The 57362-nt window shown below is 63.6% G+C and carries 50 protein-coding genes (1 of these 50 running past the window's edge); 25 read left to right on the plus strand and 25 right to left on the minus strand.

Annotated features, from left to right (window positions below):
- The 4 genes from ACHAC9_RS20705 to rpsL form a co-directional block, all read right to left on the minus strand.
- Positions 1–189: GTP-binding protein (locus tag ACHAC9_RS20705; RefSeq protein ID WP_435762934.1), on the minus strand; the 189-nt coding region annotated here is incomplete at its 3' end.
- Between the two features lie 84 nt (positions 190–273).
- A complete protein-coding gene (gene fusA, locus ACHAC9_RS20710) occupies positions 274–2379 on the minus strand; it encodes an elongation factor G (RefSeq protein ID WP_435762936.1) in 2106 nt (701 codons plus the stop codon).
- Positions 2380–2470: 91 nt separating this feature from the next.
- Complete coding sequence (gene rpsG, locus ACHAC9_RS20715) at positions 2471–2941, minus strand: 30S ribosomal protein S7 (RefSeq protein ID WP_056336784.1); 471 nt, start codon at positions 2939–2941, stop codon at positions 2471–2473.
- 134 nt (positions 2942–3075) lie between these two features.
- A complete protein-coding gene (rpsL, locus tag ACHAC9_RS20720) occupies positions 3076–3459 on the minus strand; it encodes a 30S ribosomal protein S12 (protein WP_091877422.1) in 384 nt (127 codons plus the stop codon).
- Positions 3460–3815: 356 nt separating this feature from the next.
- Between rpsL and ACHAC9_RS20725 the strand changes: the two genes are divergently transcribed.
- The 3 genes from ACHAC9_RS20725 (at position 3816) to ACHAC9_RS20735 (ending at position 8201) form a co-directional block, all read left to right on the plus strand.
- Positions 3816–5633 carry a phosphoethanolamine transferase gene (locus ACHAC9_RS20725; RefSeq protein WP_435762939.1) on the plus strand — a complete coding sequence of 606 codons (1818 nt, stop codon included), beginning with the start codon at positions 3816–3818 and terminating at the stop codon, positions 5631–5633.
- A gap of 400 nt (positions 5634–6033) precedes the next feature.
- On the plus strand, positions 6034–7458 hold the full coding sequence (locus ACHAC9_RS20730; protein ID WP_435762941.1) for a PQQ-dependent sugar dehydrogenase: 1425 nt from the start codon (positions 6034–6036) through the stop codon (positions 7456–7458).
- 11 nt (positions 7459–7469) lie between these two features.
- The gene (locus ACHAC9_RS20735) at positions 7470–8201 is read left to right on the plus strand and encodes a PEP-CTERM sorting domain-containing protein (RefSeq protein WP_435762943.1); all 732 of its coding nucleotides are present in this window, start codon (positions 7470–7472) and stop codon (positions 8199–8201) included.
- Here the strand turns inward: ACHAC9_RS20735 and ACHAC9_RS20740 are convergent.
- Positions 8198–9868 carry a MutS-related protein gene (locus ACHAC9_RS20740; protein WP_435762945.1) on the minus strand — a complete coding sequence of 557 codons (1671 nt, stop codon included), beginning with the start codon at positions 9866–9868 and terminating at the stop codon, positions 8198–8200. The two genes, ACHAC9_RS20735 and ACHAC9_RS20740, sit on opposite strands and share 4 nt — an antisense overlap.
- Before the next feature lie 191 nt (positions 9869–10059).
- Between ACHAC9_RS20740 and ACHAC9_RS20745 the strand changes: the two genes are divergently transcribed.
- From ACHAC9_RS20745 to ACHAC9_RS20785, 9 genes are all read left to right on the plus strand, one after another.
- Positions 10060–11841 (plus strand): YbhB/YbcL family Raf kinase inhibitor-like protein, encoded by a 1782-nt coding sequence (locus ACHAC9_RS20745; RefSeq protein ID WP_435762947.1) that lies wholly within the window; start codon positions 10060–10062, stop codon positions 11839–11841.
- A 210-nt stretch (positions 11842–12051) separates the two neighbouring features.
- Positions 12052–13320 (plus strand): efflux RND transporter periplasmic adaptor subunit, encoded by a 1269-nt coding sequence (locus ACHAC9_RS20750; RefSeq protein ID WP_435762949.1) that lies wholly within the window; start codon positions 12052–12054, stop codon positions 13318–13320.
- A 25-nt stretch (positions 13321–13345) separates the two neighbouring features.
- A complete protein-coding gene (locus ACHAC9_RS20755; RefSeq protein WP_435762951.1) occupies positions 13346–14059 on the plus strand; it encodes an ABC transporter ATP-binding protein in 714 nt (237 codons plus the stop codon).
- 9 nt (positions 14060–14068) lie between these two features.
- Positions 14069–15379 (plus strand): ABC transporter permease, encoded by a 1311-nt coding sequence (locus tag ACHAC9_RS20760; protein ID WP_435762953.1) that lies wholly within the window; start codon positions 14069–14071, stop codon positions 15377–15379.
- A 15-nt stretch (positions 15380–15394) separates the two neighbouring features.
- On the plus strand, positions 15395–16627 hold the full coding sequence (locus ACHAC9_RS20765) for an ABC transporter permease (protein WP_435762955.1): 1233 nt from the start codon (positions 15395–15397) through the stop codon (positions 16625–16627).
- A 22-nt stretch (positions 16628–16649) separates the two neighbouring features.
- Positions 16650–17987, plus strand: a complete 1338-nt coding sequence (locus ACHAC9_RS20770; protein WP_435762957.1) for a sigma-54-dependent transcriptional regulator — start codon at positions 16650–16652, stop codon at positions 17985–17987.
- 4 nt (positions 17988–17991) lie between these two features.
- On the plus strand, positions 17992–19320 hold the full coding sequence (locus tag ACHAC9_RS20775) for a sensor histidine kinase (protein WP_435762959.1): 1329 nt from the start codon (positions 17992–17994) through the stop codon (positions 19318–19320).
- Positions 19321–19329: 9 nt separating this feature from the next.
- Positions 19330–19929 (plus strand): glutathione S-transferase family protein, encoded by a 600-nt coding sequence (locus tag ACHAC9_RS20780; protein WP_435762961.1) that lies wholly within the window; start codon positions 19330–19332, stop codon positions 19927–19929.
- Between the two features lie 47 nt (positions 19930–19976).
- Positions 19977–20756, plus strand: coding sequence for a spermidine synthase (locus ACHAC9_RS20785; protein WP_435762963.1), 780 nt, complete (start codon positions 19977–19979; stop codon positions 20754–20756).
- A gap of 51 nt (positions 20757–20807) precedes the next feature.
- Here ACHAC9_RS20785 and ACHAC9_RS20790 read toward each other — a convergent pair whose 3' ends face one another.
- The 4 genes from ACHAC9_RS20790 to ACHAC9_RS20805 form a co-directional block, all read right to left on the minus strand.
- Positions 20808–21044 carry a hypothetical protein gene (locus tag ACHAC9_RS20790; RefSeq protein WP_435762965.1) on the minus strand — a complete coding sequence of 79 codons (237 nt, stop codon included), beginning with the start codon at positions 21042–21044 and terminating at the stop codon, positions 20808–20810.
- A complete protein-coding gene (locus ACHAC9_RS20795; RefSeq protein ID WP_435762967.1) occupies positions 20996–21856 on the minus strand; it encodes a DUF2254 domain-containing protein in 861 nt (286 codons plus the stop codon). Before ACHAC9_RS20795 ends, ACHAC9_RS20790 begins: the two co-directional genes overlap by 49 nt.
- A gap of 103 nt (positions 21857–21959) precedes the next feature.
- Complete coding sequence (locus ACHAC9_RS20800) at positions 21960–22298, minus strand: hypothetical protein (RefSeq protein WP_435762970.1); 339 nt, start codon at positions 22296–22298, stop codon at positions 21960–21962.
- Positions 22299–22541: 243 nt separating this feature from the next.
- Positions 22542–23003, minus strand: coding sequence for a hypothetical protein (locus ACHAC9_RS20805; RefSeq protein ID WP_435762972.1), 462 nt, complete (start codon positions 23001–23003; stop codon positions 22542–22544).
- 329 nt (positions 23004–23332) lie between these two features.
- Here ACHAC9_RS20805 and ACHAC9_RS20810 point away from each other — a divergent pair, with 329 nt between their 5' ends.
- The 4 genes from ACHAC9_RS20810 to ACHAC9_RS20825 all read left to right on the plus strand — a co-directional run bounded on the left by ACHAC9_RS20810 (position 23333) and on the right by ACHAC9_RS20825 (position 27336).
- Positions 23333–24076, plus strand: coding sequence for a PEP-CTERM sorting domain-containing protein (locus ACHAC9_RS20810; protein ID WP_435762974.1), 744 nt, complete (start codon positions 23333–23335; stop codon positions 24074–24076).
- Positions 24077–24375: 299 nt separating this feature from the next.
- Positions 24376–25113, plus strand: coding sequence for a response regulator (locus tag ACHAC9_RS20815; protein ID WP_435762976.1), 738 nt, complete (start codon positions 24376–24378; stop codon positions 25111–25113).
- A 102-nt stretch (positions 25114–25215) separates the two neighbouring features.
- Positions 25216–26334 carry a TonB-dependent receptor domain-containing protein gene (locus ACHAC9_RS20820; RefSeq protein ID WP_435763104.1) on the plus strand — a complete coding sequence of 373 codons (1119 nt, stop codon included), beginning with the start codon at positions 25216–25218 and terminating at the stop codon, positions 26332–26334.
- Between the two features lie 141 nt (positions 26335–26475).
- Positions 26476–27336 carry an oxygenase MpaB family protein gene (locus ACHAC9_RS20825; RefSeq protein ID WP_435762978.1) on the plus strand — a complete coding sequence of 287 codons (861 nt, stop codon included), beginning with the start codon at positions 26476–26478 and terminating at the stop codon, positions 27334–27336.
- Between the two features lie 493 nt (positions 27337–27829).
- Here ACHAC9_RS20825 and ACHAC9_RS20830 read toward each other — a convergent pair whose 3' ends face one another.
- From ACHAC9_RS20830 to ACHAC9_RS20875, 10 genes are all read right to left on the minus strand, one after another.
- A complete protein-coding gene (locus ACHAC9_RS20830) occupies positions 27830–29353 on the minus strand; it encodes a hypothetical protein (RefSeq protein WP_435762980.1) in 1524 nt (507 codons plus the stop codon).
- Positions 29350–31326 carry a hypothetical protein gene (locus tag ACHAC9_RS20835; RefSeq protein ID WP_435762983.1) on the minus strand — a complete coding sequence of 659 codons (1977 nt, stop codon included), beginning with the start codon at positions 31324–31326 and terminating at the stop codon, positions 29350–29352. The genes ACHAC9_RS20830 and ACHAC9_RS20835 overlap by 4 nt, the downstream gene beginning before the upstream one ends.
- Positions 31310–32293, minus strand: a complete 984-nt coding sequence (locus tag ACHAC9_RS20840) for a BatA domain-containing protein (RefSeq protein ID WP_435762985.1) — start codon at positions 32291–32293, stop codon at positions 31310–31312. The genes ACHAC9_RS20835 and ACHAC9_RS20840 overlap by 17 nt, the downstream gene beginning before the upstream one ends.
- Complete coding sequence (locus ACHAC9_RS20845; RefSeq protein WP_435762987.1) at positions 32290–33177, minus strand: DUF58 domain-containing protein; 888 nt, start codon at positions 33175–33177, stop codon at positions 32290–32292. Before ACHAC9_RS20845 ends, ACHAC9_RS20840 begins: the two co-directional genes overlap by 4 nt.
- 1 nt (position 33178) lies before the next feature.
- The gene (locus ACHAC9_RS20850; protein WP_435762990.1) at positions 33179–34183 is read right to left on the minus strand and encodes an AAA family ATPase; all 1005 of its coding nucleotides are present in this window, start codon (positions 34181–34183) and stop codon (positions 33179–33181) included.
- A gap of 1 nt (position 34184) precedes the next feature.
- The gene (locus ACHAC9_RS20855; protein WP_435762992.1) at positions 34185–34805 is read right to left on the minus strand and encodes a DUF4159 domain-containing protein; all 621 of its coding nucleotides are present in this window, start codon (positions 34803–34805) and stop codon (positions 34185–34187) included.
- Complete coding sequence (locus ACHAC9_RS20860) at positions 34806–36143, minus strand: TldD/PmbA family protein (protein WP_435762994.1); 1338 nt, start codon at positions 36141–36143, stop codon at positions 34806–34808. It abuts the gene before it with no gap.
- 10 nt (positions 36144–36153) lie between these two features.
- A complete protein-coding gene (locus tag ACHAC9_RS20865) occupies positions 36154–37791 on the minus strand; it encodes a TldD/PmbA family protein (protein WP_435762996.1) in 1638 nt (545 codons plus the stop codon).
- Between the two features lie 72 nt (positions 37792–37863).
- Positions 37864–39198: a TldD/PmbA family protein gene (locus ACHAC9_RS20870; protein WP_435762998.1), complete on the minus strand. Its 1335-nt coding sequence runs from the start codon at positions 39196–39198 to the stop codon at positions 37864–37866.
- Between the two features lie 9 nt (positions 39199–39207).
- Positions 39208–40845, minus strand: coding sequence for a TldD/PmbA family protein (locus ACHAC9_RS20875; RefSeq protein WP_435763000.1), 1638 nt, complete (start codon positions 40843–40845; stop codon positions 39208–39210).
- 368 nt (positions 40846–41213) lie between these two features.
- Between ACHAC9_RS20875 and ACHAC9_RS20880 the strand changes: the two genes are divergently transcribed.
- Positions 41214–41996: a class I SAM-dependent methyltransferase gene (locus ACHAC9_RS20880; protein WP_435763002.1), complete on the plus strand. Its 783-nt coding sequence runs from the start codon at positions 41214–41216 to the stop codon at positions 41994–41996.
- Between the two features lie 52 nt (positions 41997–42048).
- On the opposite strand, the gene ACHAC9_RS20885 is transcribed toward ACHAC9_RS20880, so the two are convergent.
- Positions 42049–43680 (minus strand): serine hydrolase, encoded by a 1632-nt coding sequence (locus tag ACHAC9_RS20885; protein WP_435763005.1) that lies wholly within the window; start codon positions 43678–43680, stop codon positions 42049–42051.
- Between the two features lie 24 nt (positions 43681–43704).
- Positions 43705–45561, minus strand: coding sequence for a M1 family metallopeptidase (locus ACHAC9_RS20890; RefSeq protein ID WP_435763008.1), 1857 nt, complete (start codon positions 45559–45561; stop codon positions 43705–43707).
- A 165-nt stretch (positions 45562–45726) separates the two neighbouring features.
- Between ACHAC9_RS20890 and ACHAC9_RS20895 the strand changes: the two genes are divergently transcribed.
- Entirely contained in the window at positions 45727–46302 is a 576-nt protein-coding gene (locus ACHAC9_RS20895; RefSeq protein ID WP_435763013.1) for a TMEM165/GDT1 family protein, read from the plus strand.
- On the opposite strand, the gene ACHAC9_RS20900 is transcribed toward ACHAC9_RS20895, so the two are convergent.
- Together ACHAC9_RS20900 and ACHAC9_RS20905 are read right to left on the minus strand one after the other, a co-directional pair.
- Positions 46303–47241, minus strand: a complete 939-nt coding sequence (locus tag ACHAC9_RS20900; RefSeq protein ID WP_435763015.1) for a PfkB family carbohydrate kinase — start codon at positions 47239–47241, stop codon at positions 46303–46305.
- Entirely contained in the window at positions 47238–47858 is a 621-nt protein-coding gene (locus ACHAC9_RS20905; protein WP_435763017.1) for a glutathione S-transferase C-terminal domain-containing protein, read from the minus strand. Before ACHAC9_RS20905 ends, ACHAC9_RS20900 begins: the two co-directional genes overlap by 4 nt.
- 146 nt (positions 47859–48004) lie before the next feature.
- On the opposite strand from ACHAC9_RS20905, the gene purB reads away from it, so the two are divergent.
- A complete protein-coding gene (purB, locus tag ACHAC9_RS20910) occupies positions 48005–49384 on the plus strand; it encodes an adenylosuccinate lyase (protein ID WP_435763020.1) in 1380 nt (459 codons plus the stop codon).
- Between the two features lie 70 nt (positions 49385–49454).
- Here the strand turns inward: purB and ACHAC9_RS20915 are convergent, their stop codons facing one another.
- The gene (locus ACHAC9_RS20915; protein ID WP_435763022.1) at positions 49455–51404 is read right to left on the minus strand and encodes a TonB-dependent receptor plug domain-containing protein; all 1950 of its coding nucleotides are present in this window, start codon (positions 51402–51404) and stop codon (positions 49455–49457) included.
- A gap of 206 nt (positions 51405–51610) precedes the next feature.
- Here ACHAC9_RS20915 and ACHAC9_RS20920 point away from each other — a divergent pair, with 206 nt between their 5' ends.
- Genes ACHAC9_RS20920 through ACHAC9_RS20930 form a run of 3 tightly spaced genes read left to right on the plus strand, consistent with a single transcriptional unit; the run spans position 51611 to position 53306 of the window.
- Positions 51611–52147 carry a cytochrome b gene (locus ACHAC9_RS20920; RefSeq protein WP_435763024.1) on the plus strand — a complete coding sequence of 179 codons (537 nt, stop codon included), beginning with the start codon at positions 51611–51613 and terminating at the stop codon, positions 52145–52147.
- Positions 52148–52161: 14 nt separating this feature from the next.
- A complete protein-coding gene (locus tag ACHAC9_RS20925) occupies positions 52162–52716 on the plus strand; it encodes a YceI family protein (RefSeq protein ID WP_435763026.1) in 555 nt (184 codons plus the stop codon).
- A gap of 20 nt (positions 52717–52736) precedes the next feature.
- Positions 52737–53306, plus strand: coding sequence for a YceI family protein (locus ACHAC9_RS20930; RefSeq protein WP_435763029.1), 570 nt, complete (start codon positions 52737–52739; stop codon positions 53304–53306).
- 90 nt (positions 53307–53396) lie between these two features.
- Here ACHAC9_RS20930 and ACHAC9_RS20935 read toward each other — a convergent pair whose 3' ends face one another.
- Entirely contained in the window at positions 53397–54890 is a 1494-nt protein-coding gene (locus ACHAC9_RS20935) for a hypothetical protein (RefSeq protein WP_435763032.1), read from the minus strand.
- 302 nt (positions 54891–55192) lie between these two features.
- On the opposite strand from ACHAC9_RS20935, the gene ACHAC9_RS20940 reads away from it, so the two are divergent.
- The 3 genes from ACHAC9_RS20940 to ACHAC9_RS20950 form a co-directional block, all read left to right on the plus strand.
- Positions 55193–55462, plus strand: a complete 270-nt coding sequence (locus ACHAC9_RS20940) for a GlsB/YeaQ/YmgE family stress response membrane protein (RefSeq protein WP_435763034.1) — start codon at positions 55193–55195, stop codon at positions 55460–55462.
- Between the two features lie 63 nt (positions 55463–55525).
- Entirely contained in the window at positions 55526–56803 is a 1278-nt protein-coding gene (locus tag ACHAC9_RS20945; protein WP_435763037.1) for a phospholipase D-like domain-containing protein, read from the plus strand.
- A 126-nt stretch (positions 56804–56929) separates the two neighbouring features.
- Positions 56930–57362, plus strand: the beginning of a protein-coding gene (locus tag ACHAC9_RS20950; protein WP_435763039.1) for a S46 family peptidase. 1727 nt of this gene lie beyond the right edge of the window; the window shows 433 of its 2160 coding nt (coding positions 1–433); its start codon is at positions 56930–56932; the stop codon falls past the right edge of the window.

Below are 57362 nucleotides of genomic sequence, written 5' to 3' on the forward strand. Positions count from 1 at the left end.
GATGGTGATGCCGCGTGCCTTCTCTTCCGGCGCTGCATCGATCTGGTCGTATGCTTTTGCTTCGCCGCCGAATTTCTTCGACAGGACGGTAGCGATTGCTGCGGTCAGCGTGGTCTTGCCGTGGTCAACGTGTCCGATGGTACCGACGTTGACGTGCGGCTTGTTCCGCTCGAATTTACCTTTTGCCATTTTGATCTTCCTTTAAAAGAACGATTTACTGTGTTTTATTGTTCGCCCCGGCAGTGACGTCACCACCGGGGCGTAATACTTTTATTACTTCGACTTGGCGGTGACGATCGCGTCGATCACGTGCTTAGGCGCTTCCGAATAGTGCTTGAATTCCATCGTGTAGGTTGCACGGCCCTGGGTCGCCGAACGCAGCGAGGTCGAGTAACCAAACATTTCCGACAGTGGCACTTCGGCTTTGATGATCTTGCCGCCGCCGCCTGGGATTTCGTCCATGCCCTGCACCATACCGCGGCGGGACGACAGGTCGCCCATCACGTTACCGGCGTAGTCTTCCGGCGTTTCCACTTCGACCGACATCATCGGCTCGAGGATGACTGGCGATGCTTTACGGCAGCCGTCCTTGAATGCCATCGAACCGGCCATACGGAACGCGTTCTCGTTCGAGTCGACGTCGTGGTACGAACCGAAGGTCAGCGTGACTTTCACGTCGACGACCGGGTAACCAGCCAGCACGCCCGAGGTCAGGGTTTCGCGCACACCTTTTTCGACTGCAGGGATGTATTCGCGTGGAACCACACCGCCCTTGATGGCGTCGACGAATTCGAAGCCCTTGCCCGGCTCTTGCGGCTCGATCGTCAGGACGGCGTGACCGTACTGACCACGACCACCCGACTGCTTGACGAACTTGCCTTCGACGTCGGTGACGGCCTTGCGGATGGTTTCGCGGTAGGCAACCTGTGGCTTGCCGACGGTCGCTTCGACGCTGAATTCGCGCTTCATGCGGTCAACGATAATTTCCAGGTGCAGCTCGCCCATACCACCAATGATGGTCTGGCCCGATTCTTCATCGGTACGCACGCGGAACGACGGATCTTCCTGTGCCAGACGGTTCAGGGCCAGGCCCATTTTTTCCTGGTCGGCCTTGGTCTTCGGCTCGACAGCCTGCTGAATGACCGGCTCAGGGAAGACCATCTTTTCCAGCGTGATGACCGACGAAGGATCGCACAGGGTTTCGCCCGTGGTCGCTTCTTTCAGGCCGACCGCAGCGGCGATGTCGCCGGCGTGGACTTCCTTGATTTCTTCGCGCTGGTTCGCGTGCATCTGCAGAATACGGCCGAGACGCTCTTTCTTGCCCTTGATCGGGTTGTAGACGGTGTCACCCGACTTGATCATGCCCGAATAAACGCGGAAGAAGATCAGCTGGCCGACGAACGGGTCGGTCATGATCTTGAATGCCAGCGCCGAGAATTTCTCGTCGTCGGCAGCGCGGCGGGTGACCGGCTGGTCGTCTTCGTCCGTACCGCCGACTGGTGGAATGTCGACTGGCGATGGCAGGTACTCGATCACGCCGTCGAGCATGGCTTGCACGCCCTTGTTCTTGAAGGCGGTGCCGCACATCATCGGGACGATTTCCGACGCGATGGTACGCTGGCGCAGGGCGGCCTTGATCTCTTCTTCCGAGAGGTCGCCTTCTTCCAGGTACTTGTTCATCAGCTCTTCGGTCGCTTCAGCAGCGGTCTCGACGAGCTTTTCACGCCATTCGGCAGCCTGCTCAGCCAGCTCAGCCGGGATCTCGCGGTAGTCGAACTTCATGCCCTGCGACGCGTCGTCCCAGTAGATGGCTTTCATCTTAACGAGGTCGACCACGCCCAGGAAGTTCTCTTCCGCGCCGATCGGGATCTGCAGAGGAATCGGGTTGGCCTTCAGGCGCGCGCGCATCTGCTCGTAGACCTTGAAGAAGTTCGCACCGGTACGGTCCATCTTGTTGACGAAGGCCAGACGCGGCACTTTGTACTTGTTAGCCTGGCGCCACACGGTTTCCGACTGTGGCTGCACGCCGCCGACTGCACAGTAAACCATGCAGGCGCCGTCGAGCACGCGCATCGAGCGTTCGACTTCAATCGTGAAGTCAACGTGGCCCGGGGTGTCGATGATGTTGATGTGGTGCGGCTCGAAATTGTTGGCCATACCTTTCCAGAAGCAGGTCGTCGCTGCCGAGGTAATGGTAATGCCGCGTTCCTGCTCCTGCTCCATCCAGTCCATGGTCGCGGCGCCATCGTGCACTTCGCCGATCTTGTGGTTCACGCCGGTGTAGAACAGGACGCGTTCGGTGGTGGTGGTTTTACCAGCATCGATGTGAGCGGAAATACCGATATTGCGGTAGCGCTCAATGGGGGTCTTGCGTGCCATAATTTTTCCTAAATCTTTTAATGGACAAAACCGGGCGGCATTTTGGAAAACAAAATGTGCCCGGCCTGAACAACAGATACTGCTTGTGTGCTTAGAAGCGGAAGTGCGAGAACGCTTTGTTCGCTTCAGCCATACGGTGCACTTCGTCACGACGCTTCATCGCACCGCCGCGCATTTCGGCCGCTTCCATCAGCTCACCGCCGAGGCGTTGTGGCATGGATTTTTCGCTGCGCTTGTTTGCGGCTTCGCGCAACCAACGCATGGACAGCGCCATACGACGGACCGGACGAACTTCCACTGGCACCTGGTAGTTGGCGCCGCCGACACGGCGGGATTTCACCTCGACCATTGGCTTGCAGTTGTTGATCGCGGCCGCGAACACTTCCAGCGGGTCCTTGCCCGATTTGGTCTGGATATGCTCGAACGCACCGTAGATGATGTTTTCAGCGACCGACTTTTTGCCGGACAGCATCAGAACATTGACGAACTTGGCGACATCCGTGTTGCCGAATTTTGGATCTGGCAGGATCTCGCGCTTGGGTACTTCACGACGACGTGGCATTTCAATTCCTTCCTATCTTCAGTTGAGTGCTGAATCAGCACTCGCGAGGGCCATCATGACCGCTCACTTACTCGACCTGTCGGCCGGCTCAACTTAACTTTTAAATGTGACCTCGATGTGACGAGATCCCAGGATTACTTCTTGGCAGCCTTCGCACGCTTCGCGCCGTACTTCGAGCGAGCTTGCTTACGGTCTTTGACGCCCTGGGTATCCAGTGCACCGCGAACCATGTGGTAACGCACACCCGGCAAGTCTTTTACACGACCGCCGCGCAGCAGGACAACGCTGTGCTCTTGCAGGTTGTGGCCTTCACCGCCGATGTACGAAATGACTTCGAAACCGTTGGTCAGGCGAACTTTGGCGACCTTACGCAGAGCCGAGTTCGGCTTCTTTGGGGTCGTGGTGTACACACGGGTGCAGACACCGCGCTTTTGCGGGCAGTTTTCCAGTGCCGGCGACTTGCTCTTCACAACCGCGGCAACGCGCGGCTTGCGAATCAGTTGATTGATGGTTGGCATCGTTCCTAATCCAACAAAATACTACAGTTGATAACCCGGACAAGCCTGCCCGGGGACTGAAACCTAGTCTTGAATCGTCTGACAGCGGAGGCGACGAAAGCCACTCACCGAAGGAGCGGCTGCGAATGCGTAAGCGATGTGCAGAATAAATCGAGAACTCGCGAGTATAGACTTGTCGCAAACTCCGGTCAACCGATTTGCTGATTTAGTGGGCAGCCTCAGGGCCGCCGCGCCGCACGCCTGTGGTAGTGCTGACACAATCAGGGCCGAGTCCGGCGCCGGATGCCCGGCAGGGAAATAGCTCTTGCGCCAGTAAAAGCCGGATAATAGCCGACTTTCCCCCGCCCCCCTTCCCGATGCGAACCTTGCTGCGCCCTGCCCACCTACTCCTCGTGCTCACTTACCTGGTGCTGTCGGCGGTGCCTTTCTTTCCGCTGACCCTAGGCTTGCCCGTCGCGCGCCCGGCCCAGCTGGCGGGCATGGCCGTGTTCGCCTGGATCGCCGCCTGGGCCCTGTTCAAGCGCCCGGCGTATTTTCATTGGCTGTTGCTGCCGGCGTTTATCGCGCTGCCGGCGGAACTCTACCTGTACCTGTATTACGGCCAGGGTATTTCGACCCACCATCTGGGCATCATGGCGGAAACCAGCCCGCTCGAGGCCATGGAATTTTTGGGTGCGCGTGCCTGGCTGATGCTGGGCGTGATGGTGGGCGTCGTCGCCTGGTGGGCGGGGACTTGGCGCGCGGCGCTGGCAACGCGCGAGCTCGACTGGAATGACCGCTCGCGCCCGCTGGTGCTGGGGCTGCTGCTGATAACTGCTGGATTGTTTGCCTACGGCCAGAAAGCCGGGGTGACTGGCGCGCCGGCCAAGCCGCCTGTATCGGACAAATCGCGTTTCGTCGCACCCGGCGCCAGTTCACCCTTGCCCGCTTCCGCCCTGCCGCGCCTGCCGCGCCTGCCGCGCTGGGCGCAGCCGCCGTTCGAGGTGAAGGCGTTTGCCCAGTCCTGGCCCTTCGGCGTGGTGGCGCGCGGACTCGATTTTTATAAGGAGCGTGTCTACCTGGCCGACTTGCACCGGCGCAGCGCCGCATTTCGTTTCAACGCCAGCCAGGCCGACCCGGCCAATGCGCCGGACGTGATCGTGATGGTGCTGGGCGAATCGGCGCGTTTCGACCGCTGGAGCCTGAACGGCTATGCACGTCCGACCAATCCGCTGTTAATGCAGGAACCGAACCTGGTGATGATGAAGGACCTGATTACCTCGGTCTCGGCCACGCGCCTGTCGGTGCCGGTCATCATTTCACGCAAACCGGCGATGCAGAGCCTGAAGGACGGTTTTACCGAAAAATCCTTCCTTACCGCGTTCAAGGAAGCCGGCTATAAAACCTTCTGGCTGTCGAACCAGATCTCGTTCGGCAAATTCGACACCCCCGTCTCCGTGTTCGCCAAGGAAGCGGACAAGGTCGAATTCCTGAACCTGGGTGGCTTTACCGACAATTCGAATTACGACGAGGTGCTCTTCAACCCGTTTGCGCGCGCACTGGCCGACCCCGCGCAGAAAAAACTGATCGTGCTTCACACGCTGGGCAGCCACTGGAATTACGCCCACCGCTACCCGGCGCGTTTCGACCAGTGGCAGCCGTCGCTGGTGGGCGTGCATAAGCCGGTACTCACCGACACCGCGATGGAGCCGCAGCTGAACAACAGCTACGACAATTCGATTTTATATACGGACTGGTTCCTGGCCCAGCTGATCGGCAGCCTGAAGACATCCGACAAGGCCGCGGCGCTGATGTACGTTGCCGATCACGGCCAGGTCCTGTTCGACGGCGCCTGCCGCCAGGTTTTCCATGGCCACAATAACCAGTACGAATTCCACGTGCCCGCCTTTGCCTGGTATTCCGATGCCTACGGCGCACGCTTTCCGGACAAAATCGCCCAGTTGCGCGCGCACCGCGCGGCGCCCCTGTCGACCGAGAACATCTTCCACACGCTGGTCGACCTGGGAGATATCCGCTATCCGGGCGAAACGCTGGACCGTAGTATCGCCAGCGCGCAGCTGGTGCGGCATAAACGCTATGTCGACAGTTATGGCTGGACCGATTACGACAATGCACGGATGGAAGGCGATTGCCGCGAGGTGATCGACAAGGGGACGCCGCTGCCGCGCAAGTGAAGGCGCAACGCCGCACCCGGTCGCCCAGCTCAACAATAACCATTTGTCGGTTTTTCTTACATACCGCTCGTCCAGTCGTCGACTTGGCCGACCTGCAAGCATTGCACCGGCCCCGTCCGTCATAGCACATCCAGTGCACCTCATATGCAATTGGCATATTTTATGCATGGGCCTCCCTCGCTACACAAACGGCCGCCTTGAGCGCCAACACAGCGCATCCAGTGCGACCACCTCTTCTAAACAGCACTGTCAGGCTCTCATCGAGCCGGCAGATTGGGGGATCATGATGTCGACTACATGCGCTGAAAGAACTGCGGGACGGGCCCGGGCTGGGCTGTCTCTGTCCATACTGTTGGGCATGGCAACGCCCTTCGCCGCGGCCGATTCAATACCGGTTGCAATGCTAGACCCGAACCTGCAAGTGACGACCTATGTTGGCGCGGGGCTGGTCCAGCCGATCGGGATTGCCTTCATTGGTGCGAACGACGCACTCATCCTGGAGAAGGGGTCCGGCCAGGTCAAGCGGGTGATCAATGGCGTGCTGCAGCCGACGCCGGTGCTTGACCTGCATGTCAATTCCGCGTCCGAACGCGGCTTGCTTGCCATCGCACTGCATCCGAGTTTTCCGATCGTACCGACCGTCTACATACGCTGGACCGAAAGCTCGACCGGCGCCGACACCGCGGTTCTCTCGGAAGTTGCGCAATTGGGCAACCGGGTCGACCGGTATATCTGGAACGGCACCACCCTGGTCAGTGACCCCCGCTTTGCAACCATACGCCTGCGCGCCAGGCAGACCGACAATCTTCCGGTCCCCGGGCATGCGGATGCGGTCAACCTGGTGGAGCGGGGCAACCACAATGGCGGCCCGATCCGTTTTGGCCCCGACGGCAAGCTGTATGTTTTTACGGGCGACCTTGGGCGGCGCGGCCAGATGCAGAACCTGCCCAACGGGCCGTTCCTGACGCCGTCGTTCGTCGACGATACATTTGGCGGCCCGGCGCCGGATGCCGCCCACCTCTCCGGTGTGGTCCAGCGCTTCAATGACGACGGCAGCACGCCGTCCGATAATCCGTTCTTCGCGGCCGGCGGCTCTCTGGGCGGGAACGTCGGGGCGACGCTCCAGACGGTGTTCTCCTACGGCCATCGTAACGGCTTCGGCATGGCCTTCGACCCGGTGGGCGGCTTCCTCTGGCTGACTGAAAATTCCGATGACGCGTTCAGCGAACTGAACCGGGTGGTGCCAGGCATGAACGGCGGCTGGATCCAGACCATGGGTCCCTTGAGCCGCATCGCGCAGTTCAAGCAGATCGAGACCACGATGTTCGGCAGCTCGCTGCAGCAGGTGCGCTATCCGCCCACCCGCATCGCCTATACCCCGAGCCTCGCCCGGTCGCGCATGTTCATGCTGCCCGGTGCGACCTATGTCGATCCCGAGTTCAGTTGGCGCTACGAGGTCGGGCCGTCGGGCACCGCGTTCGTGCGCGGCAGCGCGCTCGGCCCGGAGTACGACGGCACCTTGTGGATGGGTTCGGCGCGCCCCTTCGCCCCGACCGGCACCACCGGCGGCAGCCTGTACCGGCTGCGCCTGACGCCGGACCGGCTCGCCGTCAACGTCAGTGGAGACGTGCGCCTGGCTGACAAGGTCGCCGACAACCTGAACAAGTTCGAACCGACGGAAAGCGAGACTTTGCTGATCGGCCGGGGCTTCGGCGTCACGCCCGCGATCGAGCAGGGACCGGACGGCAACCTGTATGTCGTCTCCATTACCGACGGTGTCGTGTACCGCATCAGCCGCGCCAACCCTGCATTGAGGAGGAAATAATGAGAACAGCAATGAAGCAATTTACCGGTGCCGTGGCCGCTGCACTCGTCTTTGCGGTCGTGCCTGCCCACGCCATACCGGTGGTGAATGGCGACTTCGAAGCGGGCATGACGAACTGGACCGTTGTCGACCAAATCGGAAGCGCGGGCAGTTTTGTGCTGCAGTCCGGCACGACCAGTCCGGTGAACGGCATGGCCGTACCGGCACCACCGGGCGGAAGCAATGCCGCGATGACGGACGGGCAAGCTGGCGGCAGTCACGTGCTTTACCAGGATTTCCTGCAGGCCACGGCGGTCGGATCGGCGCGGCTGAGTTTTGACCTGTTCATCGGCAACCGGGCGGAGGCGTTCTTCGTGCCCGATCCGCTCACGCTCGACTGGGCGACGACAGTGCTGAACCAGCAGGCCCGGGTCGATATCCTGGCCGGCGGCAGCGATCCGTTCAGCCTGGCGGCAAGCGACGTGCTGCTGAACCTGTTCGCAACCGGTCTCGGCGACCCGCTCGTGTCCGGCTACACCCACTTCGAGATCGACATCACTGAGTTTCTCAACGCTCACCTCAACCAGACCTTGCGCTTGCGCTTTAGCGAGGTCGACAACGTCAACATGTTCCAGTTCGGCGTGGACAACGTGGCGCTCGACATCGGCGAGCCGGGTGAAGTTCCCGAACCGGGGGCGTGGATGCTGATCCTGGCGGGGGTGGCGGCCGGCGCGCTGTCCCGGCGGCGCGCTGTACAGCCTTAGGCTGCTTGGGATCCCGGGACGCTATCGTGCGTCCCGGGTTTTTCTTTACAGTCGCGCACCCTCGGTTTCCCATTGCAAGCCAAGACATGCGCCCCCGCCTCCGGCCGCCCGAGGTAGCCGGTCAACCACGCCGCCACCCGCTGCGCCTTCTGTTCGATCTCCGCGCCAAACCCCTGCACGCCCAGCAAGGCGATGCCGTTCGTGCGGTCCAGCACCCCGGGTGCCAGCGCCAGCCGTCCGTCGTCATCACGCCCGATGCAGTGCGGCGCGAGACGGTGCTCCAGCAAGCTGGCCAGCACCAGGTTGTGCGAAGACACCAGCACCATCGAACGCGCCGCCAGCGTGTCGAGCACGGCCGCGGAAGCGGCAACCGACTCCACGTGGTTCGTGCCCCTGAAAATCTCGTCGATCAGGCAGACGCCCGGATGCGGTCCGTCGGCGGCGGCCAGCAGCGCCTGGGCGCGCGCCAGTTCGCTCATGTACAGGCTTTGGCCGCCCTGCAGCGAATCCTCGTTCTGCATGCTCGCGTAGACGGGCAGCGTCGGCAGCCTGGCACTTCGCGCATAACAGATGCCGAAGGCGCGCGCCAGCACCAGGTTCAGGCCCAGCATGCGCAAGAAAGTGCTTTTGCCGACGCCGTTTGGCCCCGAGATGAAAGCGCCCTGCCCTTCCAATCCAATCGACAGCCCGGTGGGCGCTGCCAGCAGTGGGTGAATCCCATCCTCGATGACCAGTTCGCCCTCGGCGGCGGTATCGCTCCAGCACCAGCCTGTGTTCGCCAACAGGTGGCGCGCCAGTGCGGCATCGGCTTCGAGCGCGGCGCAGTGCATCCAGCAGGTTTGCAGGAAAGCGCGCTCACGCAGCACGAGCGCATGCGTCCTGAAGTAATGCCTGACGTTGGCCAGCGCGAACCAGTCGCCGTAAGCGCCGCCATCGGGACTGAAGCGGGCAACAAGCGAGCGCGACAGGCTGTGGTTGAGGCGGCCGGCGTACCCTGCCGCATCCGGCATCCCCCCGGGCGCCTCCCTGCCCAGGCGCGACGCCGCTCCCAGCAGCAGCTGGACCGTCTTCAATGAGCGACTCCAGGCTTCGACGCGCTCGTGGTAGCGCATCTGCAGCGCAATCAGGGTGTACAGCACGGCGGCCGAGGCGATCCAGGCAAGCGGGCTGAGGATCACTGCGGCGATCGAGCCGATCAAGGCCAGCGGCAGCAGCCAGCGCCAGCCGAGCCAGCCTGGCGGCATGAGCGCCTTGCCCTCGAACAGCAGGGCCGCGATCTCCGTGTCCGCCTCGCGTAGCGTACGCAAGGCTTCCTTGAGCGCGTCAATGCGCGTTGGCTCGTCCTGCAGGGCGCGCAGGCGATGGGCCAGCGCGGCGCGCTCCGGGTCGCTCAGTCCCGTGCGCAAGCGCCGGTACAGCTCCTGGCGTCCGGCGATGCTGACCTCGTTCGACACGCCGGCCAGCCAGGGCGCCAGCAATAAATCCTGCCAGGTCTGGTCATCGAGGACGAAGCCGTCCGGGTCTGCGCTCACGCGCTGCAGCTGCGCCACGTCGCTGTCGGCGAACGGGTAATCGATCGGCGTGGAGGGCGGCAGGGCAAGCCAGGCGCGCATGGCGTCGCTGGCCTTTCTCGCGTTGTCGAGCAGCGGTACGGCGAAGTTGGGCACTGGAAGGTCCTGGGAAGGGAGGGATGTCCGGGTTCCACATATGGACAAGTTGACAAAATTCAACACTGTCGGAGTGATGCTGCGGCGGAGCGTGTCCAAATGTTCGTTCCCTCACATACCGGCGCTCACCCATCTGTCAGGATTGGTCAACCGACATTTACCCAATTTAACTAACTGAAAAGGAACGCACGATGAAACACCCGCTCGCGGCAACCCTGATGACCATGGCAGTAAGCGGCGCCTTTGCCCAGCAGGGCGACGGCACCCAGGTCTCTCTCAGCAACAATATTTTCAAGCCGAACAAGGTCGAGGCAACGCTTGATCGCATGCGCGGCATCAAGGCGCCGCCGGGCTTCACGGTCACGCCTTTTGCGACCGGATTGAAGAACGCACGCATCATCGCGGTGGCGCCAAACGGCGACGTGTATTTGTCGCGGCGCGACCAGGGCGACGTGCTGCTGCTGCGCGACGCGAATGGCGACGGCCGCGCCGACGGCGCCCCGATCCAGGTGGCGAACCGCGCCGGCGCCCACGGCCTGGCGATCCGCGACAACAAGCTGTACCTGATCACGGTGAAGGAAGTGTTCGTGGCTGACATCAAGCCGGACGGGCGGCTGGGCGCATTGACCATGCTGATCGGCGACCTGCCCGACAGTGGCCAGCACCCGAACCGCACGCTCGCCTTCGGTCCGGACGGCATGCTGTACATCAGCGTCGGCAGCACGTGTAACACCTGCAACGAGAGCAATCCGGAAAACGCGACGCTGTTACGCGCGTCCCCGGACGGCAAGCAGCGCAGCATCTTCGCCAGCGGCCTGCGCAACCTGATCGGCTATGCCTGGCATCCGCAGACGGGCGAACTCTGGGGCCTGGACCACGGCATCGACTTCCTCGGCGATAACGAACAGAAGGAAGAGCTGAACAAGATCGAGATGGGCAAGCAGTACGGCTGGCCGCACGTGTACGGCGCCAATGAGATTTACCCGCAGAGCACCCCGGTGGGCGGACTCACCAAAGAGCAGTGGCGCGACCGCAGCACGCCGATGGTGATGGGCTATACGGCGCACGCGGCGCCGATGCAATTCGTGTTCGCCGCGCAAAGCGCCTTCCCGCTTGAATACCGGGGCGACGCCTTCGCGACCATGCGCGGCTCCTGGAACCGCGCCCAAGCGTCCGGCCACGAAATCGTGCGCGTGCGTTTCGAGAACGGCCAGCCGAAAGCGATCGAACCCTTCGTCACCGGTTTTCTCACCGATGGCGGCAAGACCCATATCGCGCGTCCCGTGGGCCTGGCGTTCGCGAAGGACGGCGCGCTACTGATGGCGGACGATGCGAATGGCGTGGTCTACCGCGTCGCGTATACGGGCAGCGGCGCTGCGCCGGCCGGTGCGGCCGCCATGCCGCCTGCCGGTCCCATGAAGGAGCAGGCGAATAAGGGCAATGGCGTGCCGCTGGCGAACAAGCGGGCCGAGACGCAATCGTCAGGCGTTGTGTCCGTCAGCTCGCCGAGTTTCCGCCACAACGGCATGATGGACCAGAAGTACAGCGAGTATGCCGACGGCGTCTCGCCGGCGCTGTCGTGGAAGGCGGTGCCGAACGCAAAGTCGTACGCCATCGTGATGGAAGACCCGGACGCGAAACCGGTCACGCCGTTCGTCCACTGGCTCGCCTGGAACATCCCGGCGACTGTCACCAGCCTGCCCGACGGCGTGCAGGAGCAGCCGCGCCTCACCGACCCGGACGGCGTCCTGCAGGGCCGCAACACGCGCGGTTCGATGGGCTACTACGGGCCGAAGCCGCCGGTAGGCGAGCCGGCGCACCATTACCACTTCCAGGTCTATGCGCTCGATACGATGCTCGAGGTGCCGTTTGGTTCCGATCGCGATACGCTGCTCAAAGCCATGCAGGGGCATGTGATCGGCAAGGGGGAGGTGGTTGGGAAGTATGGGCAGAAGCAGAAGCCGCAGAAGTGATGTTTTTTAGTTCGTGGGGCTGTTGCCTGCACTGAGCCTTTAGAACACTGCAAACACGCGGGCACCCCTGTGTCCGCGTACGTACGCCCTCCCCCGTCCGGACACGCCGGACACCCGTCCGCCCCTTCGAGCACCCAATCAAATCAAGCACTTACCCCCTGGCACGGATCGTGCAATAACGACAGCATTCACGTCGTTACCGAAACCACCATGATCCGCGAACCATCCGCACAAGACGCTGTCCTGACCGCCCCACCGGGACAACAACGCAAGCGCCGCGCCGTCTGGATTGGCGCCGCCGTGGCCCTGAGCGCCGTCACCGCCCTGCTGCTCTCGAGCTGGAGCAAGAGCGAACACTCCGTCAACGCCAGCCGCCTGCGCATCGCCGACGTCGGCCGCGGCACCCTGGTGCGCGACGCTTCCGTCAACGGGCGCGTGGTCGCCGCCGTCAGCCCGACCCTGTTCTCCACTGCCCCGGCCACCGTCAACCTGAAAGTGGCCGCCGGCGACACGGTGAAACGGGGCGACGTGCTGGCCGTGCTCGAGTCGCCAGACCTGTCCGACGCCTTGAAACGCGAACAGTCGAGCTATGAACAATTGAAAGCCGAAGTCGCGCGCCAGCAGATCCTGTCGCGCAAACAAAAGCTGCTGGCCCAGCGTGAAGCCGACGTCGCCGAGATCGACCGGCTGTCGGCCCAGCGCACCCTGGAGCGCTACGAGAGCGTGGCGCAAGTCGGCGTGATCGCCAAGATCGACTATCAAAAGGCGAAGGATGCGCTGAATTCGGCCGGCATCCGCGCCCGGCACGCCACGCAGGCGGCCACGCTGGAAGGCGACGACGTGGCCCTGGCGATTCGCACCAAGGGCAACGAGATGGAACGCGCGCGCCTGTCGATGGCCAATGCCCAGCGCCGCGTCGACGAACTCACCGTGCGCGCCCCGGTCGACGGTTTCATCGGCACCCTGAACGTGCAGAACCGGATGGTGGTCGCCGCCAACGCGCCCCTGATGACGCTGGTCGACCTGTCGCGCCTCGAAGTCGAACTCGAAGTACCGGAGACCTATGTATCGGATATGGGCATCGGCATGACCGCCGAAATCGCCCTGCCCGCGGGAACCGCGACCGGCAAGCTGGTCGCCCTGTCGCCGGAAGTCGTGAAAAACCAGGTGCTGGCGCGCGTGCGTTTCGACGGCGCCCAACCGAAAGGCCTGCGCCAGAGCCAGCGTGTCACGGCGCGCCTCCTGATCGAAGAAAAGCCGAACGTGGTCATGCTGCCGCGCGGACCATTCGTGGAAAGCGAAGGCGGACGCTTCGCCTATCGCGTGGAGAACGGGGTCGCTGTGCGCACCCCGATCCAGTTAGGGGCGACCAGCATCTCGGCCGTCGAAATCGTTTCCGGCCTGAAGCCGGGCGACAAGGTCGTCGTCGCCGGTACCGACACCTTCGAGAACGCGGCCCGCGTCTCGATCAATGAATAAAAAACTTCTCCTGAAAGGACATCCCATGCTGCGCATGACCAAGCTCTCCAAGGTGTACCGCACCCACATGATCGAGACCCACGCGCTGCGCGGCTTCGAGATCCAGGTTAACAAGGGCGAATTCGTCACCGTCACCGGCCCCTCGGGCTCGGGCAAGACCAGTTTCCTGAACATCGCCGGCCTGCTCGAAGAATTCACGACCGGAGAATATGTGCTCGACGGCGTCAACGTGCAGGGCATGAACGACGATGCCAGAAGCCGCCTGCGCAACGAAAAGCTCGGTTTCATCTTCCAGGGTTTTAATTTGATTCCGGATTTGAACCTGTTCGACAATGTCGACGTACCGCTGCGCTACCGCGGCTTCAACGCCGCCGAGCGTAAGGAGCGCATCGAAGACGCGCTGGCCAAAGTCGGCCTGGCCTCGCGCATGAAGCATTTCCCGGCCGAGCTGTCGGGCGGCCAGCAGCAGCGCGTGGCGATCGCGCGTGCGCTGGCCGGCTCGCCGAAACTGCTGCTGGCCGATGAACCGACCGGTAATTTAGACACGCAAATGGCGCGCGGCGTGATGGAGCTGCTGGAAGAGATCAACGCGGCCGGCACCACGATCCTGATGGTCACGCACGATCCGGAACTGGCCGTGCGCACGACCCGCAACGTGCACATCATCGACGGCCAGGTGTCGGACCTGGTGCGCAAGGGGCCGACGCTGGCCGTCCATGCCGGCACCGGCGTGGTCTGAGGAGCGGCCATGTTCAACTACTACTTCAAGCTCGGCCTGCGCAGCCTGCGCCGCAATCCGGCCCTCACCGCCCTGATGGTGCTGACGCTGGCCGTCGGCGTGGCCGCCAGCGTCTCGACGCTGACGATCCTGCACATGATGTCGGGCGACCCGATCCCGCACAAGAGCGAGCGCCTGTTCGTGCCGATCTTCGACGTGGCGCCGCTGGAGGGCTATAACCCCGGCCAGAAACTGCAGGAAAACCAGGTCACCTACCAGGACGTGATGAACCTCCTGAAAAGCGGCCAGGGCGAACGGCGCACCGGCTTGTACGGCATCGCCGCGCCGATCGAACCGCCACGCAAGGACTTGCCCGTGTTCTCGGCAACCGGCATGGCCCCGACACGCGACTTCTTCGCCATGTTCGACGTCCCCTTCCTGCGCGGCCAGACCTGGAGCGCGCAGGATGACGAACGCGGCGCCGACGTCGTTATCCTGAGCCGCGACATCGCCGAGAAACTGTTTGGCGCCACCGACCCGGTCGGCCAGCGCATCAACGTGATGGGTTCCCCGTTCACGGTCGTCGGCGTGATCGACAAGTGGGCGCCCCAGCCGCGCTACTACAAGCTGGTCGGCGGCGAGCAGTTCGGCAAAGGCGAGGACTTCTTCATTCCGCTGGCCAGTGCCATCCGTCACGAGACCACCCACAACGGCGGCATGAATTGCTCCGAACGTTCCGAACCCGGCTTCCAGGGCATCCTGCGTTCGAACTGCACCTGGCTCCAGTTCTGGTTCGAGACCGCCTCCGCCAGCGACCGCGCCCGGCTGCAGGACTACATCGACAGTTACGCCGCCGAGCAGCGCAAACTCGGCCGCATGAAGCGCGCCGCGCCGAATAGCCTGTTCGACGTGAACGAGTGGATGGAAGAGCGCGAAATCGTCGGCAAGGACACCAAACTGTCGGCCTGGCTGGCCTTCGGCTTCCTGCTGCTGTGCCTGGTGAACACCATCGGCCTGTTGCTGGCGAAGTTTTCGGTGCGCGCCGCCGAAGTCGGCATCCGCCGCGCGCTGGGGGCCTCGCGCCGCGAGATCTTCCGCCAATTCCTGGTCGAGAGCGCAGTGGTCGGTCTGGCCGGCGGTGTGCTCGGCCTGGCGCTCTCCTTCGGCGCCCTGGCCCTGATCGCGATGCAAAGCAGCGAAGTGGCTGCCGTGGCGCGCATGGACCTGACGATGCTCGCCTTTACCTTTGCGATGTCGGTGTTCGCAGCGGTGCTGGCCGGGCTGCTGCCGACCTGGCGCGCCTGCCAGGTCACGCCCGCCCTCCAACTCAAATCACAGTAAGCGAGAGAGACAATCATGGAAATCCGTCCCATCCTGTCCGCGCTCCTGCGCAACAAGACCGGCGCCATCCTGGTCGCGCTGCAGGTGGCGCTGAGCCTGGCGATCCTGGCCAACGCGCTGCACATCGTCGGCGAACGGCGCAGCGCGGCAGCGCGCCCGAGCGGCGTCGCCGAAGAACAAGCGGTGTTCTCGATCCAGGTACGCAACCTGTCCTCGGGCGGCCCCGAGCAGCAGCTGGCGACGCAAAAACGCGAAGCCGAGGTGATTCGAGCCGTGCCTGGCGTGGTGTCGGCGGCCAACATCAATCAGATCCCCTTGTCGCAATCGGGCTGGAATAGCAGTGTCGCCGTCGACCGCAAGCAGGTCGACGAAACGGCGCCGTCTTCGCTCTACTTTTCGCCCGATTCCTTGATCAAGACCTGGGGTTTGAAACTCGTCGAAGGGCGCGACTTCCTGCCGAGCGAGTACATGGACGTCGATGCGAATACGGACGTCACGCCACGCCACGTGATCCTCACCAGGGCGCTGGCCGAGAAGATGTGGCCGGGCCTGCCGGCGGTCGGCAGGCACATGTACTTCGGTACCGGCGAGGATGCGATCGAAGTGCGTGTGGTGGGCGTCGTCGAGCGCCTGCAGACCCAGAGCGCGCAAGTGACCGAACGCGGCGAGTTCTCCAGCATCACACCGATGCGCATGTACGGCAATTATCCGGGCGCGCTCTACACCGTACGCGCCGAGGCAGGCCAGCGCGAGCGCGTGATCCGCGAAGTCGAAGCGGCATTGCGCAAGGCGTCGCCCACGCCACTGATCCTGGAATCGACCACGCTCGACGAGCACCGCAAGTCGCGTTACCGCGCCGACGTCGCGCTGTCGTGGATGCTGGTCACGGTCAGCGTGCTGCTGCTGTTGATCACCGCCAGCGGCATCGTCGGCATGGCGAGTTTGTGGGTCACACAGCGCAGAAAACAGATTGGCGTGCGCCGCGCGCTCGGTGCGAAGAAGAGCGACATCCTGCGCTATTTTGTGACGGAAAATTTCATGATCACCAGCGCCGGCGTGTTTGGCGGGCTGCTGCTCGGCGTGGCGCTGAACCAGCTCCTGGTGAGCCGGCTCGAGATGGCGCGCCTGCCGCTCGAATACCTGGCGGGCGGTGGCATCGTGTTCTGGCTGCTTGGCGTGATTGCTGTCTACGGACCGGCCTGGCGTGCGGCGAGCATTTCGCCGGCCTTGGCCACCCGCAGTGCCTAATAGCAATGCTATCCTAGCAAGCATGCCTACCGTACTCATCATTGACGACAACGCTGCCGTCGGCCTCGCGCTCGACGTGCTGTTTTCCCTGCACGACATCGCGGCGCTGCATGCGGCCTCCCCCGAGGAAGGGCTCGCCGTGCTGGCGCGCGCGCCGGTCGACCTGGTGATCCAGGACATGAACTTCACGGCCGACACCACCTCGGGCGAAGAGGGCGTGGCGCTGTTTCGCCAGATCCGCGGGCTGTATCCGGATTTACCTGTCATCCTGCTGACGGCCTGGACCCACCTGGATGCCGCGGTCGACCTGGTCAAAGCGGGCGCCGCCGACTACCTGCCGAAACCCTGGAACGACGAGCGCCTGCTCGCCACCGTCACCAATCTGGTGGAACTGGGCCAGGCGAACCGCGCGCTGGCCCAACGCGTCGGCCGCGAGCGACGCGAACGCAGAGAACTGGAACAGCAGTACGACCTGCGCAATCTCGTCTGGGCCGACCCGGCGCTTGAACGCGTGCTGCAGCTGGCCTGCCAGGTCGCGCGCGCCGATGTGCCAGTGCTCATTACGGGCCCCAACGGCACCGGCAAGGAACGCATCGCCGAGATCATCCAGGCCAATTCGCAGGTGGCGAATGGACCCTTCGTGGTGCTCAACTGCGGCGCCCTGCCCTCCGAGCTGATCGAGGCCGAGCTGTTCGGGGCGGACGCCGGCGCCTACACCGGCGCTTCGCGTGCGAGAGAAGGGAAATTCGAGGCGGCCGACGGCGGCACCCTGTTCCTGGACGAGATCGGCAACCTGCCGCCGGCCGGCCAGATGAAGCTGTTACGGGTGCTGGAAACGGGCCGCTTCGAGCGCCTCGGCTCGAACCGCGAGCGGCAGGTCAAGGTGCGGGTGATCAGCGCCACGAATGCGGATTTGCCGGCGATGATCCGCGCCGGCACCTTCCGCGAAGACCTGTTCTACCGCCTGAACGTGATCGAGCTGCGCCTGCCGCCATTGGCGGCGCGCCCGGGCGACATCCTGCCGCTGGCATTGAGTTTTCTCGCGCCCGGCAAGCATCTTGACCGCACTACCGAAGCCGCCCTGCTGGCGCACCCCTGGCCGGGCAATGTGCGCGAACTGAAAAACGTGATGGCGCGCGCCAACCTGCTGGCAGGAGGCGACACGATCCGCGTGCCCGACCTCGGCCTGCCCGCGGCGGCGCCAGCGCCGCAACTGCCCGAGGCCGAGCCGGACCGCGACGCCATCGCCGCCGCGCTGGCCCGTGCCGGCGGCGTCGTCTCGCAGGCCGCCGCCGAACTCGGCCTGTCGCGCCAGGCTTTATACCGGCGCATGGAGCGGCTCGGCATCGGACGTGCATGAACCCATGCGCCTCTCCCTCGTCACCCGCTTCTCCGCCCTGGTCGGCACCCTGCTCACGGTCGGCATCATCATCGCCCTCGTGCTCGAGCACCTGTTCCCTGGCCGCCCCGTGCTGGTGGCCTCGCTGTGCCTGGCCTGCGTGGTCCCGCTTGCGATCATCACGATCCGCTCGCAGGTAGCACCCATCCTGTCGCTGTTTCGCGCTCTGGAGGGCACGGTCACCAGCTACCGCGACGGCGATTTCTCGTTCAGCCTGCACTGGCCGCAAAACGACGAACTGGCCGACCTGATCCGCGCCCACAATGCGCTTGGCGACGTGCTGCGCGAGCAGCGGCGCGACCTGGTGCAGCGCGAACTGCTGTTAGATACGATGGTGCAGAACACGCCGGTGGCGATGCTGCTGGTGGCCGACGTGCCGCAGCGCGCTGGCGCCATCGTCTACGCCAACCTGGCCGCGCGCCAGTTGCTGGCTCAAGGGCGCAAGCTGGAGGGCCACGCGCTCGACGACCTGCTCGCCCACGCCTCGCCGGCGCTGGGCGAAGCGCTGGCGCGCGGCGGCGACGGCTTGTTCACGGCCGGCGAAGGCGAAGACGAACAGGTCTACCACCTGGCGCGCAGCAGTTTCAGTTTGAACGGACGCAAGCACGAGCTGCTGATGCTGCGCCACCTGACGGCGGAACTGCGGCGCCAGGAAGTGCAGACCTGGAAAAAGGTGATCCGCGTGATAAGCCACGAGTTGAACAATTCGCTCGCGCCGCTGGCATCGCTCGCCCACTCGGGCGCGGAACTGGTGCGGCGTGGACAGACCGAACGCCTGCCGCAGATTTTGGAAACCATCGGCGAGCGCACCCGCCACCTGGAGCGTTTCATCCTCGGCTACGCGCGCTTCGCGAAACTCCCCACACCGCGCCTGGAGCGCTGCGACTGGCAAGGTTTTATCGCCCGCCTCGCTTCGCAAATCCCGTTTCGCCTCGCAGGCGAACTGCCGCCTGAAGCGGCGCTGCTGGACCAGGCCCAGCTCGAGCAAGCTTTGCTCAACCTCCTGAAAAACGCGCACGAATCGGGTTCCTCGCTTGAAGACGTCGAACTCCAGGTCAAGCGCGTGCAAGACCTGCTGCGCATCGACGTGTTCGATCGCGGCAGCGGCATGAACGAGGCGGTACTGACGAATGCCCTGGTTCCGTTCTACTCGACCAAGCGCAGCGGCACGGGTCTCGGCCTGGCCCTGGCGCGCGAAATCGCCGAAGCACATGGCGGACGCATCCTGCTGTCGAACCGCGAGGGCGGCGGTCTCGCCGTGACGATGATCCTGCCCGCACTCACCCCAGGCTGAAAGAACCACATGCTCAACATCATCGGAAAGCCGACCTCGATCAACGTGCGCAAGGTGCTGTGGACCTGCGTCGAACTGGGCCTGCCGTTCGCGCGCGAGGACTGGACCGAGAACCACGCGCCGCTGAATCCGAACCGGATGGTGCCGGTGCTGGTCGACGCGGGCTTCGTGCTGTGGGAGTCGAATACGATCTGCCGCTACCTGTGCGCGCGCGAAAACGCCGACGCATTGCTGCCGCGCGATGTCCGCGCCCGCGCCGGGGTCGAGCAATGGATGGACTGGCAAGCGACGGAACTGAACAACGCCTGGCGCTACGCTTTCATGGCGCTGGTGCGCAAGAGTCCCGCGCATACCGATCCGGCGCTGATCGCCGCCAGTGTCGCCGCCTGGAACCGCCATGTCGGCATCCTCGACGCGCACCTCGCCGCCACCGGCGCGTATGCAGCAGGCGAACACTTCACGCTGGCCGACATCGTCATCGGCCTGTCGCTCAATCGCTGGTCGCTCACACCGATGGACCGGCCCGATTTTCCGCACCTCTCGGCCTACCTGGTACGCCTCGCCGAGCGGCCGGGCTACCGTACATGGTGCGCCAACGGCGTGCCGTGAGTTCGGCGGGGCTCTGGTAAGATCGCACATCACCTTTGCGCCCGACCATGCCTGACCAATCCCCGTCCTTCGATCCCCGCTTCTCTGAACCCGGCCACCCGCCGGCCACCGTCACCGAGTTCGACGGCGTGCGCTCGCTGCACCTGGGCACCTCGTGGGAGCAAGGCGCGATGCGCCTGTCCCAGCCGGACGCGATCGAGCTCGAATACGTGCAGATGATGATGGCCTGGCTGCTGTTCCAGGCCGCCCCTCGGCACATCGTACAGCTGGGCCTGGGCAGCGCGGCGCTCACCAAATTCTGCTACCGGCGCTTTCCCGGCGCCCGCATCACGGCGGTCGAACTCAACCCGAACGTGATCGCGATCTGCCGCGCCCTGTTCGAGCTTCCGCCGGACGACACGCGGCTGAACGTGCTTGAAATGAACGCGCTCGACTTCGCGCTGGACGCGCGCAACCACGGCACGGTCGATGCGCTGCAGGTCGATTTGTACGATCAGGATGCGCGCGGCCCGGTGCTCGACACGCCCGAGTTTTATCGGGGCTGCTTCGACTGCCTGCGGCCAGGCGGCATCATGACCGCCAACGTGTTCGGGGAAGTCGGCAACTACGGCAAGAACCTGGAAGCGATGAGCCAAGTGTTCGACGCCGTCGTCTGGCTGCCCGAGGTGCACGACGCGAACATCGTCGTCATCGCTTTCAAACACGCGCCGCAGATCGATTTCTCGGTGCTGTACGACCGTGCGGGCGAGATCAAGCGGCGCCTGAACCTGCCCGCGAAATCATGGGTCGAAGGGCTGAAGGAGTGGATGCGGGATCAGCACGATTAAGAACCGCTGACGCTGCAATGCGACGCCGGGGGAAATAGCTCGCCTGCGTCGTCAAGCTTGGTCGCCCCAGTAATCCGCATGCCGGCGACGCAGTTGTTCGTAGTCCGGCGCGAAGCCGAGTGCGCATTCTGCGCGGGCCATTGCCAGAACGGCATGACGGCGGGCCACGGTGTTCATGTGGGCATCACCGCAACGGCCAAGCTCGCCCAAGACCCGCTGCACGCGCATCGCTACCTCGATCAGACCGGCGCCATCGCGCGCGATGGCGGGGAATACATCGTCGAACATGTCGTCCATCGACAAAACGGGCACTTCGATCCGATCGTATTCGGGTGTGGCCGTTTCGGTGGGACTTGCCCGTGGAGCGAACTCAGGATCCCAATCGCGGTACCGGAATCGTTAATGCCGGGAGATAAAGCGCGGCAAGCGATTTCGGCCAACACAACCAGACCGAAACGCGGGTCGTCGTCGAATTGGCGAAGCGGGCCGATGATGAAGGCCTTGCGCAGGAGCCCGGGCTCGATCGGCCCACTTTGCCCGGAGTCGGGCAGCACGTAGCCAAGCGGGCGTGACGCTACGATCATCGCGCCCGGCACGCAACCGAGCGTGATGCGAACCTTGTGCTTTGTCGCGATGCGTTGGAGTGCTGCCATGTCGACACGCTGCAGATACCCGTTCGTGTCGCTGTGGAAGCCCAGGCCGCAGACCGGACCACTGGCGGCCAAGCCACCCAGGCTTGGTCCCTGCCTGCGCCGACCCATGGCCTGGGCAGTTGCCTGTTCCACCTTGGCCATCACCGCGCCGAGCCGGCCCAGGCACGCAATGCTGTCGACCCAGCGCACGAACACCACGATCACGCCGGCGAGCGTCGGCAGCGTCAGTACGAACAGGGTGAACCGGCCTGCCTTGCCAAAGTAATCATTGGTCGTCGCACTGAGTCCCACGATAGCGAAAATGAAGGCGCCGACGAAGATCGACAGTGCATTCTGGGAAACATCGTCTGCGACCACCAACGGGAAGGCGCGCGCGGTCGCCGATTGCCCGGCCGACGCATAGGCCGCCACCATCGAGGCAACGGCAAACGTGGCCACTTCGAGCATACTGGCCGCAATGACCTTGAGAAGGTCGATGACGGAGCCCTGAGCGATTTAGGGCACTTTCCAGTCAACCGGGATGTTGCATTAGCTCCCAAGCTTCGCATTCTTAGAAGCAGCTACTACCAGACTTCGAATAGGGCGTCGGCACGACCGCCGTGCCTCGCGCTGCCATATGGCGGAAAGCACGGTGCGCGGTCGCCTCGTCACAGCTCTCCAAGCTCAGGCGCATGACCTCGCGCGCGGTAAGCTTGCCCGCCGCGACCTGCCCTGCCAGCTCGGCTTCGCGGGGCGTTGCGGCGCGCAGCAGGTAAGTCTGGTGTTCGACCGTGCCGAGGCCGCCCTCGAAGGCGCGCGCCAGCGGCATCAGGCCTGGCAGATGGCCCGACGTGCGCAGGCCCGGTGCCTTGGCCTGGCGCAGCGCCGCTAGGTAGGTCCCGGGGGTCATGGTGCTTTCGGTGATCTTCAGGAAATCGACGCCTTCGCCTGAAGCTGGTCGAGTGCCTTGCCGACTTCTTCGGGCGTGCCGACTTCGAGCGTGCCCTTCTACATGGTTTGCGTCCTTCCAGCTTTGGACCGGAAGCGAAAATCGTAAGGCCGGCCATCTTGCCGTCGGCAATCTGCTGACCTCATGCGAGCACCGTATCGGAAAGGTCCCCCGCGCAGTCGCGCACCGACATAATGCCGTGCGCTAAGTACTTGACCGGGAATAAATGTGAATTTTGGCAAACAGAACCGGATGCGGTGCAAGGCGGCGAGTGCGCCGCAGTGCGAGCACTGCAAGTACGAGGCAACGCAGCAACGCGCCGGTTCTGGCAGCCAAAAACACATTTATTTCTGGGCGAGTACTTAGGTACAGGGGCAACAACTGCCTGTTTTCTTCGATCAGCGCCTCGTCGTCGCCGAAGTGAACATGGGTGTCCCACAAGCCGGGCATCAGGTATTTGCCCTGCAGTTTGATTAGTTTTTTCGGAGCATAGCGCTTTAGCTGCGCGTCCTTGACGACAGCGACGATGGTATCGCCTCTTAAGAGCACGGACTGTTCCGTTGTACCGGTTCCCACCTCGACGTCGATCAGGGTGGCCTGGGTCCCTGCGAAGTTGATGACGATTTTTTCGGCGGCGTGGACTGCCTCGAAAAGACCTGCGGCCATCAATGCGGCCGAGAGTTATTCAGTGAATGCAGTGCAGAATTCCGGAACGTGTATATCTGAGAACTTTACACCGCATAAGCTGTCTGGCCCTGGCCCCGGCCCCTCGACTCTGCATCCTCACCAGCATGCACGCTAATAACAATTCATAGCAGCCAGCAACGAAGCATCAATACTAGAAATTCTATTAAAAATAACCGATTGTCGAAAAATATTACACATCAGCCCATGCTAGGCATACTCTTCACGCATACGCCCCGTATTTACAAGTGGCACGCATATTGCTCTGAAATCGCTGCCAGCATTGGCATACAACTCTTGGGGAGAGAATTGTGTCACATATCATAAAAACCGCCTGTGCACTTGTTATTGCCATGTCGTTCGCAGGGCCTGCAGCAGCTGTCCCGATTGTGCTGACATTTGAAGGGGTGGGTGACCGTGCCTCCGTCAATGATTTCTATAATGGCGGCAGCGATTCTGCAGGCAACCGCGGCACGAACTACGGGATTTATTTCTCGACTACTAGTCTAGGGTCGATCGATCGGAATGCAGGCGGTACGGGAGAATTTGCCAACGAACCTTCAGCGAGCACCATTGTCGCTTTTTTGAGTGGCGGCGCGGCCACCATGAATGTAACTTCCGGCTTCGATACGGGTTTTTCCTTCTTCTACAGCAGTAGCGAGAACGGCTTTGTCAACGTGTACGATGGCCTGAATGGGACGGGCAAGCTGCTCGCATCGCTGGAGCTGCACGACAATATCGATAATTGCAGCGGCGACCCCAGCGGCCTGTATTGCCGGTTCAGCCCGATCGGTATGACATTCGACGGTATCGCACGGTCAGTCGATTTCGGCGGCGCCACGAATAATATCGGCTTTGACAACATTACCCTCGGGAGTTTTGTTCCGGGTACCCCATCCGTCCCGGACATTCCGGACGAACCAGACACGCCTATCGATCCGGATAACCCCACCGGTCCCGACAACCCGACCGAGGTCCCGGAACCGGCAACCCTCGCCTTGACTGCACTAGGATTGGCCGGTCTGGCCGCAGGGCGCCGCCATAAAGCGAAATAAATCCCGGCTCCATGCCGGCCGCGGGCCAGTCCGGATGGTCCGCATTTCTCTAGTAAATGCCCGCAGAGCAGCTGCGCTAAGGAAATACATTACTTGTGTTCAATTGTCAGGAGGCGTATTTTTGAACCGCATCAATAGCGATGCAAAAATACTATGACTGACCCACCGAAATCACCTTCTTCCATATAAAGTTGAATGAACATTCATGGACGCCGTAAAAATATTCCTAATCTGAAATACGTAGATTAGCCAGATATGGGGGGAGGCTGCGATGGCGAAAATTCAACATGGAGGGTGTTATGACGGTCCGTGTCCTGATCGTTGAAGATCACACGCTGGTACGTGAGGCACTGGGTTCGCTCGTGGCGGGACTGCCTGGTTTCGAGGTGGCGGACACCGTCTCCGACGGCAAGGGGGCCATCCGCGCCGCCACTGTCTTGCAACCGGAACTGGTGCTGATGGACCTGTCGATGCCGGGAATGAGCGGCATGGACGCAGCCACCGAAATTCGGCGCCGCTTTCCCGATGTGCACGTCGTCTTTCTCACCTTGTCGCGCGATGAAAAATTCGTGCGCGAAGCATTTGGAATGGGCGCCGATGCTTATCTGCTGAAAGGCGCGTCCCTGGAAGAATTCGAATTGGCCTTGCATTGCGTGGTCCAGGGAAAGAAATACCTCAGCAGCGAATTGTCGGCCGCGATGGCAACCGGAACGCACTTCGGACATAGCGCAGAGCCAGGTTCATCCTGGAAAAACCTGAGTGGACGCGAACGCAGCATTCTCAAATTAATTGCCGAGGGAAATACCAACCGCAGTGCTGCCGAATATCTCTGCATTAGCACCAAAACGGTGGAAAAGCACCGTTCCAGCCTGATGCGCAAACTCGGCTTGCGCAGCGCCGCCGAGCTCGCCGTGGTCGCGATCGACATGGGCCTGGTCGAACGTGCCAGTGTTGCCGGTCCGCGCCGGCGCGCCATGCCGGATCCGGGGATGACGCCGGCGCCCCTGCGTTCGGACGAATCGGGTCTGTTCTGCTGAGCGGCCGGACTGGGCCGTGAAAAGACTGACATCGAGCGCCATCGACGCAGCAAGCCTGCTTGCGGTCAGCGTCTGCCTGTTGGCGGCGCTTGCCTGGCGGGCATCCAGGGGTTTCCTGGCTACACCCCGGCCACGCAAGTCTATGCCGGTCGCCACAACACCGCCGTCTACATCGACGCCGAGCACAAATGGAGCGAGCAGCTGACCCTGGGTTCGGCCGTGCGGCGCGAGCGCTATTCCGACTTCGGGAATACGACGACAGGCAAACTCACCGCCCGCTTCGATCCGATCCGCGCATTCGGCCTGCGCGCCAGCGCCTCGACGGGCTTCCGGGCGCCCTCGGTGCAGCAGAAGTTCTACAGCGCGGTATCGACCAATTTGAACAATGCGGGTGTGCTGACCGAAACCCTGACCGCGCGCGAAGGCAGCGCCGTCACCCGGGCTTTCGCCATCGCCCCGCTCAAGGATGAGACTTCGCGCAGCGCCAGCATAGGCATGGTGCTGCGTCCGGTCTCGAATTTTTCAGTGACGGCGGACCTGTACCGCACCGACATCGATGACCGCATCGTGTTCTCCAGCACGGTGTCCCCGGAGAGCGGCGCCTGCCCCACGCTTGCTGCCTGCCCGATCCGCGCCATCCTCGATCCGCTGCGCGTGGGCCAGGCGCAGTTTTTTACGAATGCGATCGATACCGAGACGGTGGGACTGGATGTGGTGGCCGAACACACCACGCGCCACCTGGCAGGGGGCACTTTGAAACTGTCCGGGCAGCTTGGCCTGAACCGCACCCACGTCGAGACGCGCCGCTCGTCCTCGCCGGTGCTCAGCGGCGCACAGCTGTTCGACGATGCCCAGGTCACGCTGATCGAGCGCGGCCAGCCGCGCCGGCACCATGTGGTCGCGGCCGACTACGCGCGCGGCGCCTGGGGCGCCAACCTGCGCGCGAATTACTACGGCCAGGTGCAGGGCCAGGGTTTTACGGCGCCGTTCGTGCAGACCTGGGAAGCGACATGGCTGATCGACCTGGCGCTGCGCTACAGGTTCACACGCAGCCTGAGCCTGGCGGCGGGCGTGGAAAATGGGTTCGATCGCTACCCGACGCGCTGGGATACGACGCGCGCCGCGCCCTTCCCGCAGATGGGCTTTACGCACTGCTGGGAGACCTGCCCGTTCGGGATGAATGGACGGACAATGTATGCACGGGCGGAGTACGCCTTCTGAACAGCTGGGGTCAGCCCTGACCCCGGCTTTGTTGGAACAAGCACTCAATCGTAAAAGCAGCTGTCTTTGGCGATAATGAGCATCGGCGCCGGGTTCCTTCTGGATGCGCGGCCTTGAACTGATTGTCGAGAAGGTGCAGCCATGCTGAAAACGATACGGGACCTGCTGCAGCCGCCCCCCGGCATGGCGTTCGACTTCAGCCAGCCCGGTGGCGAGCCGGCGCTGGCTCCACAAAACGGCATCTCCTGGCGGGTCTTCGCCAATCCGGTCGCCCTGTTCGTCGGCGGAGTGACGGCGGTACTGCTCGAGCTGAGCGAACCATCGGTACGTTCGGGCGTGTGGGACCACGGTGGTTTTCAACGCGACCCGGGACTGCGCCTGCGGCGCACCGGTTTTGCGGCCATGATGACCGTCTACGGCCCGCGCTCGGCCGCGGAGAAGCTGATCGCGCAGGTGGTCCGGATGCATGGCCATGTGCGCGGCAGCACGCCTGGAGGCGCCGCCTACCACGCCAACGATCCGCGCCTGCTCGACTGGGTGCAGGCGACCGCCGTGTTCGGCTTTACCGAGGCATACCATCGTTATGTCCAGTCCTTGTCGCCGCCCGAGAAGGATGCCGCCTTCACCGAAGCCGGACCTTCCGCTCGCCTGTACGGCGCCACCGGCGTCCCGCGCTCATGGGCCGCATGGGAAGCGCTGCTCGGCTCAACCGCGCCCGGGCTGGAGGGATCGAACATTCTCGACGATTTCCTGCGGATCATGGCCGAGGCGCCGATCCTGCCTGCACCGCTGCGCCCGCTCCAGCGGCTGCTGGTGCGCGCCGCGGTGGAGATCACACCCGAGCCGGTGCGCTCGCTGCCGCAATTGCGCGGACGCGGCCTGCGCGTCGGCGAAGCAAGGCTGGTGCGCGCGCTGGCGCGGGCGTCTGTGCTGCTGCCGCTGGGTGCTACCCCGCAGGTGCAGGCTGCCAGGCGGCTGGCGAGGTCCGGTGGGAACACATAATCACAGCGCAGGTCATTCCTGGTGACGTTTAGTAACGTCTCTTACAGGACCACCACTGGATGTGATCCCGCGTTTCCTTTGTAATGACGGTCGTTGTTCGATCCCCGCACGACAACCCCTTATGTGAAAGCAAGTTTTCGCATTCGGGTGCAACCATCGGCCCATCGACGTGTCAAAAGCAGGACCTTGCAACGAAATTTTTCGTGGAAATTACCTGCCACGCTACAGCATAGCCAGACAACAAGGCAGTTCAAGAAGCTTCCATGGAGGATCAGTGCTAGATGAATTCAAGGATGGATTTGATCGCCGCTACGTTCGTCGCGATCAAAGGATGTCAAAGCTTGTCTACAGGTCGCAGGTTGTTCGCGATGTCTTTGGGACCGGTGTCGCCAGTTTTTTCATGAACCTCATGCGCGTGGACGCCAACGTCGCACACCGCGTATTGGGATCGCCAAGGGCTAAACTCAGGCGATAGCAAAAGCTGACGCCAGCCTTAGCGCCGTTCGCGCCACCAGAGCGCCAGCATGGCGAGCGCGAACAGCGCGGCAAAAGGCCATTCGGGGAGCGTGCGCTGCGTGGCCGATGCCGGCACCGGCGTGCGCGCCGCATAGCGCGCGGTCGCATCGCGGCGCTCGGCGGCTTGCCACAGCGGCCAGTCACCGGGCGCATGGATATACACCTGGCCGCTGGCCGGCTTTGTTCCCTGGGTCTCCATTCTCAGCCAACCGGGTGCGCGCGGATAAACGGCGACACAGGACGCATCCACACGGTCGGTGCGGCGCTGCCAGTCGAGGGTCTGGCCCAGCTCCGGGAAGCGCAGCTTGCCACGCACGCCCAGTGCGCACACTTCCAGGCGCTGGCCAGGCAGCGGCATCTCGCGCGGCGCCAGCCATTGAACTTCTTCCGCCCGCTCGACACGCACGGCATCAAATACGCCCTGCCACCACAAGGCCAGCGCGCGCGGTTCGGTGATTGCGAGCCGGTGCCAGTCGGCCGCGCCCAGCCAGCCGATGCGGCCCTTGCCCCACTGGCGCGCCCAGAGCCCATTGTCCTGGCCAAGCCAGGCGCCGGCTACGCGTGTGGCGGGCGTCAAGGGCGCCACCGGCAGCGGCAGCGGGCCGCCGGTCAACTTGTCGGTGGGTTGGGCCCGCAGCGGCAATTGCACGCTGCGCGACCAGACGCCGGCGTCGTTCGCAGTCGCGCCCAGCACCAGCAGGGAAGCGCCCCCCGTCACCTGCTCCAGCAAGGCCGCCCGCGCAGGCGCTGCCGCGCGTTCGAACCATCGGGCATCGACCACCAGCAGATCGGGCTTGTCGAACTTGTCGCGTGCGCTTTCGCTACGCGTCACGGTCTTGCCGAGCGTGACCTGCCAGTCGACCAGGGCACGGCTCCCCGTCAACAAATCGTTCAGCACCCGCACGTCGAACGACGGCGCGCTGAAGCGCCCGCGCACCGCCAATGGACGCGTTTCGCTGACGACCACCGGCACCGGCCCCTCGGCCAGCAGCGTGTCTTTGTCGCCCAGCAGGCGCGCCTTGAGTACCAGCGTCTCGGCCAATGGCGGCAGCCAGGACACCGTCAAATCGCCGGCGCCGCGCGTTTCCGCCAGCACCTGGCCGTTTTCGGCCAGCAGCTGCAGGCGCGCCGGCGCCTCGCCGCCGCGGCGCACGGTCAGTGCGAACAAGCGGCCAAGCGCCAGCTGGCGCGGGAATTCCAGGCGCAGCGTCGCGCTAGTCGGTGCGCTCCAGGCCAGCGGGCGTGCCGGCAAGTCCTGCCATTCGGCAGCGCGCAGGCCGTCGCCCTTCAGCGTCAGGCTGCGCACGCCGTCGAGGGAGGCCGGAGGAGTACGGGCGTCGATCGCCAGCGTGGTGCCGGACTCGCCCGGCATGGTCAACTGCATCGCCAGCAGGGCCAGCGCCGCGGTGGCAACGGTCGCCAGCAGCGCGTCCATGAAACGCCGCCGCCACACGTCAAGCAGCACGCTGACCGCGCCGATGAGTGCAATGGCGGCGATCACTGGTTGGCTCCTGCGCGCCAGGCGCGCGTGAACGGCGTCGTCGTCACCGGTTGCGCCTGCAGCAGTACCGGCGCCTGCCCGACGCCCGCGCGCAACCAGGCGCGCAGTGCCGGGCGGCAGCGCAGGCAGCCATCAAGCACGTCCTGGATCGCGCGCTGGGCCGCCAGGCGCTGTTCGTCATCCTGTAAACGCTCGCGCACCCAGTCGTGCGCGGTGCGGGTCCACAGGGCCGGCAGCGCGCCTTCGCTCGACAAGGTCGTCACCAGCTCGCGCAGTTGAACCGGAATCGCCTCGTCGGCCCCGCCCTGCGCGCGCGCATAGCTGGCCGCACCGAGCACGTCGCCCGTCATGCGGATCTCTTCCTTGATCGGCGGCGGCACGAAAGCGGTCTTGTGCAGGTAGATGCGGTCGGCCTGCTGCAGCTCCTTGATGGCGGCGAGCGCCTTGTGTTCGGGCGCCAGCGCCGTCATCGGCGTGATCGCGCGCAGCGACTTTTCGGCATCCCACATCGCCACCAGCGCGCGGCGCAGGATTTTCTTGGTGCCCTCGTCGTACAGCGTCGCGTTCTCCGCTTCGTCGTGGGCGTGGCCGAACTGGTGCAGCACGTCCATCTTGCCGCCCTCCTCGTGGCCTTCGTCATGCTCTTCGGCGCCGAACAGGGTTGATTCCTCGCCCAGGAACTGGCCGTAGCGGCGGCGCAGCTGGCCCTGGTCGAGCGCGATCGTCTCGCTGCGCTCGCGCACCGCCTGGGCGCTCATGCGGGTCGACTTCATGTCGGCGATCAGCTGTTCGGTATCGATGATGATCTGGCGCTGGCTGCGCAGGCTCTGGGGTTTGACCAGCATCGGCATGGCCGCCGTTTCCTCGGCGTCCTCGACCTCAGGCGCCGGCAGGCGCAGCGTGTAGGTCGGCGACTGCACCGTGTGCGGGCGGGCCGCGTTATCGACAGCGCGGACAAAAAAGTACAGCTCGTCGCCCGGCTCCATGCCCAGTTCCGACAGCAGCCAGGTCTTCGCCCAGTTGCGCAGGCGCGGATTGTTCGAGGCCGGCAGCGGCATCTCGCGGTCGGTGAACTTGATGTTCTCGCCGCTGCCGCGCGCCAGCGTCAGGTGCAAGGTGGCGCGCTGCACCCGGTAGTCGTCCTGCACCGACAGCGCCATCGCGGCCGAGGCAGCGCCGGTTTTCAATTCCTGGATCATCTGCGCCGGTTGCGAGATCGTGATGCTCGGCGGCGCATCCGGCGTGACCTTCAGCGTGTAGCGCGCGCCGCGCCAGCGCCAGAACAGAGACTCGGTGGCGGCCAGGGTTGCGCATTGCGCGCCCACCTTCAGCGTGCGGCCGTCGCTCAGTTCCAGCGTCGTCTGGCCCGCCTCGGGATTCTTCAGGCACCAGGTCACAAGAGCGCCTTCGGGCAGGCTGATGTCGCGCGGCGCGCCGACCGTGCGGGCGGCGCCGGTATAGCCCGGCGGCGTCGCGGTCACGGTCAATTGCGGGATGATGGGCACCTTGGCCGCCGGCGCCGGCGCCACCGGCCGCGGTGATTGCGCCGTGGCGGCAGGCTGTTGCCCGAAGAACCACACCACGGCCGCCAGCGCCAGCCACGGCAGCAACCAGGTCAAGCCCGTGCCGACATGCGGGTGCACGGTGCGCTTGACAGCCGCTTTGTCCAGCGCAGCATCGAGCCGGGCCAGCAGTCGCCGGCGCTGCATCTCGGCCAGCGGCGTGTCCGCCTCCACCAGCAGCGCGCTGCTGTCTTCCATGCCTGGCACGGCTGCGTCGAGCCAGCCAGTCCATTCATTCGCGATCCTTTGGCGCAGGCGCGCCGCATCCCACATGCACCAGGCGCCCCAGGCCAGCAAGCCCGGGAGCAGGCGCAGCGTCAGCCAGGGCAGCGTGCCCAGCACCCACAGCGGCAGCCGGCGCAGCAGGGCCGCACGCCACAGGCGCCGCACGATGTCAGCGTCGCCGTGCATGGGTCAGGATCCTTTCGAGCGCAAACAGGGCAACCAGCGCCCACATCAAAAAATCGCGCAGCGCGCCGCTGGCGTGGCTGCGCGCGGCAGTGTTCGATGCCGCAAACGCCTGCGATGGCGCCGTGAACGGGCTTGGGGCGTAATGCAGTTCGCGCCAGGCCTCCAGCAAGGCGCGCGCCGCGCCTGGATCGCTTGGCGGCCAGGCGTTCGATGCCCAGACCCGTCCGCGTGCACCATCGGCGTAGCGGATGCCGCCCACGGCTTTCGATTGCGCCAGTTCCGTAAAGGCGCCCGCATCGGTCGCCCACCACAGCGGCGCGCGCATTGCCGCCGGCGGAGCGTCGGGCATGTCCCAGACGATCAGTTCGGTCTTTGGTCCCGGCGCAGGTTCGACGACGATGCGCAGCGGGCCGTCGAGCGACGCGAACATGCGGCGCCATTCCTGGGCCCGTGCGCTGACGATCGCCACCCGCGATTCAACGCGGGGCACCGGTTTCGCAAGCGTACGGAGCACGACCGGGCGGCGGAATTCGGGCGCTTTTGCGGACATCGGGATATCGCCCAGCACCAGCAGGCGTGCCTCGGGTGTGAATTCGCGTTCGTGGGCGCGGATCCAGGCCAGCGCGTCGGCAGCCGGCAGCGGCAGGCGCGTCGCCTGCGTCAATCCGGCCGCCTTTGTTTCACGTTCGACCCATTGCGCGTCAGTGCCATGCACGATGACGACCGTGTCGCCGCGCCACGGAAACACCGGATCGGCCAGCCAGGCGATTGCGCAAGCGAGCAACAGGCAGCGCACGATCAGCAACAGGACGCTCGACCAGCGCCAGACCCGCATTTGCCGCGGCTCGGTGCGCGGCAGGAAGCGCGCACTGGCGAGCGGTTCGGCTTGCACCTGCACGCGCTTCTTGCGGTGCCACCAGATCGGCAGCAGCAGGGTCGGCAGCGCCAGCCACCACAGGCTGTTCATCGGCGGCCTCCCTGGCGCAGCCATTGGCGCAATATTTCAGCCGGCGCCTGTTCGATGCGGGCGGCGACCTGCAGCACGTCGTTCGCGCGCAAGGCAGCGGTAACAGTGGAGAAATGCTGTTCGCGCTTGCGCAGATACCCCTCGCGCAGGTCGGCGCCGAAGCGGAACACGGCAGTCTCACGTTCGGGATCGTAGTAGGCCGGGCCACTGTCGAAACTGCCCTCGCATTCGGCTTCGGTGTGCAGGCACACGGCGCGTACGTCATGGCGCATGTGGCGCAGGCGTAGCAGCGCGTCGGACAGTGGCGACGGCCAGTCGAGAAAATCGGTGGCCGCAAAGATGAGCGAAGGGGAAGCTGCGAAACGCAGGCCGCTACGCAGCACGTCGGCAGCGGGCAGGTCGCCGTCCGCCTGCACTTGCTTGAGCTTTGCCAGCACCCGCTGCAACTGGCGCGGCCCGCGCGCGGCCGGCACGAACTGGACCCGACCAGCGGACAAGACGGCCAGCCCGAACGCGTCGCCCTGGCGCTGCGCGATCGCGGCGATACAGGCCAGCAGCGTGCGCGCATAAGCGAGCTTGTCGAGGCCCTCCATACTGCGGCTGGGCTCCGCCATCGAGGCGCTGGCGTCCAGCAGCAGCCAGACCGCGACATGGCTGTCGCGTTCCGCTTCGCGCACATAGTATCGGTCGGCGCGCGCCAGCAGCTTCCAGTCGACGCGGCGCCACTCGTCCCCAGGCGCATACGCCCGGTACTCGGAGAACTCGACGCCGGCACCGCGCTCGCGGCCGGCGTGCACGCCCTGCCCCAATCCGGCCAGCACGTGCCGGATGACGAGTTCGAGATTGGTCGTGTGCGCGATCAGCGCGGAACTGGCCAGTGCCAAATCAATCGACCCGGATCTCGGCGCGGATCGCCTGCAGGATGTCGACCATTGCCACACCGTCGGCTTCGGCCTCGAAATTGCGCAGCACGCGGTGCGCCAGCACCGGCTGCAGCATGGCCGCGATGTCGTCGCGCGTGACGGCCAGGCGACCGGCCATCAGCGCGCGCGCTTTCGCCGCCAGCACCAGCGCCTGGCCGGCACGGGGACCGGCGCCCCAGCCGACGTGCTTCTTGACTGCGGCAACAAGCGTCTCCTGCGGGCGTGTCGCGCGCACCAGGCGCGTGGCGTAGCGCAGCAGGTGCTCGCCGATGGCGATGTCGCGCACCAGCTGCTGCAGGCGCAACAGGCTTTGCACATCCATCACCGGCTCGGCGTCCTGCAAACCCGACTGGGTGGTCTTCGAGACCATCATCACTTCTTCGTCTTCGGTCGGATAGACGACGTCGATGCGCAGCAGGAAGCGGTCGAGCTGGGCTTCGGGCAGCGGATAGGTGCCGGCCTGCTCGATCGGGTTTTGCGTGGCCAGTACGAAGAAGGGACGCGGCAGCATGTGCGTGTGACCGGCAAAGGTGACGCAGCGCTCCTGCATGGCTTCGAGCAGCGCCGATTGCGTCTTGGGCGGCGCGCGGTTGATCTCGTCGGCCAGCAGCACCTGGGTGAACACGGGGCCCGGCTGGAAGCGGAACGAACGCTGGCGCGTGGCCGCGTCTTCTTCCAGGATCTCGGTGCCGACGATATCGGACGGCATCAGGTCGGGCGTGAACTGCACCCGGCGAAATTGCATGTCGGTCGCCTGCGCCAAGGACTTCACGAGCAGGGTTTTACCGAGACCCGGCACACCTTCGACCAACGCGTGGCCGCCGGCCAGCAAACAGGTCACCAGCAGGTCGACCACCCCTTCCTGGCCGATGATCACGCGCGCCATGCTGTGCTTCAGCGCCTCCACTTTCGCCACCAGGCCGGCTACTTCCGATTCGCTCCATGCTGCTGCATCTTGCTCTGCCACTTCATGCTCCCAACGCGTATTGAATGATGTTCACCGCAAAGCGGGTATTGTCGACCGCCAGAAAACGCTTGTTCCGAAAGTCGTAATCCCACTCGCAGCCGTAATCCTTGTTCGAGTACAGCACGTGCACACGCCCTTTGACCTCGATCGCCTTCAGGTATTCGTGCACCAGGTCGTCGCCCCAGCCGTTCAGCTCCACCGACGTGTTCGGCGGGCCGTCGAATTTGAAGAAGCTCGAATACACGGGATGGTTGTTCGGGATTTTCCTCAGTGCCGAGGCGCCGAAGATCTTCGCCATCTCGGCTTCAAAACTCTTGGCGAACAGGCCGTCGATGTCGTGGTTGCAGTCGTCGACGAAGACAAAACCGCCGCCGCGCACGTAGCGCTCGAAGTTCTTGCGCTCGGCGGGTGTGAACTGCACCAGCTTGTGACCGGCCAGGTAGCAAAACGGCGCTTCCAATACCTTCGGGTCGGACAACGCAATCATGCGTTCAAGCGGGTCCACGCGCAAGGTCGTGTACTCGACGAGCGAATTGAGCACGTTGCTGGGCATGCGGATATCCACATCCCAGTCGCCCGACTCGTAGAGCAGCCGGGTGAAATAAAAATCATACCGGGCCATCTACACGGCGTCGGACAAGGACGTGAAGTTGAAGTCGCGCACCTTCATCGGCGGCAGCACCATCTGGTACGGCACTTCGTCGCCGCCGATGACAACGGGTTTGCCGAGCTCCTCGACGTTGTTCAGGATCGAGACCGGGCTTTCGTTGAAGCGGAAATTTTTAATGGGGTACTTGATCTTGCCGTTCTCGACATAGAAGGTACCGTCGCGCGTCAGGCCCGTCAGCAGCAGCGACTGCGGATCGACCATGCGGATGTACCAGGTGCGCGTCACGACCACGCCTTTTTTCGTCGACGCGATCAGCTCTTCGAGCGATTTGGTGCCGCCCGCCATGATCATGTTGCCGTGGCCGGCAGTGGCCACCTTGCCCTGCTTCTGCGCCCAGTAGCGCGAGTAGTCGAGCGAGGCGATGCGGCCGTTCTTGATGATGTCGGTGCGCTGGCGCGCCTGCATCGTCTGGCCATCCCAGGGCGCGACCGGCACGTCCGGATTCCACGGGTCGGCCCAGACCTTGATTTTTTCGTCGAACAGCTTGTCGCCGAGGCGGTTCTTGCCGCCCTTCTTGGTCAGGAAGCTGCGGCCCTCGTCGGCGTCGCGCGCGTCAAAGGCGCTGAACATATTGCCCAGCACTTCGGAGGTTGCGGCGGGCTCCAGGATCACCGTGTAGCGGCCCGGTTCCAGCGCTTTCGCCTCGACCGAACGCAGCGCCTTTTCGATCGCCACGGCGGCCGCTTCGCGCGCGTCGAAACGCGCCACATCGCTTGCCGAGCGCGTGACCCAGCCCGAACCGCGCCCGTCTTCGGTGCGCACGGTGCAGGTATAGGCCAGATCCGTCAGCTCCTGGAAGCCGAACACGCCGTTCGAATTGGCGATCGCCTCGAAGCGCTTGCCGTCGTTGAAGAAGCCGGCCGCCACCAGCCCCGCCTTCTTCGCCGCTTCGATGCTGTAGGCCGCCACCTGGGCGCGGTAGTCGGGATCGATGTCGGCGGTCGCGCGTACGAAGGTCGGCGTGGATCTAAAATCCTGCTTGCCGACGGCCGGCATGAATTCCGGGTTTTCCGGTGCCAGGCGCGCCAGCTCCTCCGCACGGCGCACGGCTTTTTCCAGCGACTTGTCGTCGAACTCGTTCAACTGGGCGATACCGGCCTTCTTGCCGAAGGCAACGCGCACGCTCAAGGTCATGTTTTCGTTCAGGCCCGCGGTCGAGATGCTGTTGCGCGCGAAGCGCACGTTGCCCTCGCGCTTGCCGTCGATCGAGACGCTGCACTCGTCGGCTTTCGACAACTTCATGACGCGATCGCAGATGCGTTTTGCTTCTTCCTGGTTCAGCTGTTTCATCTCTCGTTCCTTAACCGATCTTGCGTGCGGTGTTGATGACGTTGATGCCGTTGAAGCGCGTTGTGCTCGAACCGTGCGAAACCGCGCTGACCTGGCTAGGCTGGCCCTTGCCGTCGAAGAAGGAGCCGCCCATGCGCCAGTCGCGCTCGTCGCAAATGGCGCTGCAGGCATTCCAGAATTCCTGGGTGTTCGACTGGTAAGCGACGTCTTCCAGCGGGCTCGTGATCTTGCCGTTCTTGATTTCGTAGAACAGCGTGCCGCCGAACTGGAAGTTGTAGCGCTGCTGGTCGATCGAATACGAGCCGCGGCCGACGATGTAGATGCCCTTCTTGACATCGGCCACCATCTCGTCCGGCGTGAGACGCGCCTTGCCGGGCGCCATCGACACGTTCGGCATGCGCTGGAACTGCACGTTGCTCCACGAGTCCGCATACGAGCAGCCGTGCGATTCCTTTTCGCCGATGATGTGGGCCTGGTCGCGCGTGGCCTGGTAGTTGACCAGTACGCCGTCCTTGATGATGTTCCACTCTTTCGCGCGCACGCCTTCGTCGTCATAGCCGATCAGGCCGAGGGAAGTGGGCGCGGTGCGGTCGGCGATGAAGTTCACGCGCTCGGCGCCGAACTTGAATTTCTTCGATTCCCACTTGTCGAGCGTGGCGAAACTCGTCCCTGCGTAGTTGGCCTCGTAGCCGAGCACGCGGTCCAGTTCCGTCGGATGGCCGACGGCTTCGTGGATCGTCAGGAACAGGTGTTCCGGCGCCAGCACCAGGTCGTACTTGCCCGGCTCGACCGACTTGGCCGACAGCTTTTCGCGTGCCTGCTTGCCGGCCAGGCGCGCGTCTTCGATCACGTCGTACGACTTGGTGTAGAGCGTGGTCACGCCGCCGGCAGCTTTGACTTTGTCCTGGGCGCGCACATCAAAATATTCGTAGCCCATGCTCACCGGGCTGCCGAGACCGGCGCGCGAGCGGAATTTGCCGGTGACTTTATCCACGGCGGTGGCATTGATCGGCGCCCACAGGCGGTGGATGTCCTGGTCGATGTAGGAACCGTCGGTCGAGGCAAAATACTTTTGCTGGTTGATCTGGAACAGGTTCGCCGTCATGAAGCTGGCGCCCGCTTCCAGGCCGGCCTTGTTGGCGGCGATTAGCATCTCGGCCTTGTCCTTGACCGGCACTGCGCGCCAGTCTTTCTGGATCGGCGTGGCCCAGCTCACCTCGCCCACGCCCTTGACCGGCGCCAGTTGCACCGGTTCCGTTTGCAGCCTGGCGTTGGCCTTGGCAATCGCCACCGCCTGGCGGGCCGCGCCGGCTACGGCGTCCGGGTTCATGGTGTTGGTCGCGGCAAAGCCGTAGGCGCCGCCGGCGATCACGCGCACGCCGACACCGGTCGATTCGGTGTTCGTGATGTTCTCGACGTTCAGGTCGCGCGTCGTGATGAACTGGTTCAGGTAGCGGCCGATGCGCACGTCGCAGTAGGAGGCGCCGGCTTTCGTGGCCGCGTTCAGCGCCGCGTCGGCCAGGGCCTTTTTAAAAGCGACCGCCATGGGGCTGAGCAGGTCTTCGGCCGCGATCGCGTTGCCGTAGACCGGCACGACCATGGCGCCCGCCGTGCCGGCGCAGATGTTGAGGAAGGTACGTCGTTCCATTGTGTCTCCAATTCGTGGCCGTTGCGACCACGTTTTACGATGCGCGGCCGGTCACCGGCCGCCGTTCATTCCTTACACCGCGTCCGAGAGGGACGTGAAATTAAAATCGCGCACCTTCATCGCCGGCACCACCATCGGGTTCGGGCCTTCGTCGCCCCCCAGCACCACCGACTTGCCGATCTCTTCGATGTTGTTGAGCATCGACACCGGGCTCTCGTTGAAGCGGAAGTTTTTGATCGGGTGCTTGATCTTGCCGTTCTCGACATAGAAAGTGCCGTCGCGCGTCAGGCCCGTCAGCGCCACCGATTGCGGGTCGACCATGCGGATGTACCAGGTACGCGTTACCAGCACGCCCTTCTTGGTGCTGGCGATCAGCGCCTCGGTGCTCTTGTCGGTGCCGGCCATGATGAAGTTGCCGGCGCTGCCGACGGCGCGCTTGTTCTTCTGTTTGGCCCAGAACTGCGAGTACTCGAGGTCGGCCACGCGGCCATCCTTGATCCACTGCTGGCGCTCGCGCGGCAGCATGGTGGCATCCCACGGGAGCACCGGCACCAGCGGGTCCCACGGATCGGACCAGATGTTGACCTGGCTGTCGAACAGCTTGTCGCCGACGCGGTTCAGGCCTCCCTTTTTCGACAGGAAGCTGCGGCCCTCGTCCGAGCGGCGCGCATCAAAGCCGTTCATCATGAAGTTCATCAGGTCGCTGGTCGCGGCCGGCTCGAGGATGACGGTGTAGCGGCCCGGCTCCAGCGCTTTCGCGTCGACCGAGCGCAGTGCTTTTTCGATGGCGACATCGGCCGCTTCGCGCGGGTCGAAGCGCGCCAGATCGCGCGCCGAGCGGCGCACCCAGCCCGAACCGCGGCCGTCTTCGGTGCGGATGGTGCACGTAAAATCGAGGGAGGTCAGGGCCTGGTGGCCGAACACGCCGTTCGAGTTGGCGACCGTCTGGAACGAGCTGGTGTCGGTCAGGAAGCCGGCGCTGACCAGCCCCTTCTTGCGGCAGGCCTCAATCGCGTAAGCGGCGGCCTGGGCGCGGATCTCGGGATCGATGTCGGCGGTCTTTTGCACGAACGTGTTCGAGGCCTTGTACTGCTGTTTGGCGACGGCCGGCATGAACTCCGGGTTTTCCGGGGCCAGGCGTGCCAGGTCCTCGGCGCGGCGCACGGCCTTTTCCAGCGACTTGTCGTCGAACTCGTTGATGGTGGCGGTGCCCTGGCGCTTGCCGAAGGCGACGCGCACGGTGAGCGTGGTGTCGTCGGTCAGGCCGGCGGTCGAGACGGCGTTGCGCGCGAAGCGGATGTTGCCGCTCCGTTCACCGGCAATGCCGACGATGCATTCGTCGGCCTTCGAGAGCGACAGCACGCGGTCGCAGATGCGTTTCGTTTGTTCCTGGGTCAGGATGGTCATGAGAATTCCTTAGCCGATCTTGCGGGCGGTGTTGATCACGTTGATGCCGTTGAAGCGCGCGGTCGAGGAACCGTGCGAGACGATGCTGATCTGCGGCGGCTGGCCCTTGCCGTCGAAGAAGGAGCCGCCCATGCGCCAGTCGCGCTCGTCGCAAATGCCGGCGCAGGCCGTCCAGAATTCCTGGGTGTTGGCCTGGTAAGCCACGTCTTCCAGCATCTCGCCGATCTTGCCATCCTTGATTTCATAGAACAGCTGGCCGCCGAACTGGAAGTTGTAGCGTTGCTGGTCGATCGAGAACGAGCCGTCGCCGACGATATAGATGCCCTTCTTGATGCCCTTGACCATGTCGTCAGGGCTCATCTTCGCCTTGCCCGCCGCCAGCGAGACGTTCGGCATACGCTGGAACTGCACATTGCTCCACGAGTCCGCATACGAGCAGCCGTGCGATTCCTTCTCGCCGATGATGTGGGCCTGGTCGCGCGTGGCCTGGTAGTTGACCAGTACGCCGTCCTTGATGATGTTCCACTCCTTGCAGCGTACGCCTTCGTCGTCGTAGCCGACCGCACCCAAGGAACCCGGGGTCGTCTTGTCGGCGACGATATTCACGATCGGCGCGCCGTACTTGAAGTTCTTCGATTCCCACTTGTCGAGCGTGGCGAAACTCGTTCCCGCGTAGTTGGCCTCATAGCCGAGTACGCGGTCCAGTTCCGTAGGGTGGCCGACCGATTCGTGGATCGTCAGGAACAGGTGTTCCGGCGAGAGCATCAGGTCGTATTTGCCCGGGGTGACCGATTTGGCGGTCAGTTTGCGCTTGGCGTCGCGGCCGGCCGCGCGCGCATCCTCGATCATGTCGTAGGAATTCGTGTACAGCGTGGCGACGCCGCCGGCGGCCTTGAGCTTGTGCTCGGAACGGGCGTCGAGGTATTCGTAGCCCATGCCGACCGGGGCGCCGAGCCCCTGGCGCGAGCGGAATTTGCCGCTTGCCTTGTCGACGGCGGTCGCCGTGAACGGCGCCCACAGGCGGTGCAGGTCCTGGTCGATGTAGGAGCCGTCGGTGGAAGCGAAGTATTTTTGCTGGTTTACCTGGAACAGCATCGACTGCATGAAGTTCGCGCCATTGTCCATGCCGGCTTTGTTTGCCGCGATCAGCAGCTCGGCCTTGTCCTTGATCGGCACCGTGCGCCAGTCCTTCTTGTACGGCGTCGCCCAGGACACGTCGCCCACGCCTTTGACGGGCGCCAGGCGCACCGGTTCGGTCTGCAGCTTGGCATTGGCTTTCGCAATGGCGACAGCCTGGCGCGCCGCGTTGGCGATGCCGTCCGGAGTCATGTCGGAGGTGGCGGCGAAGCCGTAGGCGCCATTGCAGATGACGCGCACACCGACGCCGGCCGATTCGGTATTGACGACGTTCTCGACATTCAGGTCACGGGTGGTGACGAACTGGTTCAGGTAGCGTCCGATGCGCACGTCGCAATACGATGCGCCGGCCTTGGTGGCGGCGTTCAGCGCGGTGTCGGCGAGCGCCTTCTTGGCGGCGACCGCCATTGGGCTCATCAGTTCTTCGGCCGCGATCGCACGTCCGGCGATGGGGATGAGCATCGAGCCAAATGCCAGGGTGCTGATGTTGAGAAAACTACGACGTTCCATTGTGTCTCCTGAATTCAACTGCGGGCGGCGTTGCCGCGTATGTATAGGTAGGTCAGACCATGCCATCGCGAGCGGGCCGAATGGCAAACCGTTAAACATTAGCAGTAACTAACCCTTTTGAATAGGCAATCTTCAGACCAGTCGCAAACTGTGGACGTTGTGCTTGTGTTAGGCACTTTTCTCGTGCAAGCATGCTGTCCGGGCCGTGTCCGCGTGTCCGGCCGGACAGGGTGCGGACAGTACATACGTGGGACAAGCGTCCGGATTCGCTTGACGGGCCGGGTTGCTTGTTCGATCATCGGCGCGGCGGCCCGACGCCACGTCTGGGCCGCACCCAACGACATAACCGACAACGGAGAACACCCCCCATGAAACGACTGATCCTGGCAGCCCTGCTGGCCGTCAGCGCCGCCGGCGCCGTACAGGCCGACGACGCTCTGAAAGCCGTCATCGGCGCAGAACACCGCGCGACCAATGCCGCACGCGACAGCGCGCGCCATCCATACGAGACACTGACCTTCTTCGGCATCAAGCCGACCATGACGGTGGTGGAACTGGTGCCGGGCGGCGGCTGGTACACCGAAATCCTCGCGCCCTACCTGCGCGACAAGGGCAAGTACATCGGCGCCGGCTCGGCGCCCGACAAGAAAGGCGGGATGGCATTCCGCGCCAGGCTCGACGCCAATCCTGCCCTGTACGGCAAGGCGGCAACCGCCGTGTTCGAGCCGCCGAGCCGCTACGAGATCGCGCCGGCCGGCAGCGTCGACATGGTGCTCACCTTCCGGAATATCCATAACTTCATCGGCGGCGGCGAAGAAGCGGTGAAGACGACGTTCAAGGAAATCCACAAGGTCCTGAAACCGGGCGGCGTGCTGGGCGTGGTCGAGCACCGCCTGCCGGCCTCGATGAAGCAGGACGAGAAAGCGTCGAGCGGCTATGTGCACGAGGCCTACGTCATCAAGATGGCCGAAAGCGCGGGCTTCAAGCTCGCTGGCAAGTCGGAAGTGAACGCCAATCCGAAGGACAAGGCGGATCACGAAAAAGGCGTGTGGACGCTGCCGCCGGTGCTGGCGAACAAGGACAAGGACCGCGAGAAGTATGTGGCGATCGGCGAGAGCGATCGGATGACCTTGAAATTTGTGAAGCAGTAAGCATTAACGGCATTAACAAAAATCGGGGCCGCGTCAAGCGGCCCCGTTTCTTTTACAGCGCCGCCTTCTGCCTGACCGGCGTAAACAGCAAATCGTGAAAATCGTAGCTGAAGTCGGTCTCGGTCGACACCGCCTTCATCTTCACATGCTCGATGCCGCCGTCATGGTCCAGCGCGAAGGTCACGTAGGCGTCGGCATTGAAGTTACGCTCCTTCCAGCGCACGATGAAAGTGTCGTGCTGGAAGTGCTCCATCTCGCCCGTCAAATCCGGCGTGCGCGTAAACGACATGATCATCTTCCTGCCATCGCGCTTGATGTTCATGGCGCCGTACCACGGGTCCGTGTACTGGCCCTCGTAGGAAGTCAGCGCCAGCGACGGTTTCGATGCAGCGATGCGCGTGGTCGACGTCTTCTTCAGGCGCGCCAGTTCGTCCGTGTGCTTGCGGTCTTCGTCGTCGGCGATCAGCTTGATCCAGTCGGTCGGCGCACTGCCCGTCATGTACTGGTCGAGCAGCCGGTATTGCAGCGCATTGAGCGCACCGCCGCTCTCGGCATTGGTGAAAATGGCCACGCCCAGTTTCGATTCCGGCACCAGGAGTACGCGCGAATAGAAGCCCTGCAGCGCGCCGCCGTGCATGGCGACCAATTGACCCTTGTAGTCGCGCAGCTGGAAGCCCAGGCCGTAGGCGGCGAAATTGGCGCGGGTCGCAGCCAGGGGACCCTTCGGCATACCGATCTTCATCGGCGTCTGCGCGGTCCACATCTCGCGCGACTGCGCTTCTGAAAACAGGCGCAGCTCCTTGCCATCCGCGCCCTTCGCACCCTCGATGCGGCCGCCATCGAGCAGTACCTTCATCCAGCGCGCGATGTCTTCGGCATTCGTGTTGATGCCGACCGCGCCGACAGCGTTATCGACCGGCATGGATTTGACGGCGGCGATCTTGTCGTTGATCTTGCTGTGCGCGTTCGAGGCGTTCGGGTTGCCGGCGTTTTCCGCCAGGCTGGTCGTCGTCGTGTTCATGCCGACCGGTTTGAGGATGCGCTCGCGCACCGTGTCGCCCCAGGATTTGCCGGATTTCCTGGCAATGATCTTGCCGGCCACGATGTACAGCAGGTTGTCGTAGGCATAGCTGTTTCTAAAACTCGTCGCCGGTTTTACATAGCGCAAGCGCTCGATGATTTCGTCGGTGCTGAAGTTCGTCGTCGGCCACCACAGCAGGTCGCCCGCCCCCAGCCCCAGGCCGCTGCGGTGGGTCAGCAGGTCGCGCACGGTCATCTCGCGCGTGACATAGGCGTCGTACATCTGGAAGTCCGGCAGGTGTTTTACGACCGGATCGTCCCATTTCAGCTTGCCCTCGTCGACCAGCATCGCCAGCGCGGCGGCCGTAAACGCTTTCGAGTTCGAGGCGATCTCGAACAGGGTCTGGCCGTCGACCCTGGCCGGCGCGCCAAGTTTGCGCACCCCAAAGCCGCGCGCGGCGATCACTTTACCGTCCTTGACGACGGCGATCGCGATGCCCGGCACGTCGAAGGCTTTCATGACGCGGTTGACGTCCTGCTCCAGGTCGAAGGCTGAGGCTGCCGCTACTGCGACAGGTGGCGTCGCCGGTGCTTCGGCGGTATTCGACGCACAGGCGCCGGCGGCGGAAAACGCGATCAGGATCGCGGCGGTAAGACGTTTCATGTGGTGCACTCTTCGGTTCCTTTTTTATTGCGACTTCATCGCTTTGTCGACGCCAACTTGCGTCTCTGGGTGGTAGCGCTCGCGCGCCGCCTTGTACACGCCTTCGGCCCAGGCGCGGTCCTGCGGGTTCGCGCGCAAGGCCGTGTACAGCGGCACCACGAACTTCTTGCGCCCGACGCTCATCAAGAAAGCCTGGAGCTGCGGGCGCATCTCGCGGTAGCCGGCGTGCGCCGCCGCGCGGTAGAAGCGGAAGGCGATTTCGTTGTTGCCGCTCCTGGAGAGATTGAAGGCGGCGTCGAGCTCTTTCAGGCGCGCGGCGTCTGCCTTGTTGTCGATGTCGTTCAAGAACTTCATCCACTCGAGCGCGCTCCAGCCCTTCGTGCCCAACTTCGAGGTCGGCGTGTCTCCCTTCAGCCAGGCCGCGGTCGCCGCATCGAGTGCCACCAGGCGCTGCGACTTCGCGTACTTGGCGCTCGCCGGGATGCCCGGGCCGTACAACCACTCGTCGAGTTCCGCGTCGCTCATCACCTGCGGGTGTTTGGCCAGCAGCTTCGTACGCAGGTAGGCCACGAACTGCTCGGTCGTCACGCTCTGGAAGGCGTGGCCGTCGAACCAGCCGCGGAGAAAATGGTCGAACACATCGCGGCCGGCGCGCTCCTCCAGGGTGCGCAGCAGCCAGGCGCCCTTCGGATAGGCCAGGCCTTCGTCGGTGTAGGTAGCGGGCGATGTGTCCGGGTCGCGCGTGAGCAGTGCCTGTTTCGCTTGCGGCAGGTCCTTCAATGACTCGATCGCCTCTTCCTGCTCGAGCTGCAGGTTCATGGTCGCGACCTCTTCGCCATACAGTTTTTCCAGGATGCGGGTCGTCACGTAGGTGGTAAAACCTTCGTTCAGCCACCAGTGCTTCCACGAGGCGTTCGTCACCAGGTTGCCCGACCAGCTGTGCGCCAGTTCGTGGGCGATCAGGTCGACCAGGCTGCGGTCGCCCGCGATCATGGTCGGGGTCAGGAAGGTCAAACGCGGGTTTTCCATGCCGCCGATCGGGAACGAAGGCGGCAGCACCAGCATGTCGTAACGTCCCCAGCGATACGGGCCGTAGAGCGATTCGGCGGCGGCGACCATCTTCTCGGTATCGGCCAGTTCATAGGCGGCAGCCTCGATGCGCTTCGGCTCGGCGTAGACGCCGGTGCGTCCGCCCAGCGTGCGCGCCTCCAGTTCGCCAATGCCGATCGCCAGCAGGTAAGCGGGAATCGGCTGCGGCATGTTGAACTTCCAGCCTTTATCCCCGGTCGCCTTCGGATCGTTATCGGCGCTCATCACCACGCGCAGGCCGGCAGGGGCCTGGATCCGGGCGGTATAAGTAAAACGCACCGAGGGCGTGTCCTGCACCGGGGCCCAGGAGCGCGCATTGATCGATTGCGACTGGCTGAACATGAAGGGGTGCTTGCCCGACAGGGTTTGCACGGGCGTGAGCCACTGCAGCGCACTGGCGGTGGGCGCGGTGCGGTAGTAAATGCGCACCTTCGGCGCCTGCCCGGGCAGGTCGATGTGCAGGGCTTGCCCCTTCTCGGCATCGAATTTGTCGAGCGTGTATTTGACGGACGACCAGCGCCCGCGGGCGTCCTGCGCTTCGATCTTCGAGATCGCCAGCTCGCGCGTGTCGAGGTCGAGGCGGCGCGCGTCCTTGTCGAGCCAGTCGAGCGTCAGCTCGGCGTGGCCGGCGAGCGTCTTCTTCGTGAAATCGGCTTTCAGGTCGAGGTGCAGGGCGCGTGTCCTGACCTGGTCGTAGTTGGCATAGCTGAGCGGATCGAGCGCATAAGCGGCGCCGCCGTGCAGGCCGAGGATGGCGGCGGCAGTGGCGCGCAGGAGGGATCTGAGGTGCATTTATGTGATGAAAGGCTGAGCGGAGGGCGCGAGAAGAATAGCATTGATCAGATAGCCGGGAAAGCGCGCCTTTCGCCTCGTGTCGCGCGCGTATTGATGCGCTGCTGAAAAGCCGACTCTGCTATGATCCGCGCTCTGCTTTAATCTGCGTTATCCGCTGCTCTTATGGATGCCTTTCTTGTCGCAACCGGCATCGTCGCCCTCGCTGAAATCGGCGACAAGACGCAGCTCCTCGCTTTTCTGCTGGCCGCCCGTTTTCGCCGCCCATTGCCGATCATCCTCGGCATCTTCATCGCCACCCTGCTCAACCACGCCTTTGCCGCCGCCGTCGGCGCGCTGGTGAGCGAACTGCTCGGCCCATCCGTGATGCGCTGGGTGCTCGGCCTGTCGTTCCTGGGCATGGCGATCTGGACGATGTTCCCGGATCACATCGACGAGACCGAAGCGACCATCGCCAAGTTCGGCGTGTTCATGACGACCCTGCTCGCCTTTTTTGTCGCCGAGATGGGCGACAAGACGCAAGTGGCCACCGTGGCGCTGGCCGCGCGCTATACCGAGATGGCGATGGTGGTGGCCGGCACCACGCTGGGCATGATGATCGCGAACGTGCCGGCGGTGCTGTTTGGCGAGCGGATTGCGAACAAGGTGCCGCTGAGGCTGGTGCACGGGATCGCGGCCGTGATGTTCATGGGGCTGGGGATGGCGACGCTCATGGGGGCGGGAGCGGATTACGGCTATTAATTACCGCCAGCGCGTCATCCACTTGTCGTAAAACCCCAGATCGCGCGGCACGGCGCCGGGAATCGCGCAGATCGCGCCGGCGAATTCGTTGGCGCGCGCCAGGGTCAGTTCGAGCGGCCAGCCGCGTGCGCGCCCTAACAGGAAAATCGCCGAAAACGCATCGCCTGCCCCGACCGTGTCGATGACGAACGCCGGGGGAGGCGTGTCGCGGGTGTCGACGGTGACGCCGCCGGCGCCGAAGTACACCGAGCCGCGGTGTCCTAGCGTGACGATCAATGCCTGCAGTCCGAACATCTGCAGCAGCGCGCCGCAGGCTGAGCGGGTTTCGTCGGCGGCCATCGGCGGGTCGTTCGGACCGAGCTGGAAATACCAGCCGAACAGCGCCTGCAGCTCGTCCTCGTTGACCTTGGCGATGTCGGCCGCGTGCAGGGAGTCGGACATGGTGCGCTCGTCGACCTCGCCGTCGCGCAGGTTCACATCGAGGAAACGGGTGCCGGTGGTGCTGGAGAGCAGCGCCTTCAAGGTGCCGCGCGAACGCTCGCCGCGCTGCGCCAGGGTGCCGAAATAGAAGGCGCCGGCATCGACCGTCTTGGCGGCCGCCAGCGCTTCTTCGCACGCGATGTAGTCGTAGGCCTGGTTCGGCACGATGACGAAGCGGTGTCCCTTGGCGCCGCGCTCGACGATGACGCGGCCAGTCTCCTCGATCGGGTCGCGCTGCAGTCCGGCCTGCGACATGGCGAAGCGCTCGAATTGAGCTGCGATGGTCTCGCCATTGCGGTCGCTGCCGACGCGCGTGATCATCAGTTGCGGCGCCATGAAGGCGGCCAGGTGGCGCGCGACATTGAAGGGCGCGCCGCCGACGACCTGCTCGGTGGCGAAGTCGTCGACCAGGGCTTCGCCGAAGACGATGGTGCTGGCCGTACCAGTGGTCGCACTCATGCCTCGAACGGCGCCGTGTCACGGAACGAAGCCCGCTCGCTGAGCTTGTCGAACAGTTTCGCCAGGTTCGGGTAGTCGTCGCGCCAGCCGATGTCGGGGAAGCGGAACGTCAACCAGCCGAGTGCACAGCCGACCGCCACATCGGCCAGCGTGTACGACTTGCCCATGCAGAAAGGCTGCTCGCCGAGTTTTTCCGACATGACCGCCAGGCCCGCGTGCACCTTGCCCAGCTGGCGTGCTATCCACTGCGGGCTCTGCTGCTCTTGCGGGCGCAGCGTCTTTTCCAGGCGCACCAGCACGGCCGCATCGAGCACGCCGTCGGCCAGCGCTTCCCACACCTTCACGTCGGCGCGGTCGCGCCCGTTCCCGTTGGGAGGCAGCAGCTTGCACACGGGCGTGAGCGTGTCGAGGTATTCGGCGATCACGCGCGAATCGTACAGGGCACTGCCGTCTTCCATGACGAGGCAGGGCACCTTGCCCAGCGGATTGGACTGGTGGACCTGGGTATCGGCGCTCCACACGTTGTCGAGCTCGAACGAATAGTCGAGCTTCTTTTCCGCCATCACGACGCGGACCTTGCGCACATAGGGACTGGTATTCGAACCGATGAGTTTCATAGATGCTCGGAAAGAGGGATTTGCTGACAGTATAACATCGGCCCGGCTGGCAAAAACGGCCTGTGGGGCCCGTTTCGCTGTGCCGGCAACAAGGTCGAAGATCCGCACCGGTGGTAAAATCCGCGTTTTTGCACGGACCGCCCGCCATGACTGCTACCGCCCCACTTTCTTCCTTGTCGGCACTGTCGCCGCTCGACGGCCGCTACGCGTCCAAGACCGACAAACTGCGCCCGATCCTGTCCGAAGCCGGCTTCATGCATCACCGTGTAATGGTCGAGATCGCTTGGCTGCAGGCGCTGGCACAGGCGGGCTTCGACGAGATCAAGCCGTTTTCAAGCGCAGCATCCGCTCACCTTGACGGCATCGCGGCAGGCTTCGACGAAGCGGACGCCGCCCGCATCAAGGAAATCGAAGCGGTTACGAACCACGACGTGAAGGCGGTCGAATACTGGCTCAAGGAACAAGTGAAAGATGTGCCGGAGTTGGTGCTTGCCTCCGAGTTCATCCACTTCGGCTGCACCTCGGAAGACATCAACAACACCAGCCACGGCATGATGCTGAAAACCGCGCGCGACACCGTCATGCTGCCGGCCCTGCAAGGCATTGTCGCCAAACTGACGGACATTGCCCACACCAACGCGGCGCTGCCGATGCTCTCGCGCACCCATGGCCAGACGGCCAGCCCGACGACCCTGGGTAAAGAATTCGCCAACGTCGTCGCGCGTCTGCAACGTGCGGTCAAGCGCATCGGCGATGTCGAGATTCTGGGCAAGATGAACGGCGCGGTCGGCAATTACAACGCCCACCTGTCGGCCTATCCGGGCTTCGACTGGCCGGCGTTTTCAAAAGACGTGATCGAGTCGCGGCTTGGCTTGACCTTTAACCCGTACACGATCCAGATCGAGCCGCACGACTACATGGCCGAGATGTTCGACGCCATCGCGCGTGCCAACACGATCCTGCTCGACCTGAACCGCGATATCTGGACCTATGTCTCGCTGGGCTATTTCAAGCAGAAACTGAAAGTCGGCGAGATCGGTTCGTCGACCATGCCGCACAAAGTCAACCCGATCGACTTCGAGAATTCCGAAGGCAACCTGGGCCTGGCGAACGCCATGCTGCGCCACATGGCGGAAAAACTGCCGGTATCGCGCATGCAGCGCGACCTGACCGACTCGACGGTATTGCGCAACATCGGCGTCGCCTTCGGCTACACGCTGCTGGCCTACGACAGCTGCCTGCGCGGCCTGAACAAGCTGGAAGTGAACGCTGCCAAGCTCGAAGCGGACCTGGATGCGAACTGGGAAGTGCTGGCCGAGCCGGTGCAAACCGTGATGCGCCGCTACGGCATCGAGAATCCGTACGAGCAACTCAAGGAACTGACGCGCGGCAAAGGCATCACCAGGGAAGCGCTGCGCGAGTTCATCGGCACGCTGGCGGTGCCGCAGGAAGCCAAGGATTTGATGCTCTCGATGACGCCGGCGAATTACACGGGCTTGGCGGCAGAGCTGGCGAAAGCGATTTAAACGTTCGAACGCTTAGTCGGAAAAAAGCCCGCACCAGAGATGGTGCGGGCTTTTTTATATCCGCGGTAGTTCAGTTTTGCCAGACCAGCTTGACGCCCACTTCGCGGCCCAGTTCGAGCCGCGATGCGATCGGCCCGTATTCTGCGTGGCCGCCATTCAGGTTCCGGCCAATCACCGACAACGCGAGGTTCGGCTGCAGGCGCCAGCCGAAGCGCGCGTCGAGCGCCCAGTAGCCCGGCACCGACGGATTTTCCAGCGCCGCCACCTTGCGCAGCGCCAGTTCCAGGTCGCGCTTGTCGTCGAAGCTGTAGTTCGAGCGCAGCTGCAAGGTGTGCGACGGATCCTTGCCGGCGTTGCGCGGTCCGGCGATATCGTTGCTGCCGGATTTCAGGCGCAGGCGCTCGTGCAGGGCCGTGTAGCCGGCCGACATGCGCCAGTCGTCGCTCAGCTGGTAGCTGCCCCACATTTCGATGCCGGTCGCGTCCCCTTCCATCAGGCTGCCGAAGGTAATGAAGGTACGGGTCGGATCGATTTCCTGGGTGCGCAGGTGGTCGTACTCGTTGTGGAACAGCGTGGCCGAGTAGGACAGCCCGGCCAGCGGCTGGCCCCGGTAGCCGAGTTCGAACACCTTCGCCACTTCGGAGCGTACGCGCGGGCCGCCGCGCAGCAGGTAGGGCGGGCGTCCCGGGACATAGGCGTCGACGTCGAGCCGGGTCGGTGCGCGCACGGTGCGCGAGAGCGCGGTCCACAGTGCGTGCTGCGGGTTCAGGCGCCACGACAGGCGCGCCGTCGGCAGCAGTTCGTTGCCGGTGTAATCGTTGCGCTCGACCCGGGCGCCAAGCGTCAGGGAAAGGTCGGGACGCAGCGCGATCTCGTCCTGGGCGAACAGGCTGGCCCAGGTCTGTTCCTCGCGCGCCGGCAGGAAAGCGATCACCTCGCTGTTCGTGACATTGTCCCAGCTGTGCCGGTAGTTCGCGCCCCAGACCAGGCTGTGCGCGCCCCAGCGTGGCAGCGAGTGCTGGAACTGGACGTCGGCGATGTTGAGCGACTCGGAAAAGGTCGGCGGCACGTCGCGCCGCGTATGGTCGAGGTAGGCTTGCACGGCGAGGCGGCCGCCATCGGCCAGGGCGCGTTCCCAACGCCCCGTCAGGTTGGCGCCCTGGGTGTCGATGTCGGCCAGGCGTAGTGCCATGCCGCTGACCGAAATGGCGCCCGGTTCGGGTTGTTCCGGCTCGCCACGGTGGGCGTTGCCGTTGAGGCTGAAGACATCGCTGCCGCGTTCCCAGTCGGCGCGAAAACCGACTTGCACCTGGTTCCAGGCATCGTTGATACGCCCGCCCGCGGCCGTCTCGCCGTGAGCGCGTGTCAATGCCTTGCCGTAGACGCGCCAGCTGGCCTCGCCTGCCCGTCCGCCCTGGCGGAAAGCGAGGTCGCCGCCATCGCTGGCGTTATGGAGGACCGCCAGGCTGCCCTGGGTGGCGTGCGCCGAGCGCGTCGTGATATTGATCACACCATTGACCGCGTTCACGCCCCACATGGTGCCGCCTGGTCCACTGATGACTTCGATGCGTTCGACATCGTCCAGCACCACGTCCTGCATGTCCCAGAACACACCGGAAAACAGCGGCGCATACACGGAGCGGCCGTCTATCATGACCAGCAATTTGTTCGGAGCACTGTTGCCCGTCCCGTTCAGGCCGCGTGCGCTGATGGAATAACCATAGCTGCTGACCTGGCCGACATGCAGGTTGGGCGCCAGGCGCAGCGCGTCGGGAATGCTGCGGCTACCTGCGCGGCGGATGTCGTCGGCGGTGATCACGAAGACCGAGGCCGGCGCGTCGAGCAAACGCTCCGGCTTCTTCGACACCGACGTCACCTGGATATTCGCCAGTTCTTCGATCGACAAGTCGGCAAAATCGACGCCTTGCGGATTGGCGGCATGCGCCTGGCTCGCCAGCGCGGCGGCGAATAGCAGGACGGACACGCGACGGCGTGGCCGGCTGGGTGAAAGATTGGTCATACAACTCCTCGACAGGGCAACTGGCCCGCTTTATTCTGCGATTTTGTGTGAACGCGCGCTCATTCCAATTTTACATTCACAGGGGCCGCTGCTGTGCACGTTTAACAATCCATGCTAGTGTAAGAAAAGAAACATGCACCTGACGAGCGGGATTCCACCTTTTTTGCTATAGTTTAGTTCTAATCAGTACTAACCCCATGGCAATCATGCAGCGTTACTCCCTTCCCGCGATCGTCCTGCATTGGCTGATTGCGCTCCTGATCATCGCTACCTTCACGCTGGGCCTGGTGATGACCGAGATCCAGGGACTGACGCCGACCAAGCTGCGCTATTTTTCCTGGCATAAATGGGCAGGCGTGACCGTACTGGCGCTGGCCACGCTGCGCCTGCTGTGGCGCCTGCGCAGCAAGCCACCCGCCTATCCCGCCGCCATGCCGGCCTGGCAAATCCGCGCCGCGCATGCGCTGCATGGCTTGCTGTATGTCCTGATGTTCGCCGTGCCGCTGTCCGGCTATTTCTACAGCCTGGCCGCCGGCGTGCCGGTGGTGTACTTCGGCCTGTTTTCACTGCCCGTCCTGATCGAGGCCGACCCGGTCCTGAAACCCGTGCTCGGCGCCCTGCACTATTGGCTGAACATGGTACTGGCGGCGTGCGTGGCAGTGCACGTGCTGGCCGCGTTCAAGCATGTGCTGGTCGACCGCGACGGCATCGTGCAACGCATGTCGCCCTTTCCGACGAAATGAAATAAGGAATTCATATGAAACCTGTGCATGCCCTCGTCCTCGCTTCGCTGTTCGCCAGCGCCCTTGCCGGCGCCGCCGTGCTCAAGACCGACCCGGCGAAGAGCAGCGTCGTCGCCGTCTTCAAACAGATGAACGTGCCGGTCGAAGCGAATTTCAAAACCTTCACGGCCCGGATCGACTACGACGCCGCGCGCCCGGAGGCGTCGAAGGCAGCGGTCGACATGGTCACCGCCAGCATCGACCTGGGCGACGCCGAATACAATCGCGAGGTTTCCAAGAAGGAGTGGTTCAATACGGCGCAGTTCCCGAAAGCGAGCTTCGTCTCGACCTCGATCAAGCCGGCCGGTCCGGGCAAGCTGACCGTGGCCGGCAAGCTGACGATCAAGGGCAGGACCGCCGACGTGAATTTTCCGTTGACGGTAAAAACCGAATCTGGAAAACACCTTTTCGAAGGACAGTTGCCGATCCGCAGGCTCGCTTTTAATATCGGCGAAGGCGAGTGGAAAGACACGAGTATGGTCGCCGACGAAGTTGTCATCAAGTTCCGCGTCAGCGCGGGAAATAATTAATTCATTCACCAAGGACTCTTATGAAACGCAAGCTCCTCATTGCCGCCACCCTCGCCACCAGCGCCGGTTTCGCCTGCGCCGCAGCCGATACTTATAAAATCGAGCCGAATCACACCTACCCGAGCTTTGAAGCCGACCACATGGGCATCTCGGTCTGGCGCGGCAAGTTCACCAAGACCGACGGCACCATCGTGCTCGACCGCGCCGCGAAAAGCGGCAGCGTCGACATCACGGTCGATATGAACAGCATCGATTTCGGTCACGAAAAAATGAACGCGCACGCGAAGAAGCCAGACATTTTCGACGTCGCCAAGTACCCGACCGCCACCTTCAAGGGCAACAAGCTGCGTTTCGAAGGCGAGAACCTGGTGGCCGTCGAGGGCGACTTCACCCTGCATGGCGTAACGAAACCGCTGACCCTGAACATCGCCAAGTTCAAGTGCATCCAGCACCCGATGCTGAAACGCGAAGTCTGCGGCGCCGACGCGCATGCCATCTTCCAGCGCAGCGACTATGGCGTCAGCTTCGGCCTGCCGAACTTCTCGCCGGAAGTGCGACTGGCGATCCAGGTAGAAGCCGTCAAGCAGTAAGTTTTAGCGGCCCATAAGAAAAGCCCCGCTACCTTCCGGCAGCGGGGCTTTTTACTTTACAGCCTGCAATCGGTCGACGAATCGGCCCGATTAACGGCCGTCACGGTCCGCGTCGCCTGGAATGGCGCGCTCGACCTTGTGCCATGCAGCGCGGCTGGCCGACTTGGCTTGTTCCCACGACAGGCGCGAATTGCCCTTGGTGGTGTTCCAGTCGTTCGACAGGGTCGACTCGTTCTGGTCGTAGCTGCCTGGATAACGGCTCTTGCCGTTGTAGCCCAGCGCATACGCCGGCTGGTAGTCGTCGTAGGTGTAACCCGGGGTGTATTCCGCCTGGGTCTGGTAGGTGTTGCGCCAGTGTGCGTCTTCCTCAGCTGGGTTCACCAGGCCGCCGACGCCTTTGCCGGCCATGCCGCCGACCGCGGCACCGATGCCCGCGCCCACCGCCATGCCGATCGGGCCGCCAACTGCACCGATCGCCGCGCCTGCAGCAGCGCCGCCGCCGGCGCCAACGCCTTTGGCCAAGTTATGGTCGCTGCGCTCGTCGTCAGGCTTCGAGTTGACGACTTCGCCGACGCCACGGCCCGTCGCGCCACCGGCCAGGCCGCCGATCACGGCACCTGCAGCCATGCCGATCGGACCGCCAACAGCACCGATGGTCGCACCAGCGACTGCACCGCTGGCGCCGCCGACGCCTTGCGCCAGGTTATGGTCGTTCAGGTCGTCGGTCGCCTTCGGGTTCACGACTTCGCCAGCGCCACGGCCGGCTGCGCCGCCCGCCAGGCCACCGACGATAGCGCCCGCTGCCATGCCGATCGGGCCGCCGACGGCGCCGATTGCCGCGCCAGTAGCCGCACCGGCAGCAGCACCGGTACCTTTGGCCAGGTGGTGTTCGGACAGGTCGTCACCCGATTTCGGGTTCACGACTTCGCCTGCACCTTTACCAGCCATGCCGCCGGTGATACCACCGATGGCGGCACCTGCGACGGTACCAATCGGGCCAGCAACGGAACCGATGGCAGCACCGGCGAGTGCACCGCCAACGGCGCCAACGCCGGTGCCGATGACGTGCGAACCACCGCTGTCGGTCCACGAACGTTCGATGTGCGCTGCGTCTTCATCCGAACGGGCATTCACGCCCATCAGGATGCCGCCGCCCTTGATGCCTTCTTCGTAGTGCGCTGCGCGCTCTTCAGGAATACCGGCACCGATCAGGGCGCCGATCAGGCCGCCGGTCAGGCCACCGGCACCAGCGCCGGCGAGGGCTGCGGCCAGCGGGCCGGCGACGACCAGGCCCAGGCCTGGCAGCACGAGGGTGGTGCCGACGGCGGCGATGCCTGCCAGCACGGCGCCAATGGTGCCACCGATACCTGCGCCAATGCCGGCGCCTTCGGCGGCCTTGCTGCCCAGTTCAGTATCGGTATCGCCGAAGTGGGTCTTGCGGGTTGAATCCGACATCATCAGATTGACGTCGTCCTTGCTGTAGCCGCGGTCGGAGACCGTGTTATAAGCACGCTCTGCGGTGGCGCGGTCCGGGAACAGGCCGGTGACCATGCGCGAATTCTGCTTATCGTTGTCGTAGCTCATGATGTATCCCTTTCAAAGGTATCGGTGGTGCGTTCAGGTCTTGCAACATTGGGTTGCCAGTGATCGAACAATATGCCCCGCAGACACACTCTTCTGTACGCTGACGCACCCACTTCAGAACATTCCATACGGCAACTCGATCGTAAAAAAGAATCGACTGACGGAACGCGATTTACAGATTCATCGTCTAACGTTCGTTGCCGCACCGACTTGGGACATCGGCGATCTGTAGACTTTTTTACATGGTCAACGCAATCAATTGGCCTCGGGTAGGTTTTGTTTACTAAGAGGAGGAACTAAAAATGCTATTTATCATCTGGATCGTCGTTGGTGGTATTCTGGGCTGGCTTGCAAGCATGGTCATGAAGACGGATGCAGAGCAAGGCATGATTCTGAACATCGTGGTTGGTATCATCGGCGCCTTCCTGGGCGGCTGGTTGCTCTCCCCACTGTTCGGTTCTGGCACTATCAATTCGGATGACTTCAGCGTATCGTCGCTGCTGGTTTCCTTCCTGGGTGCTGTCATCCTGCTGGCTATCGTCAACCTGCTGCGTCGCGGCCGCGTACGTTAATCAGTGGTATGCCCCACCTGACCAACGCTTTCACGCGTTGGTTTTTTTTCGCCTGGACTTTTAATGAACGCCAGTAAAATCACCGTTTCCATTTTCACTTGCCTGGTGACGCTCGTCGTCGGCTTTCTGGCGCTCAATTTTATGCCGAGCGAAAAGCAGATCGAGACCCAGCTCACCCGTCAATACGACATCCACGACGCCCAGTTCCGGCGTTCGATGGGCGTGCTGCTGGGTCCCCCCATCATCGAAGGCAACAAGGTCGAGACCCTGGTCAACGGCGACCAGATCTTTCCATCGATGCTGGCCGCCATTCGCGGCGCACAGAAGACGATCACCTTCGAGACCTATATCTATTGGTCGGAATCGATCGGCGAAGAATTCTCGAACGCGCTGGCCGAGCGCGCGCGCGCCGGCGTAAAAGTGCATGTGATGCTCGACTTCATCGGCAGCATGAAGATGAACGACGAGGCCATGCAAAAGATGCACGATGCGGGCGTGCAGGTGCAGCGCTATCACAAGCCGGCCTGGTGGAAGCTGGCACGCCTGAACAACCGGACCCATCGCAAACTCTTGATCATCGACGGCAGCGTCGGTTTTACGGGCGGTGTCGGTATTGCGGACCACTGGCGCGGCAATGCCCAGGACGAAGATCACTGGCGCGACACCCATTTCCGCATCGAAGGCCCGGTGGTCGGCCAGATGCAGGCCGTATTTACCGATAACTGGACCAAGTCCACCGGCGTCGTGCTCGACGGTTCGGCCTATTTCCCGCCCTTGAAAGCGGTGGGCAGCATGCCGGCCCAGATGTTTTCCAGCTCGCCTACCGGCGGCAGCGCCAGCATGCACCTGATGTACCTGATGGCCATCACCGCCGCGCGCACCTCGATCGATTTGTCGGCCTCGTATTTCGTGCCCGACGAACTGACCATCCGCGCGCTGGCCGCCGCCGCGAAACGCGGCGTCAAGGTGCGCATCATCTTGCCGGGCAAGGAAATCGATGCCGGCATCGTGCGCCTGGCCTCGCGTGAACGCTGGGGCGACCTGCTGAAGGCCGGCGTCGAAATGGCCGAATACCAGCCGACCATGTTCCACGTGAAGTCGCTGACGGTCGACGCGCTGATGGTCTCGGTCGGCTCGACCAATTTCGACAACCGCTCGTTCAGTATCAATGACGAAGCCAATCTGAACGTGCTGGACCCCGAATTCGCACGCGCCCAGATTGCGATTTTCGAAGACGACTGGAAACTGGCACGCCGCATGACACTGACGGCCTGGAACAATCGTTCTTGGGGAGAAAAGATCGGTGGCGAATTTGCATCGCTGTTCGGCTCGCAACTGTAAATACCGTTTGCACAGCGCTTTCGGAGTCCGGAAATATCGGTTGACGAGCTGGTGAGGGATTACGGATACTCTCGGGATGCCCTGTTTGGGTACGACGTATCCGATAACCTTCATGATCGATCGCGAATGAAAAAGACTCTCCTCTCGCTGGCCATCCTCTCCAGCTTCGCCGCACAAGCGGACGAAGGCATGTGGATGCCACAGCAGCTGCCACAAGTAGCCCAGCAACTGAAAGCCGCCGGCCTCGAGCTCGATCCGGCGGCGCTGACCAAACTGACCGAATTCCCGATGGGCGCGATCGTCAGCCTGGGCGGCTGCTCGGCTTCGTTCGTCTCGCCGCAGGGCCTGGTCGTCACCAACCACCACTGCGTCTACAACAGCATCGCCGTCAACTCGACGCCGCAGCGCGACCTGCTGGCCAACGGCTTCCTGGCCAAGACCCTGGCCGAAGAAGTGCCGGCCTCGCCTGGCAGCCGCGTGTTCGTGACCGAGGAAGTGGCGAACGTCAGCGACCAGATCATCGATGCCAAAGTCGCGAAGCTGACCGGCAAGTCGCGTA

It is taken from the genome of Massilia sp. CMS3.1 (genome assembly GCF_051262535.1).
Lineage (GTDB): Bacteria > Pseudomonadota > Gammaproteobacteria > Burkholderiales > Burkholderiaceae_D > Telluria.

Excerpts from the sequence above, each read along its gene's own strand:
- ACHAC9_RS20770 (WP_435762957.1), top strand. The coding sequence starts at position 16,650 with ATGCCTACCGTACTCATCATTGACGACAACGCTGCCGTCGGCCTCGCG.
- ACHAC9_RS20895 (WP_435763013.1), top strand. The coding sequence starts at position 45,727 with ATGGATGCCTTTCTTGTCGCAACCGGCATCGTCGCCCTCGCTGAAATC.
- ACHAC9_RS20880 (WP_435763002.1), top strand. The coding sequence starts at position 41,214 with ATGAAACGACTGATCCTGGCAGCCCTGCTGGCCGTCAGCGCCGCCGGC.
- rpsG (WP_056336784.1), bottom strand. The coding sequence starts at position 2,941 with ATGCCACGTCGTCGTGAAGTACCCAAGCGCGAGATCCTGCCAGATCCA.
- ACHAC9_RS20935 (WP_435763032.1), bottom strand. The coding sequence starts at position 54,890 with ATGAGCTACGACAACGATAAGCAGAATTCGCGCATGGTCACCGGCCTG.
- ACHAC9_RS20805 (WP_435762972.1), bottom strand. The coding sequence starts at position 23,003 with ATGGCCGCAGGTCTTTTCGAGGCAGTCCACGCCGCCGAAAAAATCGTC.
- ACHAC9_RS20920 (WP_435763024.1), top strand. The coding sequence starts at position 51,611 with ATGCAGCGTTACTCCCTTCCCGCGATCGTCCTGCATTGGCTGATTGCG.
- ACHAC9_RS20835 (WP_435762983.1), bottom strand. The coding sequence starts at position 31,326 with ATGCACGGCGACGCTGACATCGTGCGGCGCCTGTGGCGTGCGGCCCTG.
- ACHAC9_RS20750 (WP_435762949.1), top strand. The coding sequence starts at position 12,052 with ATGATCCGCGAACCATCCGCACAAGACGCTGTCCTGACCGCCCCACCG.
- ACHAC9_RS20785 (WP_435762963.1), top strand. The coding sequence starts at position 19,977 with ATGCCTGACCAATCCCCGTCCTTCGATCCCCGCTTCTCTGAACCCGGC.
- ACHAC9_RS20745 (WP_435762947.1), top strand. The coding sequence starts at position 10,060 with ATGAAACACCCGCTCGCGGCAACCCTGATGACCATGGCAGTAAGCGGC.
- ACHAC9_RS20885 (WP_435763005.1), bottom strand. The coding sequence starts at position 43,680 with ATGAAACGTCTTACCGCCGCGATCCTGATCGCGTTTTCCGCCGCCGGC.
- ACHAC9_RS20725 (WP_435762939.1), top strand. The coding sequence starts at position 3,816 with ATGCGAACCTTGCTGCGCCCTGCCCACCTACTCCTCGTGCTCACTTAC.
- ACHAC9_RS20925 (WP_435763026.1), top strand. The coding sequence starts at position 52,162 with ATGAAACCTGTGCATGCCCTCGTCCTCGCTTCGCTGTTCGCCAGCGCC.
- ACHAC9_RS20870 (WP_435762998.1), bottom strand. The coding sequence starts at position 39,198 with ATGACCATCCTGACCCAGGAACAAACGAAACGCATCTGCGACCGCGTG.
- ACHAC9_RS20730 (WP_435762941.1), top strand. The coding sequence starts at position 6,034 with ATGCTAGACCCGAACCTGCAAGTGACGACCTATGTTGGCGCGGGGCTG.
- ACHAC9_RS20760 (WP_435762953.1), top strand. The coding sequence starts at position 14,069 with ATGTTCAACTACTACTTCAAGCTCGGCCTGCGCAGCCTGCGCCGCAAT.
- ACHAC9_RS20765 (WP_435762955.1), top strand. The coding sequence starts at position 15,395 with ATGGAAATCCGTCCCATCCTGTCCGCGCTCCTGCGCAACAAGACCGGC.
- ACHAC9_RS20755 (WP_435762951.1), top strand. The coding sequence starts at position 13,346 with ATGCTGCGCATGACCAAGCTCTCCAAGGTGTACCGCACCCACATGATC.
- ACHAC9_RS20795 (WP_435762967.1), bottom strand. The coding sequence starts at position 21,856 with ATGCTCGAAGTGGCCACGTTTGCCGTTGCCTCGATGGTGGCGGCCTAT.
- ACHAC9_RS20905 (WP_435763017.1), bottom strand. The coding sequence starts at position 47,858 with ATGAAACTCATCGGTTCGAATACCAGTCCCTATGTGCGCAAGGTCCGC.
- ACHAC9_RS20855 (WP_435762992.1), bottom strand. The coding sequence starts at position 34,805 with ATGGCCCGGTATGATTTTTATTTCACCCGGCTGCTCTACGAGTCGGGC.
- ACHAC9_RS20875 (WP_435763000.1), bottom strand. The coding sequence starts at position 40,845 with ATGGAACGTCGTAGTTTTCTCAACATCAGCACCCTGGCATTTGGCTCG.
- ACHAC9_RS20815 (WP_435762976.1), top strand. The coding sequence starts at position 24,376 with ATGACGGTCCGTGTCCTGATCGTTGAAGATCACACGCTGGTACGTGAG.
- ACHAC9_RS20930 (WP_435763029.1), top strand. The coding sequence starts at position 52,737 with ATGAAACGCAAGCTCCTCATTGCCGCCACCCTCGCCACCAGCGCCGGT.
- ACHAC9_RS20860 (WP_435762994.1), bottom strand. The coding sequence starts at position 36,143 with ATGAAACAGCTGAACCAGGAAGAAGCAAAACGCATCTGCGATCGCGTC.
- ACHAC9_RS20840 (WP_435762985.1), bottom strand. The coding sequence starts at position 32,293 with ATGAACAGCCTGTGGTGGCTGGCGCTGCCGACCCTGCTGCTGCCGATC.
- rpsL (WP_091877422.1), bottom strand. The coding sequence starts at position 3,459 with ATGCCAACCATCAATCAACTGATTCGCAAGCCGCGCGTTGCCGCGGTT.
- ACHAC9_RS20890 (WP_435763008.1), bottom strand. The coding sequence starts at position 45,561 with ATGCACCTCAGATCCCTCCTGCGCGCCACTGCCGCCGCCATCCTCGGC.
- ACHAC9_RS20915 (WP_435763022.1), bottom strand. The coding sequence starts at position 51,404 with ATGACCAATCTTTCACCCAGCCGGCCACGCCGTCGCGTGTCCGTCCTG.
- ACHAC9_RS20790 (WP_435762965.1), bottom strand. The coding sequence starts at position 21,044 with ATGTTCGACGATGTATTCCCCGCCATCGCGCGCGATGGCGCCGGTCTG.
- ACHAC9_RS20825 (WP_435762978.1), top strand. The coding sequence starts at position 26,476 with ATGCTGAAAACGATACGGGACCTGCTGCAGCCGCCCCCCGGCATGGCG.
- ACHAC9_RS20775 (WP_435762959.1), top strand. The coding sequence starts at position 17,992 with ATGCGCCTCTCCCTCGTCACCCGCTTCTCCGCCCTGGTCGGCACCCTG.
- ACHAC9_RS20945 (WP_435763037.1), top strand. The coding sequence starts at position 55,526 with ATGAACGCCAGTAAAATCACCGTTTCCATTTTCACTTGCCTGGTGACG.
- ACHAC9_RS20865 (WP_435762996.1), bottom strand. The coding sequence starts at position 37,791 with ATGGAACGACGTACCTTCCTCAACATCTGCGCCGGCACGGCGGGCGCC.
- ACHAC9_RS20800 (WP_435762970.1), bottom strand. The coding sequence starts at position 22,298 with ATGACCCCCGGGACCTACCTAGCGGCGCTGCGCCAGGCCAAGGCACCG.
- ACHAC9_RS20940 (WP_435763034.1), top strand. The coding sequence starts at position 55,193 with ATGCTATTTATCATCTGGATCGTCGTTGGTGGTATTCTGGGCTGGCTT.
- purB (WP_435763020.1), top strand. The coding sequence starts at position 48,005 with ATGACTGCTACCGCCCCACTTTCTTCCTTGTCGGCACTGTCGCCGCTC.
- fusA (WP_435762936.1), bottom strand. The coding sequence starts at position 2,379 with ATGGCACGCAAGACCCCCATTGAGCGCTACCGCAATATCGGTATTTCC.
- ACHAC9_RS20900 (WP_435763015.1), bottom strand. The coding sequence starts at position 47,241 with ATGAGTGCGACCACTGGTACGGCCAGCACCATCGTCTTCGGCGAAGCC.
- ACHAC9_RS20735 (WP_435762943.1), top strand. The coding sequence starts at position 7,470 with ATGAAGCAATTTACCGGTGCCGTGGCCGCTGCACTCGTCTTTGCGGTC.
- ACHAC9_RS20780 (WP_435762961.1), top strand. The coding sequence starts at position 19,330 with ATGCTCAACATCATCGGAAAGCCGACCTCGATCAACGTGCGCAAGGTG.